Source organism: Algoriphagus alkaliphilus, from assembly GCF_900103735.1.
GTDB lineage: Bacteria > Bacteroidota > Bacteroidia > Cytophagales > Cyclobacteriaceae > Algoriphagus > Algoriphagus alkaliphilus.
Window position 1 is genome coordinate 115,343 of the sequence record NZ_FMXE01000005.1, and the last position, 57,671, is coordinate 173,013.

Here is a 57,671-nt window from a genome sequence, read left to right on the forward strand (position 1 = left end):
TCATAAAATCGAGGCCACTTTCAAAGGACTGGCTAGAGCGATCAAAATGGCGGTCATGCGAGATCCCAGAAATATCAATCAGTTGCCAAGTACCAAAGGAGTTCTATAAATCGTCCACAGACGACAGTCAACTGTCCACAGCTGGGCTAATTTAGTGGAATGTTGGGAGGAGGAAGATTTTATGAAGCATAATAATTCAAAAATGGAAAAGGTAAATCTTGCTGATAAATTCTCCCGTTTCGACGATCATTGATCCCCAAAGATCGTCGGTGAGCTCAACCACCAGCACGTCAAACTGGTCAAGATCCAGGGTGAATTTGTCTGGCACAAGCATGATGCCGAAGACGAACTTTTCTTTGTGACCAAAGGATCACTAAAAATGGAATTTCGGGACAAGACAATTACCATTGAAGAAAATGAATTCCTGATTGTCCCTAGAGGTGTTGAACATCGACCTGTCGCAATCGAAGAAGTTTGGCTAATGCTTTTTGAGCCTGCGTCTACTCTGAATACCGGTGACACAGCGAGCGACTTGACAAAAAAGGAACTCGACTGGATTTAGATTTGAAAAAGCTGTTTAAGGACAGCTTTTTTTGTTTTTGGGAAAATAAAATATCTATCAAATTTTCAGTATAGAACTTTTCCGTTTGTATTTATTTTTGTTTATTTCGTTATGAAACGACCAGCTCATATACTTACGATACTTTCATCTATTTTTTTGCTTTTTTCCTGTTCTGCCAATCCGGCAGAGATAGAAGCGCTCTTCATATCTGAAAAATATGAAGAGACCATATCCGAGATCAGCCGCAGACTTTTTTTCCATGTCACTGATGTCAAATCTTTACACATGCGAGCGCGATCCTATGAAGAATTAAAGCGTTATGATGAGGCGATGAAAGATTACGATCGGATCATTTCCATTGATCCCAATTATGCCCAAGCTCATGCGGGGATCGGAAAAATACTTTTTGATAAAAAACAATACTCACAGGCTGAATTATACATTTTGAGGGCTTCCAGTATTGATCCCGAAAACTTTGAAATACTTTACCTAGCCGGACGCTGCGAGTTAATGTTGGAGAAATGGGATAAAGCAGAGCGTTTTCTAAAGCTGGCTGAAAAAATGAACCCTGATTTTCCACAGACTTATTTCTATACCGGTATGGCAAGAGCAAATAAGGGAGCAGTGGAAGAGGCTGCTGTTTCATTTAATTCATACGTTCAAAAAGAACCCGACAATTTGATCGCAAGATATAATCGAGGGTTTGCCATGATGAAATTAGGCTATATCCCTTATGCACTGGAGGATTTTGATTTTGTCCTCAAACAGAATCCCAAGCATACAGAAGCTCTAGGAAAAAAAGGCATCTGCCTTGCCCTAATGGGAAATCCCGAGGGATGTCAGCTGATCCAGGAAGCCGCCAAAAAAGGAAGCGATTACGCAAGTAGCAAAATGACGGAAATTTGCTCTTAACCTATTTTTTTTGCCACAGTGAGTGTCCGCACTCACTGAAGTTATGTTTCATTGGTATGAGGGATTTTGCCGAGCGATAAGCAAAACGTGAGTGATGACACTCACGTTGGCGAAATGAAAATGTATTACAGATCGTGCCTTCAGCACTCCAATAATTCCCATTTAATGTAAACCCAGAATTGCATACTGGGCTTTCACTGAACATGCCTTTGGCATTACCTTCCGCTTTCAAAACGCCACAGGTTCTCAAAAGAAATCTGCGTTCATCAGCGACTCTTTCAGCGCAAATCTGCGGGACACAAGAATTCTTCGCCACAGTGAGTACCCCCACTCCCTGTATTCCTGTTTCAATGAAGTGAGGTATTATATAAGTTGTTGCTTGGAAAAAAAGTAATGCACCTTTTCCTCTGAGGACTCTGTGGTTAAATTCCAATCGACCTAATCCAAAAGCCGCTCTTTCAAGGCCGCTTTGTAGTTCGGTATCGCCTTTTCTGAAAGTGCCAAAAACAAGTAAGGTTCGATCAGTTCCAGTTCCATCAGATGGAAGACCCCATCAATCTCCACCCCATCTACTCTTCCATACAGGGTATCTGGGGCAAAGGTATCCATCAACTTCTGACAGGAATCCAGCATTTCAGGAGTTGGATCAATGACTTGAATCGTCCCTCCAAAGTAATGCTGCACCCGAAAATCTGATTTTGCCGGAGTCTTAAGTACCGCATGGGAAAATTTTCCATTGAAAAATAGTAAGGAGTACTCTCCCACCTCAGCTACTTCCAGAACAAAAGGCTGAACCAGAAAATCTTCTGCCTGAAGCAGTTCTTCGAGCTTTTGAGTGTAATTATCCCATTCGGAAAGCTGGATTTTGAGCGTATTCTTTGCTCCGCCACTGACTAGTGGTTTGACTACAACGGTTTCGGAATGAATCTTTGCCCGAATCAGGTTCAGATCAGGTTTTGACTCTGCTTCTAAGATCAACCCAGAAATCACCGGAAATCCCCTACTTTCAATTTCAAGTAAATACTCCTTGGAAGAATTCCATAAAATGGTGTCCAGCGAATTCCAAACTGGGATATTCAGCAATTTCATCCGTTCCATCCAGTCCAAAAATTCCGGATAGTAATCAAAGTAATCCCACACCGATTTGATCAGCAGGCAGGAAAAACTTTCCCACTTCACATCGGGATCGGACCAAATGGCAATTTCGTGTGAGATCCCGAGTTCAGTCAAAACCTCAGACAGAATCTTGTCCTCATCGACTGTTGAGACATCATAGGCTCCGATTGAAAAATAACTGACGATTGCTATGTGTCGAGGTTTTATTTGTGTCATTTGGTAAGGAATTGGATAAGGTAATATTGCCTAAAAGGATAGTCGTCAACAAGTCACTATGTTTTGTTTGAATTTAGGCCAATACTCCAAGGTTCCTATCAATTGAAGATCGGCTGTCTTAGTCCAAACTACTTTGCGTTCAGCCATTCAAGATTTCTTTTTTCAATTGCCTCTTGAGAAATAAGTCTACCATTAATAATATCCTCCTCACTCATTTCAAGCATGATTTTTTGCTCTGGAGTTAATGTTTTCTCACTGGATTTTTTTGAGTCATTTGAAATTATCCTGTCCAGAGATTCCAAAAAGTCTTTATTCTGAATCGAAAGAATTTTATCGATCAATCCATTTCTTATGTTTTCAAGTGTCGCCATTTGTTGTTTTTCTAGATATCCCAAAAATCTGAAATGCGTTTGGTTTTTCAAATTGAAACAAAACTACCTTTTAATCAACTTTCACTTTAACCATTCTTCAAAAATCCATTCGAAATCTTACTTTTGAGCATCGATAGCACTATGAACCACCAAAAACTCGTCATCATCCCAACTTTCAACGAACTGGAAAACATTCAGGAAATGGTTCAAACAGTCATGGCTTTGGAGGGAGATTTTTCACTTCTGATAATCGATGACGGTTCTCCGGACGGCACTGCGGCGGTGGTTAAATCCCTCCAATCAACCTATCCCGACCGTCTGCACCTATTGGAACGAAAGGGAAAGCTGGGTTTGGGTACCGCCTACATTACAGGGTTCAAATGGGCATTGGCTCGATCATATGACTTTATCTTTGAGATGGACTGTGATTTTTCACATGATCCAAAAGATCTGATCCGGCTTTACGATACTGTAAAAGACAGAAATTATGATTTGGCGATCGGTTCCCGTTACATTACCGGTGTCAATGTCGTCAACTGGCCGATCGGTCGCGTGTTGATGTCCTACTTCGCCAGCGTCTATGTCAAGTTCATCACAGGATTGCCCATCAAAGATGCCACAGCAGGTTTCAAATGCTATCACCGAAGTGTCTTGGAAGGAATCAAATTGGAAGAGGTGAAATTTATCGGCTATGCCTTCCAGATTGAAATGAAATTCACCTCTTGGAAACTGGGATTCAAGATCATTGAAGTTCCGATCATTTTTACTGACCGAACAAAAGGAACCTCAAAAATGAGCTCTGGAATCTTCAAAGAAGCTGTTTTGGGCGTAATATGGATGAAAATCAAAAGCATTTTCTCTCCTTACGAACTTAATCGAATCGGATTGACTTGATCGGATCAACTTTGGAAATCACCAAAACAGGAATCCAAAGAACAATCGCTGTCAACAAAGTAATCCCGACATTCAGCCAAATGAATACGGGCCAGTTCCACTCGATCGGCACATAACTCATGTAATAACTCGCTGCATCGAGTGGCACCAATCGGAATTGATCCTGCAAAAATCCGATTCCAAGACCGATAATATTTCCAAGAAACAATCCCCGTCCCAGTATTTTCATCCCGTTCCAAAAGAAAATTCGCCTGACCTGCGCGTTCCTTGCTCCCAGAGCCTTGAGTAATCCGATCATCTGAGTGCGCTCCATGATCAGAATAAAGAGAATCGCTCCCATGTTGAAAATTGCAACAAAGCCGATCAGGGAGATGAATACCACCACATTGGTATCCAATAAGCTCAGCCAGTCAAAAATCTCCAGAAATCGCTCCCTACTATCAATGAGTTTTAGGTTGAGATCCATCTCCTTTTCAATCAGCGGAAAATAAGCTGAAGCATTTTTGGGTTTGTCCACAAAAACCTCCAGACCACCTACTTGATCAGCACTCCAACCATTTAGATTTCGGATGGTTTGAAGCTCGCCGATAACGATTTTTTCATCGAAATTTTCGAGGTACGTCTCAAAGATCCCCACTACCGCTACCCTTCTGAATCGGGGCGGGTCCTGCACGAAATACAGTGTCACCTTATCTCCAACATTGAGCAAAAGCTTGTTAGCAATGAATTTACTCAGCAAAACTTCATTGCTCACTCCCGAATCCGGTAAATGAAGCATTCGGCCTTCAATCAGATAGTTGGCAAAAGAAAGTGTGTCAAAGTCTCTTCCCACCCCTTTTACCAAAACCCCTTCGACTTCCTCATCTCCTTTCATCAAGGCGGCTTTGTGGGCAAAAGACTGGATTTTCGTTAGAAAAGGAAGCTTCTTGGAGTTTTGGAGAAATTCAGAATTGAGCGAAAAAGGTGCTTCCTCGAAGGCATTACTCATCTGAAATCGCTGCACCTGAAAGTGTCCGGTAAAGCCAAAAACACGTTGGGATACATTATCCTGAAACCCACCCAACACCATGATCGCCAAAATGGAAACACCAAGGCCCAAGGCCAGACTTCCTACCGCAATCCGGTGAATGGTCCCCGAAAATCCTCCGGCCTGTCTGAAACTGATTCTTTTGGCAATGAAATAGGAAAGGTTCAAAAAGGAGCTTTTTTAGGTTCAAAACTTGTTAAACTATCTCGAATCACCAGCGTGCATTCCGGGATTGGCCGTCCACGGTCGACGGTCAACTGTCGACCGTGGACGATTATCCGCCGAACCTCAATCAATCCTGAATCTGCTAGCATAGGAGCGGATAATCCTTTTAATTTGTTCAGAAATCCCCGCAAAATAGCATGAAGCAAACGAAAAATTCATTCCTTATTTACTTTTTGGCATTTTCTCTCACGTTATGTGCTACTCCGGCCACTTTTTCCCAACAACCCATCTTGACAGGTGCCGAGCGTTCGGAGCTTTATCTCCCACTTTTGGAAGGGAAAAGAGTCGGCTTTGTCGGCAACCAAACCAGCATCATGCCTCAGTCGGCAAACAAGCACGTGGTGGATTTTCTCTTGGAAAAAGGCGTGCAGGTAAAAAAAGTATTCGTGCCCGAGCATGGATTTCGGGGCACCGCGGATGCAGGAGAGAAAGTCGATAACAGCGTCGACCAAAAGACAGGTTTGCCAATTATCTCGCTCTATGGGAATAATAAAAAACCCTCAGCTGCGCAGATCGCAGATTTGGATGTGGTGATTTTTGACTTGCAGGATGTCGGGACCCGCTTTTTCACCTACATCAGCACGATGCATTATGTGATGGAAGCCTGTGCCGAGCAAGGTAAGAAGGTCATCATCTTTGACCGTCCCAACCCGAATGGAAGCTACATCGACGGACCGATGATGAAGCCGGGATTTGAATCCTTTGTAGGAATGCACAATATACCGATTGTCCATGGGTTGACCGTCGGGGAGCTGGCCAAGATGATCAATGGAGAAAAATGGCTGAAAGGCGGTTTGACCGTAGATCTCGAGGTGATTCCCGTCTCCAATTGGACACATGACATGGCTTACAGCCTTCCTGTAAAACCGTCTCCAAACCTCCCGAATGACCTTGCCATCAAGTTGTATCCAAGCATGTGCTTTTTTGAAGGCACGGTAGTTTCGCTGGGTCGCGGAACCCTTTACCCATTTCAGGTGTACGGCTATCCTGATCCGAAATTTGGCGATTTCCAGTTTACCCCTGTCAGCATCGATGGCATGTCGAAGACTCCACCCCTTCAGGACAAACTCTGCTACGGCAGAGACCTCAGGGGAGAGTCAATGGATCACCAATTTACCCTTGAATACTTGCTCGAAGCCTACACTAAATCGGGCATGAGGGAGAAGTTTTTCAATAATTTCTTCAATACGCTTGCAGGCACGGATGAATTGAAAAAACAGATTCTTGCCGGAAAGACAGAGGCTGAAATTCGTGAAAGCTGGAAAGCTGGGTTGGAGGAGTACAAAGGAAAAAGGGAGAAGTATTTGATTTATAAGTGATTTGAAATTTGATGTTCGAGATTTGAGACAACGAATTTCAAATCTCAAATCCGAAATCCCATATCTTTCCCCATGATAGATTCCCGAAAAATATCCATCCGGTTTTTTGATGACAGGGAAGTTCGTGCGCTTTGGGATGAGACAAGTGCCAAATGGTGGTTTTCGGTGTTGGATATCATTGCTGTACTCACCAATCAGGATGACTACAGCAAAACCCGCAACTATTGGAAATACCTCAAAGCCAAACTGAAGAAAGAAGGAAATCAGTTGGTTAGTGCTACTACCCAACTGAAATTATTAGCACTGCTCGAATCTCGAATATCAAATCTCGAATCTCGAATTTTAAATATCGAACACCGAACATCGAATGTCGAATAAAGAAGTAATCGAAAAAAAACTCCGAATCATTTACATGGGCACGCCGGAATTTGCGGTGCCGGCATTGGAAAAATTGGTGGAAGCAGGTTGGAATGTGGTCGGTGTCATTACCGCACCAGACAAACCACAAGGCCGAGGACAAAAACTCGTAGGTTCGCCCGTCAAGCAAGCCGCTGAAAAGCTCGGATTCCATATTCTTCAACCCACAAATCTTAAAAACCCGGAATTTCAGCAGGAATTAAAGGATTTGAGAGCCGACCTTCAGATTGTAGTGGCTTTCCGGATGCTTCCTGAGGCCGTATGGAACATGCCTCCTTTGGGTACGTTCAACCTTCACGCTTCCCTCCTTCCCGACTATCGGGGTGCCGCTCCGATCAATTGGGCCATCATCAATGGGGAAAAAGAAACCGGAGTAACAACCTTTTTTCTCAAGCATGAGATCGATACCGGAAGTATCATTTTCCAGGAAAAAGTCCCAATTCTACCCGAAGACGATCTGGGAACCGTCTATGAAAAACTGATGACTATCGGAGCTGATTTGGTGGTCAAAACTGTAGAAGCTATTTCCAAAGAGGAAGTAAATCCCAGCGTTCAGGACGAATCCAAAGCGCAGCACCATGCCCCGAAAATCTTTAAAGAAACCTGCAAAATAGATTGGACACATGCTGCAGAGTCAATTCATAATTTGGTGCGTGGACTTTCACCCTATCCTGCGGCCTGGACGGAATTCCAGAACAAAACGTGTAAGATTTTTAAAACTGCCTTTTCTGAGAAGAACCTAGAGGGAAAAACCCCCGGCCAATGGGGATCTGACGGAAAAACCTTCCTTAAGTTCCAAACCGGTAAGGGAACTTTGGAAGTTTTGGAACTCCAAATCGAAGGAAAAAAACGAATGAAAACAGAGGAATTACTCAGAGGGCTTAAACTTTAAGCCCCTTTTTAATGAGTTTTTATTTTTCATCTAATTCATTTTTAGGAAATTAGGACACACTTTTAAACTCAACGATCATGAAAAAAGGAATTTTAAGCCTCCTCGTTTTAGCAGGAATTCTGTTGACCATCCCTGTCCAAGCTCAGATACTGAAAAAAATCCAAAACGCAGCAGCCCAAGGCGTGGAGAACGCCGCTACCAAAAGGACCATGGAGGCCTCAGAAAGGAAAACCAATGAGGCCATAGATGGGATGTTTGGTGGGATGATGAAACCTGCGCCTACCGAGTCGGAGTATTTCTTCACCGGATACATGGTCATGGAAGTGACTAGTACAGATAAAAAAGGCAAATCAGAAGAACCAACTCAGATTCAATATTTGCTCTCAGACAATACCGAATTTATGGGAATGTCATTCACCTATCCCAATAAACCTGAAAATTCAACTATTTCTATCATGGATTCCAAGAATCAGGCTATGGTCATGCTGATGGACAATAAGGGTGAAAAATCGAGTTTTGCCATAAAGCTGGATTACGAAAAAATGAAGGGAATGGTGGATAAAGAAGTAGAGTCCCAACCTGAAAACCCGGACTATACAATCACAAAAACCGGAAACAAGAAAACCATATTAGGATACCCATGTGAAGAGTTTTTGGTCACATCTAAAGATGGGAAAGGGGTGTATTGGATTACCGAAAAACCAATTGAGGGGTTATCCATGTTTTCCCCTCAAAGCAATCCTATGGTTTCTAATAAAAGTATGGATCAATATAATTCCATGTTTTCAAATGCTCCCAAGGGAAGTTTTATGGAAATGATCTTTACCGCAACCGACGGATCGATCACGGACATGAAAGTCATAGAAATGGAAACAAAAAGTCCCCGAAAATATACCATGGCTGAATTTCCAAATATGATGGCCGGAGTGGATAGATAATTCCAAAAAAGGGCAGAAAAACTGCCCTTTTTCATTTTTTCCATACCAAACACTGGTATCTTGAAGCTTAATACTAATATCCTGTGCAAATCACCCTTATCGTGGCCAAGGCAAAAAATAATGTCATTGGCAAAGACAACCAACTCATCTGGAAGCTTTCGGCTGACCTCAAACGATTTAAGAGCATAACCTCCGGTCATTTTATTTTGATGGGCAGAAAAACTTACGAATCCTTGGGAAAGCCCCTTCCAAACCGAAAGCATATTATCATCACTCGAAATCCTGATTTTCAAGCACCTGAGGGACATTATGCATTTTCTTCGGTTGAAGAAGCTGTTATTTTTTGCAACAAAATAGGTGTGGAACAACTTTTCATAATTGGAGGAGGGCAGATTTACGAGGAGACAATAAACCGCTGCGATCGGTTAGAAATCACGGAAGTGGAAGCCGAACCTGAGGGTGACACCTTCTTTCCTGAAATAGATCCAAAAATCTGGAAAGAGACCGAGCGTGAGCACTTTCCCGCAGACGAGAAAAATGAGTTTCCATTCGCTTTTGTGACTTACCAAAAAATCAAAAAATAACCATGGCAAAATCGGTCATTTGGATTACTGGGGCCTCCTCAGGAATAGGAGAGGCTACGGCAAAGAAATTTTCTCAGGAAGGCTATCGGGTGATCATTTCTGCAAGGAATGAAGAAGAACTGAACCGTGTGAAATCCGAGTGTTCAAATCCTGCCGATGTACAGGTTTTACCCCTCGATTTAGTAGAGATTGATTCCTTTGATGGAAAGGTAAGCCAGGCAATCGCCTTCTTTGGAAAGGTGGATATAATCCTTCACAATGGCGGAATCAGTCAGCGTTCATTGATCAAGGAAACGGGTTTGGAAGTGGATCGGAAACTGATGGAGGTTAATTTCTTCGGTACGGTCGCTTTGACCAAAGCCATTTTACCTCACTTCGTTGTTCGAAAGACAGGACAATTTGCTGTGGTAAGTTCCTTGGTTGGAAAATTCGGTTCACCCTTTAGGTCTTCCTATGCTGCCTCCAAACATGCTTTGCATGGTTTTTTTGACACCTTGCGTGCAGAGCATTTTCAGGACAATATCACTGTCACGATGATTTGCCCCGGGTTTATCCGCACCAACGTTTCCGTCAATGCACTTACTGCCGATGGTAGTGCTTTGGGAAAGATGGATGAAGCACAGGCAAAAGGAATGAGCCCCGAGGCTTGTGCATCAGAAATTTATGCTGCCATCGCAAGGAAAAAGGAGGAAGTCTACATCGGAGGAAAAGAAACCTTTGCCGTACACCTTAAGCGGTTTTTTCCCGCCATTTTCTCCAAAATCATTAAAAAAGCCAAAGTTCGATAAATTAGCTAGGAGACCGAAGACAGAAGACAGAAGGAGTAAAAAACATACAGATTTTCGCAATTCACAAAACACCATTACTAAAAAACAAATAAACCCATCAAGGGTATGCAAGTCGTAAAAGCAGAAATAATAGCCATTGGAGATGAATTACTCTATGGACAGATTGTAGATACCAATAGTCACTGGATCAGTCAGGAACTGGATCTGATGGGCATGAAAGTGGTTCGGAAAACAACCGTGGGAGATAACAGAAAGGATATACTTACCGCTTTTGCTGAAGCTGAGAAACGTGCTGATCTCGTCCTGATCACAGGAGGCTTGGGGCCCACGCAGGATGACTTGACCAAGCCGCTACTGGCGGAACATTTTGACTGCGAAATCCTGGAAGTACCCGAGGCAGTTGAGGCCATCACAGCATTTTTCAAGCGAAGAGGAAGAGAAATGACACCCTTGAATATTCTCCAAGGACACCTTCCCGCCTGCTGCACTTATGTACCCAATGAAGTCGGTACCGCTCCGGGAATGTGGTTTGAGCGAAACGGGACTTATTGGATGTCCATGCCCGGAGTGCCCCATGAGATGAAAAAGCTCATGAAGGACTTTGTTTTACCGAAGCTTCCGAGTCTTTTTACGCTACCTGTGATTTTCCATAAAGTGATCAAGACCGTCGGAATCGGAGAAAGCTGGCTGGCCGATCTAATAAAAGATTGGGAAAACGCACTTCCCGAACATATCCGTTTGGCATATTTGCCTTCCCTTGGGCATGTCAAACTTCGACTTACCGGATTTGGGGATGATAAGTCGCAATTGGAACAGGAAATAGATCAACATATAAAAGTCATTTTGCCGACAATTGGCAAGTACGTTTATGGCTATAATGAGGAAACACTGGAAACAGCCATAGGAAAGCTTTTGAAGCAAAACGGGAAAACTGTAGCTTTGGCTGAGAGCTGTTCGGGTGGATACATTTCACATTTGGTCAGCAGTGTGGCAGGTTGCTCGGCGTATTATATGGGATCAGTTGTCCCCTATCATAATCAGTTCAAGGAAAAAGTCCTTGGTGTAAAAGCGGAAACCCTGAGAAATCATGGTGCAGTAAGTGAAGAAACTGTGCGGGAAATGGCCGAAGGAGTGCGGCACCTTTACGGGGCTGACTTTGGTCTTTCCAGCAGTGGCATCGCCGGTCCCGATGGTGGTTCCGAGGAAAAACCGGTGGGGACAGTTTGGATTTCATGTGCCGGAAAGGGGTTTACTGAAGCCAAAAAACTACAATTAACCCAAGACCGAATGCTGAATATTCAATTAACAGGCGTTGCTGTTTTGAATTTGTTAAGAATTTGCATCAATCAGAATAACAAATAAAATTTTACTTACAAGGTTTGGGTAGGAGTAAAAGAAAATTTAATTTTAAATCTTGAATTTAAACCCAATTTAATTATATAATTCGCTATGGCAAGTGTAGAAATGCTGATGCCCAAAATGGGTGAAAGTATCATAGAAGGAACCATTCTTACCTGGCTAAAAAAGGAAGGTGATTCCATCGATCAAGACGAATCAGTCCTTGAAGTTGCCACTGACAAGGTGGACACAGAAGTTCCTGCCACACATGCCGGAATTTTGAAAAAAATTCTCGCCAAAGAGGGAGATGTAATTGCTGTCGGGGCCCCAATTGCTGTGATAGAAACTGCCTCTGAAAATGGTGTTGCTCCAAGTTCTGTAAAAAATGAAATAGAACCTGCCAAAGAAGCGCTGGTAGCAGCAGCTCCTGCCAATACAGGGTCAATTATTGCTCAAGCAGAATCCCTGAATGAAACTCCTTCTGCAGACGGGAGATTTTATTCTCCTTTGGTGAAAAGTATTGCCAAAGAAGAAGGGATTTCCTCAGCTGAGCTTTCCAAAATACCGGGTACAGGAAAAGAAGGAAGGGTAACCAAAGAAGATATGCTTGGCTACCTGAAATCACGAAGAGATTTCCCATCGCTTTCACAGGCAGTAAAAGCAGCTCCCTCCATTTCGGAACCCAAAGTACAAATAAGTATCTCTGCTACTGATGAGATCATTGAAATGGATAGAATGCGAAAGATGATTTCCCAGCGGATGATCGAATCCAAGCGGATTTCGGCTCACGTGACATCTTTCGTAGAAGCGGATATGACGAATATTGTCCTTTGGAGAGAGAAGAATAAATTAGCCTATAAAGCTAAATATGGAGAAGGAATCACCTTTACTCCCTTCTTCATTGAGGCGATTGCAAAGGCTATCCGTGACTTCCCGATGATCAATATCTCAGTAGACGGTGAGCGAATCATCAAGAAGAAAGATATCAACATCGGAATGGCTGTGGCACTACCTTCAGGTAATCTGATCGTACCGGTAATCCGAAATGTCGACCAATTGAATTTGGTTGGGATATCCAGCAAAGTAAATGATTTGGCCAACCGGGCCCGCACAAATAAACTAACAGCTGATGATTTGGCAGGCGGCACCTATACGGTTTCCAATGTGGGTTCTTTCGGAAATATCATGGGAACACCGATCATTCCCCAACCGCAGGTAGCGATCATGGCTGTAGGGGCTATTGTAAAGAAGCCTGCCGTGGTGGAAACTCCGACAGGAGATGTGATCGCAATCCGTCACAAAATGTTCCTCTCACACTCCTATGATCATCGGGTAGTAGATGGGGCACTTGGTGGGATGTTTGTCCGAAGAGTGGCAGATTATCTTGAGGAATTTGACCTGAATACCAGTCTTTAAATTCAAAAATGGTCCCGGGAAAATTCGGGACCATTTCTTTTTATTCTGATTTTTCCCTCACTTTTCGATAGTAGTATTCCAACTTATCCGCCAAAGCCGCTAATCGAATCGGTTTGGTCAAGTAATCATTCATGCCTGATTCTATCGCTTTCTTCTGATCTTCTTCAAAAACGTTAGCAGACAATCCGATAATAATAATCTCACTGTTGGCTTCATTTTTTCGAATTTCCCGTGTTGCTTCCAACCCATTCATCACAGGCATTTGGACATCCATGAGTATCACATCAAACTTCTGAACACTTACTTTCTCCAATACTTCAACACCATTTTTTGCCACCTCAAAATGAAAACCAAGCTGCTGAAACATCAAGGTCATCAATTGTAAATTCAAGTCATTATCTTCTGCTAATAAAATTTTCAATGGGAATACTGCTCCCATGTCTTTAATATCTTTCCATGTCAACTGATAGCTTTCAGGTATGATGAAGTCCTTTTCGGAATTTTTCACAATCACAGAAAAACTGAATACAGAACCTTCTCCAAGTTCACTTTCTATAACCAGTTGCCCTCCCAGCAATTCAATGATTTTTTTGGCAATGGCTAATCCCAATCCGGTACCCTGGTAAGCCCGGGTATTAGAACTCTCTACCTGATAAAACGGATCTGTAAGTTGCTCAAGATGCTCTTTTGGGATCCCGATTCCGGTATCGGAAACCCGAAAGGAAAGAAAAGAAAAAACCTCATCTATTGGATTCAATTCCATTTTGATACCCACAGTACCCTCATCGGGTGTAAACTTGATCGCATTTCCGATTAAATTGAGCAAGACCTGATTAATTTTCCCTCTGTCAGCCTCAATAATTAAATTCTCCAGGGTGCTGAAGCTGATCTCCAGTTTGATCTTCTTTTTTCCCGCCAAGCCTGAAAGAATTTTGATTTGGTTCTTTAACTCCTCTACCGGATTAAAAAATGAATTTTGAATTTCAATTTTACCTGACTCAATTTTTGAATAATCCAGAATGTCTCGGATGATATTCAAAAGTGAGTTTCCGGAGTTTTTAATAATCTCAACGTATTGCTTTTGAATCTTATTAAGATTGGTACTTTCCAATAAATCAATAATTCCTAAAAGCCCATTCATCGGGGTACGAATCTCATGACTCATGTTAGCCAAAAAGTCTGACTTGGATCTATTGGCCTGATCGGCGGCATTCATTGCATCGACCAAACCTCTTTCCCATACTTTCTGTCCAGTAATGTCTTTTGAAATAGACATGATTTGATTTTCATCCAAAGGAAAAAATCTCATTTCATAATGTTTATCTCCAATTGGGCTATGCCAAACTACATTTATGGTTTGAATACTGCCTGTATTTTTTGCAAGATTAAAGACCCGAATAACTTCATCGGCTTGACCATGAGGAACAAATTCTCCCAAGGATTTACCTAAAGTGGATTGGGCTGAATTAAGAAGGTTCTTTTTGTCCTGAACATGAAAATCAAGTACAACACCCTCATTATTGTAGATAAAAATGGTGTCTGGAATATTATTGATAAGTGTTCTGAGTCTATTTTCACTTTGAATAGTCTCTTGTCTGATCAGATATTGAGAAGTGATATCTGTACAGATTCCCATACCTCCCGAAAATCTATCCGATTTATCGAAAAGCAACTTTTCAAAAATCCTGATCCTGATTTTGGCCCCATCGGGTTTTATGAAATCAATTTCGAAATCCACAATATCCAATGATGCTTCCAATGCTTTTAAAATTTGCTCCTTAACAGAATTTGCTTGTAGATGGGTGGAATCGGCCTTGAAAGCATTGAAAAAATCAACCTTAGAATGCCCAAGTACTTTCTCTACTTCATCAGAGACTTTGATCATCTCTCCTCTATAGTCATGAAAAAAAACAAAGCCATTTAACTCCTGTAGAAGAAGATTTTGTTGATCAAAAAGCCGGGATATCTCATCAAGACTTTCCTCTTGAAGCTTGATTGAATCCCTATTTCCCTTTAATGAAATAACGAAAAATGAAACTGTCCCTATCAATAAAATTACCACTCCCAAAAAAAGCATCAAGTAGGTACTATAAAAGCCGGAAGTCAAACCCTCCATTGGTACAAAAAACACCAAGGATGCGGGTTTACCGGAATTTGCATAGGAAAATGGATACTGCGCCAAAATCCCGGAAAACTCCTCCTCCCCTTTTTTCCAGTTCACTTCATAGAATCCCTTTAGCCCTAAATTAATGTCTGCCTTGATTTCATTAAAGTCATCTGTATTCAAAAAGACTCCTGCACCTGATTTTAAGGGAGTAATTGAAATCAGGTTATCCTCATAAAAAAGATACTTTTCACCACCCGGATTTAAATAGAAATTGGCGACATAGTCATGACTGTATTTGAGGATATCTATTGAATAAAGAATTCGAAAGCCAAATTTTCCTTCTACTAAAAATTGAGATCTTTTTACCTGCTGGCCAATTGCTTGATTGGAACGCTTTCGCATAAAATCATTTCGCGCTGTCATCGTAAAAATGATGGTAGAATCATTCATCTCTACCCAAATTGAATCTATCATCCCCGGGAAACTGGTGAAAGTTCTCCGTACGGCAACAGTAAATTCATCCCCTAATTCCTCTTCGTCCATTCTTGAATTTTCGAGGTACGAGATCAAAATTTTTGATTCCTCTTTGAATCGGTTCAAATCCACCTCCAAACCCCTGGCAGCCAGCTCAGTCTGTTTTATTAAAAATTCCTTTCTTGATTCTACTTGAGCATTGTAAATCGCGTTAAAAAAACTGAATCCCAAAGCAATCACAAGGATAACCAACAATGTACCGATGGCGGTAATCAGTGAAAATTTCGGAAAGCCTTGGAAGTTTTTTTTCACTGTCGATTTTATCAAGAATTTGGAAAAACCTCAATTAAAAACCAACCCATCGTGGGAAATGGAATACAAATCGCCTGCTTCAAATTTGGTTCGTTCTCAAAAATAAACCGGTCATTTTTTTGAAGAAGAAAATCCTGCGCCATTCTGCGTACCTCTCTACTTTTGCTATTAAAGAGATTAAAATCAGAAATTCTGAAATTATCTGATTGAATGGTTTCTCTGTACACATGATTTTTCAATGGAGGAAGGCTCAAAGCTTTGATACCTAAACTTTTTCCCGCAACGATATCTCCTTTAGCATTTACCAAGACGAACTCCCCCTCTACGGAATTCAAAAACGTTTCAATGATATCACCTACCGTGTAGTCTACTCCCAAAACAGCAAACAGCTCACTTCCATCATAAACAGGATGCAGTACTGAAAGGATCCAACCTTTTCCCGCAGGATCAATGTAGGGATCGGGAATCCAAACCAACCCCTTTTTGGGATTGTGTTCCAAATCTGCCTCATAAAAAAAGTTAAACTTGGTCACGTCAATATCCGGATCAACGATATTTTTAGAATCATAGGCAGGATAAACCCTGCTTACCTGCATGAACGAATTGGAATAAATCTGAACAGCCAGAGGATTGTTTTTTTTGAATTCCATGAAAACACTATCCAGTGCATTTGTCAAAACAACCTCCTTTTCCGCCTTCTGACGGTTAGGTGTCGAATTAAGAATAATAATAGAGCTCAGCTTAGGATCTTCACCGGGAATATTCGTGGAAAATGCCCCTTGATAACTATAGGGATTGGGCAATGGATTTCTTAAAATAGAATCCTTTTTAGTAAGGAGATAACTGTAAAATTGAACCACGGTGTCCAGCTGCCGTGCCATTAATTCACCCTCTGATTCCATTTCCTGGATCAAAGCCTTTAGCTTATCAAAATTTTTACTCTGAAGTTCCTTTTCGGGAGTAGCGCAGCCAAACAGTGAAAGACCCACGGAAAAGAAAAAACAAATCCATTTTAACTGACTCATAATTTGGCCTGATTTCAGGGAAATTAGAGATTTTCCAACTGTGAACGAAAGGTTTTACCCATTTCATCGAAACGATTTTTCACTTTGTTGAAAAATTCACCTGTCAAAAAAATCTCCAAATCCAATTCTTCCAACACCTCAGTTTCACTGAGCTTAAAAGTTTGCTCCATTGGACCCAACTCAAACTTGATTATGTATTTGTTGTTCCAGGAGAAAATGCTGATTCGCACCTCCTCCTGTACCAGTTCTTTGACAACTCTCATTCCGGCCTTCTGACTTCAGATTTGTAAGTGATGGTAGATTTCAAAGATGAAGCTACCGAACAATATTTATCTACCGACAGGGCCACTACTTTTTCAAATTCCTCAGGAGTAGCATCAGGGGACACAAGGACAAATTTTAATTCAATGGCGGTATAGAATGCAGGCACACCTTCATTGCGCGTCCCTTCTGCCTCCACAAAAAAATCGACAATAGATCTTCGCTTTTTCTTCATCATCAAAACCGCATCTACCGATGCACAACCTCCCAATGCTGACAACAGCAAATCCATGGGGGATTGGGCATGCTTATGCTCCGGGTCATACATGTCAATATTCACCACATTCCCCTGAGGATTGCGAGATTCATATTCTAAATCCGCCTTCATTCGGACGGTCACATTGCGTTTATTTGCCATTTTGATTTACGGTTTACGATGCTTCGACTTGGTTCGGTTCCGCACACCAACCGACGCTCAGCACAAGTTTTTTGATTTACGCCCTATTTTAGTTTTTTGAGACTTTTACCTCTTGGTTATGCCGCTTCTTCAGAAGAAACGCTTTAGAATTTTTTAAAATCCAGCTTCTGGAGAAGCAGGATAACATTAAACTGGAACAGCAAACTGAGACTGCTTACTCCTTTCAACTTTCTTACTTTAGCCTTCTGATTTAAGAACACTGCCTGCTGCAACTGCCTGCTTTTTTTCTGACTTCTCACTTTAGCTTTCTGACTTTCTGCCAACTGTGAACTTCCTACTCTTCCGTCTTCTCACTTAATTACATATTCCTTCGATACTGTCCCCCCACTTCGTAGAGCGCATTGGTGATTTGTCCAAGAGAGCAATATTTGGCCGCTTCCATCAGCAAGGCAAAGACGTTTTCATTTTTCACTGCTGCAATTTTAAGTGAATTTAGCTGCTGCTCTTCCAGACCAGCGTAGGTCTTATGTAAGTTTCTCAAGGTCTGAATTTGCGCTTCTTTTTCATCAGGATTGGCCCGGATTACTTCTCCGGGAGTTACCGTCGGCGAACCGTCTGATGAAAGGAAGGTATTCACACCGATAATTGGAAATTCGCCGGTATGCTTCAGCATTTCGTAATGAAGGCTTTCCTCTTGAATTTTCCCCCGCTGATACATGGTTTCCATCGCACCCAGCACGCCTCCTCTTTCAGTAATCCGATCAAATTCGACATACACTGCTTCTTCGACCAAGTCTGTCAGTTCTTCAATTATAAAGGCTCCCTGAATGGGGTTTTCATTTTTGGTAAGCCCAAGTTCTTTGTTGATAATCAGCTGGATGGCCATCGCCCGACGCACTGATGCTTCGGTTGGTGTAGTGATCGCTTCATCATAGGCATTGGTATGCAGGGAATTGCAATTGTCATAAATCGCATACAATGCCTGCAGTGTGGTTCGGATATCGTTGAAGTCAATTTCCTGAGCATGAAGCGAACGGCCGGAAGTCTGAATGTGATATTTCAACATCTGTGAGCGGTCATTTGCTCCATATTTCAATTTCATGGCTTTGGCCCAAATTCTTCTTGCAACACGTCCGATCACCGCATATTCAGGATCAATTCCATTGGAGAAAAAGAAGGAAAGGTTTGGAGCAAATTCATTGATGTTCATTCCCCTTGACACATAATATTCCACGTATGTGAATCCGTTGGATAGTGTGAGGGCAAGTTGGGTAATCGGATTTGCTCCTGCCTCTGCAATATGATAACCTGATATAGAAACCGAGTAGAAATTTCTGACACTTTGATCGATGAAGTACTGCTGTACATCCCCCATCAATCTAAGTGAAAACTCAGTTGAGAAAATGCAGGTATTCTGCGCCTGATCTTCTTTTAAAATATCCGCCTGAACAGTTCCGCGTACTTTAGAAAGGGTATCGGCTTTGATCTTTTCGTAAACCGCCGCAGGTAAAACCTGATCGCCTGTCACACCGAGGAGCATCAGGCCCAAGCCATTGTTTCCCTCAGGAATCACCCCGTTGTATTTCGGCCTTGGCAGTCCTTTTTTCTTGAAAATTGCCTCGATTTTTGAATTTACTTCTTCCTCCTGTCCATTTGCTTTGATATAGACTTCGCATTGCTGATCTATGGCTGCATTCATAAAAAAAGCCGTCATTGTAGCAGCAGGGCCATTGATCGTCATGGAAACTGAGGTCATTGGATCGACCAGGTTGAAGCCGGAATAAAGCTTTTTTGCATCATCGAGACAGCAAATGTTGACTCCGGAGTTACCGATTTTTCCAAAAATATCCGGTCTATAGTCTGGATCTTCCCCATATAAAGTCACCGAGTCAAAGGCCGTCGACAGCCGCTTAGCCGGCATTCCCTGGGAGACATAGTGAAAGCGCTTGTTGGTACGCTCGGGTCCGCCTTCTCCAGCAAACATCCGTGTAGGATCTTCACCTTCACGTTTGAAAGGAAAAACGCCTGCAGTGTAAGGGAACTGACCGGGAACATTTTCTCTCAAGCCCCATTTCAACAATTCTCCCCAAGCTTCATATTTCGGCAAAGCCACTTTTGAAATTCGGGAATTGGAAAGGGACAGCGAATACGTCTGGATCTTAATCTCTTTGTCCCGGACTTTGAAAATATAAAAATCATCCTGATACTTTGCAGCCTCAGCAGGCCATTCTTCCAGCCATTTCTTGTTCTTTGGATCTAGATTTAGCTCCACTTGTGCATAGACTTCCTGCAGTTCTTTGATCAGGCGATCCACATCTGCCACCTGGGTGGACTTGACAGCTTCAATGGATTTTCGGATACTGTATAGCTGCTGCGCAATTTCTTTTTGGGCTTCCACCCATTTGTCGTAGTTGCGATTGGTTTCGGTGATCTCACTCAGGTAGCGTGTACGAGCTGGCGGAATGATATAAATCTTCTCTGAGGAACCGGATACCAATTCCGAAGTACTTTGCCAGCCCTGAAATTTCTCTGAAACCTTACCGATCAAAGCCCGGTAAAGCTGATTCATGCCCGGATCATTAAATTGCGATGCAATAGTCCCAAAAACCGGAATCTGCTCATCGGAAATATCCCAAAGGTTATGATTTCGCTTAAACTGCTTCTTCACATCGCGGATAGCATCCAAAGCGCCTCGCTTGTCAAACTTATTGAGCGCAATCACGTCTGCAAAATCCAGCATATCGATTTTTTCAAGTTGAGAAGCGGCTCCATACTCCGGAGTCATCACATAAAGTGACAAGTCAGAATGCTCAATGATTTCCGTATCCGACTGCCCGATACCGGAAGTTTCCAAAATCACCAGATCAAACCCAGCTGCTTTCACGGTATCCACAGCATCCTGCACATATTTCGAAAGTGCCAAATTAGACTGGCGTGTCGCCAGCGAACGCATGAAAACGCGGGGATGATGGATGGCGTTCATGCGAATCCGATCGCCTAAAAGTGCTCCACCGGTTTTCCGCTTGGAAGGATCAACAGATATGATAGCCAGAGTTTTATCATTAAAATCAATCAGGAATCTTCTGACCAATTCATCCACCAAAGAGGATTTCCCCGAACCTCCTGTTCCTGTGATTCCCAAAACGGGTGCAACAGCAGATTTACTTTGCTTTCTCACCGAATCGAGTAGCACCTTTGATTTTTCAGGGAAATTTTCAAAAGCTGATATTGCTCTGGCGACGTGTTCTTTTTTGTTTTTGGCAAATGAAAATTCTTCAGGCAGTACATCGCCTATCGGAAAATCACAGGTTGAAACCAAATCATTGATCATGCCCTGCAATCCCATAGACCGCCCATCATCAGGAGCATAAATTCGGGTGATGCCGTACCCATGAAGTTCATTTATTTCTTCGGGAAGAATTGTTCCTCCTCCTCCTCCAAATATCTTGACGTGACCTGCACCCCTTTCGCGAAGCAAATCATACATGTATTTAAAAAATTCGACGTGCCCGCCCTGATAAGAGGTAATCGCTATTGCCTGCACATCTTCCTGAATAGCGCAATCGACGATTTCCTGCACGGATCGATTGTGACCTAGGTGAATGACTTCGCAGCCGGTGGATTGGATAATCCTACGCATGATATTGATTGCCGCGTCATGTCCGTCAAAAAGTGAAGCTGCGGTGACAATCCGAATATGATTATTGGGTTTATAAATTTCCACGGGAGTATTCATGACATTGGGTTTATTTGCTGCTAGGTTTCAAATTGAAACGGTTTAGGGCAGAGTTAAGCTAACTTTTTTACGCCTGCGAATATAACAATTTTACAGGAGGAAGGGCTTTGGTGAAAGATTAGAAACAAAATATTCTTTGGTTATTTATGCGGATTTTACTTTTTTAATTCGGTCGTAAATTCTGTATTCCATTCGTTTTGCGAAATTTATGTAAAGCGTTCCAGGTATGGATTTCTAAAAAATATCGAAATGAGGGTTGGCCATTTTGATTTAAAAGGCTTCTGAGTAGTTTAGTGATTCCATCGACCCAAAACCCTTCATGACTTCTAAACAATATGCCTTTTTTGTTTCCATCACAGCCGCTTTGGGCGGCTTTTTGTTTGGATTTGATACAGCAGTGATCTCCGGTGCAGAGCGGGACATTCAAGAAGTATGGAAACTAAGTGATTGGATTCACGGATTAGCCATAGCATCAGCACTTTATGGGACGGTGATTGGGGCATTGTTTGGAGGGATTCCCGCGGATCGAATTGGCAGAAAGAAAAGTTTACTATGGATCGGCCTATTTTACTTCATTTCAGCACTAGGGTCGGGCTTGGCTTGGGATGTTGAATCCTTCACGTTCTTTAGATTTCTGGGAGGCTTGGGAGTCGGTGCTTCCTCGGTTGTAGCCCCGATGTACATTTCGGAGATTGCTCCTGCCAAAAACAGGGGACAATTAGTCGCACTGTATCAGTTCAACATTGTCTTTGGGATCGTGGTGGCTTACATTTCCAACTACCTGATCGGTACAGCCGGACTTCCCGAAGATTGGAGATGGATGCTCGCCGTGGAAGGAATCCCCGCATTACTATATAGTGTGATGATTTTTAGAATTCCTGAAAGTCCGCGTTGGCTGATTGCCAAATTCAATGATCAGGTCAAAGCACGGGAAATCTTGACCCGAACTGATCCGGACGGTGTCGATGAAGCTATCCGACTTGCGATTGAAGAAGAAAAAAGCATGAAGCAGAAGGCAGGATTTGGAGCCCTTTTCAATTCCCGATTCTTTTCAAGTACAATGCTGGCTGTGATGATAGCCTTTTTCAATCAGGTGTCGGGAATTAATGCCATTATATACTTTGCCCCAAGAATCTTTGAAATGGCTGGTATTTCCACTGAAAATGCGCTGATTTCCACCATTGGAATCGGCATTGTCAATCTGGTAGCAACCTTTTTCGGCCTGTATTTGATTGATCGGCTTGGACGAAAAAAGCTGATGTACATCGGGTCATTTGGATACATCCTATTCCTCGGCTTGATGGCCTTCAATTTTCTGGGGCCCGGGATTCCGGCATTTTGGCTTCCGGTTTTTGTTTTCGGTTTTATTGCATCACATGCAGTGGGTCAAGGTGCCGTAATATGGGTCTTCATTTCTGAAATGTTTCCCAATGAACTTAGAGCCTCCGGTCAGTCTTTGGGTTCTTTTACACATTGGATTCTGGCAGCCCTCATTGCGAATGTTTTTCCTTTCTTTGCCAACAGCTACGGCCCGGGCTATATCTTTGCGTTTTTCTGCGGAATGATGGTCCTCCAACTGCTTTGGGTAAAGTTTAAAATGCCGGAGACCAAAGGACGCTCCTTGGAAGAGATTCAAAAAGACTTACATAAAAACCATGCGTGATCAAGTTGTAATTTTCGGAGAAATGCTTTGGGATTGCCTTCCAAGCGGACCTGTAGCTGGGGGTGCGCCCATGAATGTGGCACTCAATCTTCATCAGCTGGGATTAAATTCCCGTTTGATTTCCGCTGTTGGAAAGGATGAAGACGGGGAAAAGCTACTTGGTTTTCTTCGGGAATTTGAACTTCCACTTGACCTCATTCAAATCAAAGCCGATCATGAAACATCCAAGGTCTTGGTCGACACCACTGATCCCGAAAACATCAAGTACAATATAATCTCTCCGGTAGCATGGGATTTTATTGAGTGGACTGTTGCTAATGACCAAGCAGTGGAAGATGCGGATGCATTTGTATTTGGAACACTGGGTGTCCGAAATACAGAAAGTCTAAAAACCCTGATAAAGCTTCTCCAACACCCCACATTACGGATTTTTGACGCAAACTTACGCCCTCCATTCTATGATTTTGAGGTAATAGAAACGCTGCTAGGATTCACTGATGTCCTGAAAATAAACGAAGATGAATTGGAGATTTTCGCCGACTATTTTGGGACTGATCCCGGCATTGAATCACTTTGTAATTATTTAGATCAGCATTTTCCTATGGAGATCATCTGCATCACCCAAGGATCAAAAGGAGCGTTGATTTATCAAAAAGGGGAAATTTATCCACACTCCGGCTACAAAGTACAAGTAGTGGATTCGATAGGCGCCGGGGATGCTTTTTTAAGCGGATTTATAAAAACGTATTTAGAGGAAAAGTCCCCGCAGGAAATTCTGGATTTTGCCTGTAAAATCGGTGGGTTTGTCGCAACTCAAAAAGGAGGAACACCCAGGTATAGCGAAGCGGATATCCACAGGATTGGTGAGTTCTGAGTGATTGAATAAGTGGTAAGTAGTGAATTGTAAACTGTGAGTTGTAAGTTGTATTTCAACTACTGATTACAACTTACCGATTACTGCATACAATTTTTACCTAATCTGACTCATTCCTAAAAACTGCCAACAGTGCTTGGACACTGCTCACTGCATCAGTTCTTTCAATGTCCCCGTGCCCAGACCGATCATATGCCACTCGGTGATTTCCAAATCGATAATAGCCATCATCCCGGGCTGAAGCCCCACGTAATTGGCATGAGTCAAATGAGATATCAGCACGCTGATGGTCGGATTGTGTCCGATAAGCATGCAGGATTGAGCATCATCCGGAGTATTCTCAAGAAGTTTTATCAGTGCTTCCAGTCCCCCTTCATAGATCTGCTGAGCATATACTTCCGTATCTATTTCGATGTGTTTTTTGATTATTTCTGCGGTTTCACGCGTACGGGTAGCAGCAGAACAATATAAATGATCCACTTTCAACCCTGTGGGCTGAAGTGTTTGACCTAAGCGATTGAGGTTTTCTTTTCCTTTTTTAGTCAGTTGTCTTTGGAAGTCCACACCATCTGAAAAGCCTGCTTCACCATGTCTCAACAGAAATAATTGCTTCATTTATTACCCGTTTTACTTAAAAATCTTTAACCAAAACCTCAAAAATCTTTCCAAATCGGATGATCTCATTTTTTTATTATTTGGACAAGAAAACTAGGCCCTCTATTTTTAGCTTTTCGTATTTGGCCTTTCGGTCAGGAAATTTCCCATTTTCTCTATGTTAAAAAATCTAGTCATCGTCGAATCCCCTGCCAAAGCAAAGACCATTGAGGGTTACCTCGGCAAGGACTTCAAGGTAGTCTCCAGCTATGGTCACGTGCGGGATCTTCCTAAAGGCGACAAAGCAATAGATATCAAAAACCGCTTCCAACCTACCTACGAGGTCACTGCCGATAAAAAAGAGGTGATCAAAAATCTGAAAGCACTTTCAAAGGATGCCGTGATGGTTTACTTAGCGAGTGATGATGACCGCGAAGGTGAAGCCATTTCATGGCACCTTAAAGAGGTGCTAAACTTAAAAGAAGAACGCACCAGGAGAATTGTTTTTAGAGAAATCACCAAGAATGCCATCACAAAAGCGATCGAAAACCCTAGGGGAATTGATTACAATCTGGTGAATGCGCAGCAGGCCAGAAGGATTTTGGACAGGTTGGTTGGGTTTGAGCTTTCTCCAATTCTTTGGAAAAAAATAAAAACAGGTCTCTCCGCCGGACGGGTTCAATCTGTGGCAGTTCGCCTAATTGTGGAGCGCGAGCGGGAAATCGAGACGCACAAATCCAAGTCATCGTTTCGGGTCACTGCACTGTTTGAAGTGGAAGGAAAAACCTTTCAGTCCGAACTCCCCAAGAAATTTGACACCAAAGCAGAAGCCGAAGACTTTCTGAAGAAATGCCTGGAGGCATCTTTCTCCGTAGCAAATCTGGAGAAAAAGCCAACGAAAAAGACTCCCGCAGCACCTTTTACCACGTCCACCCTTCAGCAGGAAGCTTCGCGAAAGCTTTATTTTTCCGTTGCACAAACCATGTCTGTAGCTCAGAAGCTATACGAGGCCGGAAAGATCACTTACATGCGTACAGACAGCACCAACCTATCTCAGGATGCTATGTCTGCCGCTAAACAATCAATTGAAGACTCTTTTGGGTCTAGATACCATAAATCAAGACAGTTTACCACCAAGTCCGAAAGTGCACAAGAAGCGCACGAAGCCATTCGCCCTACAGATTTCTCTGCCAGCCAAGTGTCCGGAGAGCGTAATGAACAGCGACTTTACGAACTGATCTGGAAGCGTGCCATCGCTTCTCAAATGGCAGATGCCGAACTGGAAAAAACGGTCATCACCATTGCCATCTCCAATTCTACGCTGAATCTTGTGGCGACCGGTGAGGTGATTAAGTTTGATGGATTTCTCAAGGTGTATTTGGAAGATACTGACGATGAACCTGAAGATGAGGAAGAAGGAAACAAGTCGCTTTTGCCTCCAATCAACATTGGTCAAGGACTGAATCTTCAGGAAATGAAAGGTAGAGAAACCTTCAGCAGACCTGCACCGAGGTATACCGAAGCATCGCTGGTGAAAAAACTAGAAGAACTGGGTATTGGCCGACCTTCCACTTACGCACCAACGATCTCCACGATCCAAAAGCGGGAGTACGTGGTCAAAGAAGCAAGAGATGGTACACCACGAAACTATGTGGAAATGAAGATCGCCAAGGGACAATTCCATGACGCAACCAAAACAGAAAATACCGGCGCAGAGAAAAACAAGCTCTTCCCTACCAATATCGCCATGGTGGTCAATGACTTCCTGGTGGAGCATTTCCCAAATGTCATTGATTTCCATTTCACTGCACGAGTAGAAAAGGAATTTGACGACATCGCCGCAGGAGGACAGGATTGGCAGGATATGATCGACGGATTCTATGGTAAATTCCACAAAAGTGTGGAAGATACCGAGCAGGTTTCCCGTCAGGATGTAAACACCAGCCGAATGATTGGGCAGCACCCAAGCAATGGCAAAAATGTCTATGCAAGACTTGGACGCTTTGGGCCATTGGTTCAAATCGGAGAAACCGAAGATGAAGACAAGCAGTTTGCAAGTTTGAAAAAGGGTCAGTTTATCGAAAATATGACCATGGATGATGCCCTCGAACTGTTTAAGCTGCCGCGGGAAGTGGGATTCTTTGAAGACAAAAAGATGACTGCTGCACTCGGAAGATATGGACCATACATCAAACATGAAAGCGCATTTTACTCCCTGAATAAAGAGCAGGATCCGATGTCCATCACCGAAGCAGAGGCAATAGAGTTAATCGTGAATAAGCGTGATGCAGACTCCAAAAAACATATCAAAACCTTTGATGAAAATCCTGAGATTCAAGTACTGAACGGTCGCTGGGGACCATACATCAAGCTGGGAAAAAACAACTATAAGATCCCAAAAGGAAAGGAAGCAGAGCAACTCACCTACACCGAAACGATCGAAATCATCGAATCACAGCCGGATGCAGGCAAGAAAAAAGGCAAGTTTCCTGCGAAAAAGAAGTAATTCAGAACCGACCTCCCAAGGGTCGGTTTTTTTGGGAAAAACTATTCCTTATGAGCAAAATAGTCTTTGGCAAGGGCGATATACATCACATAATTCGAAAATAGTTCGACCCGCTACGGGGTCGTGGGGATTGGGTCTATATCACGTTTTCCACGGGTTCCACCCGCGGCTATTTAGATGTTTGACCCCTTATAAGGGGTCTGAAATCTTAACAATAGGGAAAAAGAATAATCCAATGACCACGAAGTGGTCAAACCTTTCAATAAACCTAGGGAAATAAAGGTCAACAATGGCGGACAACAACCCCGAAGCGGATTGAACTTTTTGGAAATGGACTTACAAATTCCAAAGACAAAAAAGGTGTTGATGCAATCTAAACCTAAAAACTTCTTTAACTTCAAAATTGAAAGTCCGCCGGGCGTGGGCTTAAGCCGCATACCTAATATCGAAAAGTAAATGCCAGAAAAAGGATCAACTCCATCCGGGTCTGGTACAGCGGTGATATTTTGTTATTTTTCCGGTTCAATTCCTATGAATCAAAAAAGACTTGTCGTACTTACCGGTGCCGGAGTATCTGCAGAAAGCGGAATACGCACCTTCAGAGACAGTAATGGACTTTGGGAAGGTCATGACATAATGGAGGTAGCATCCCCTGGAGGCTGGCGTAAAAATCAAGCCTTGGTTCTGGATTTTTACAATCAGCGAAGAAAACAGGCTCAGGACTGCCAGCCAAACGATGCGCACTATGCCTTGGCTAGGCTGGAAAGGCACTTTGAGGTTCAGATCATTACCCAAAATGTAGACGACCTCCATGAACGAGCAGGCTCCTCCAATGTGCTTCACTTGCATGGGGAACTCAGTAAAGCTCAAAGTTCACTCGACCCAAGTTTAGTTTATACCTTGGATCATTGGGAGATCAAAGAAGGCACTAAATGCGAAAAAGGAAGTCAACTCCGCCCTTTCATTGTATGGTTTGGGGAGGCTGTACCCATGATGGAACCCGCCATTTCCCTGACATCCAAGGCAGATGTATTTTTGGTATTGGGCACTTCCATGCAAGTTTATCCAGCAGCCAGTCTGATCGATTTTGTGCCAAAGGCAGCGCGAAAATTCTTGATTGACCCACAGGTTCCCGACTTTCAGTTACCTAGAGAAGTGAAAGTGATTCAGGAAAAAGCCACAGTAGGAATGCGGATTTTGGAGGATTTGCTGGTTTCAAGTTAAACTAGCCTCGAAAAATTAATTGATTTAGAGTTAGCGGCAGAACTCATCCCATTCTGTTTTGATTTTTTTCCATTACTTTAAGGCTGATAGACAAATCTGACTCGCTGAACTTTAGACCCAAGCCATTATTTATGAAGTTAAAAGTTGCCGTCATTGGATGTGGGCCTTCCGGAATCACTGCCTTGAAAAACCTTCTCGATCAAGGTTTGGATGCCGTGGCTTTTGACCGAAACGAGGATGTAGGTGGTAATTGGATCTACTCCGAAAACGAGAGTCATTCCAGCGTTTTTGAAACTACCCATATTATATCTTCCAAAACACTCTCCCAATACGAAGACTTTACCTTTGACGATTTCGACCCCGAAACAGCAGATTATCCAGATCATGATACCTTAAGGCGATATTTCCAGGCTTATGCCCATCGCTTCAATCTTTATCCCTTCATCCAATTTGGCACTTTAGTAAAGCACTGTGAGCGGATAGATGACAAAACATGGCACCTAACAACAGAAAAAAACGGAATCGAAACGACCGGGAAATTCACGCATTTGGTCGTATCCAATGGCCATCACTGGAAACCAAGATATCCTGAGTATCCGGGGAGGTTTGAAGGAGAGTTTCTTCATTCGCATAATTTCAAAAAGGCTACTCCATTTGCCGGAAAGCGCGTTTTGGTAATCGGAGGAGGTAATTCAGCCTGTGATGTTGCCGTTGAAACGAGCCGGGTTTCAAAAATGACCGCAATCAGCTGGAGACGGGGCTACCAGATTGTCCCTAAGTTCTTTTTTGGAATACCTTCAGACAAAATAGCCGAACAAAGCAAATGGCTTCCGATTAAAATTCGAGGATTTTTTAATAAAATATTACTTAAGGTCATGCTTGGGGAGAATAGCCAATATGGCCTAAGACCGGTAACGGGACCTTTTGGAGCCACCCATCCCACGATTAATGACGAACTTTTGCACAAAATCCGTCATGGAAAAGTTAAGCCCAGATTAGATATCAAGCGTTTTGATGGAAAGCAGGTGCTATTTGAGGATGGGAAAACGGAAGAGTATGATACCGTGATTGCCTGCACGGGATACTGGTTGAGTCATCCGTTTTTTGACAAAAACTTTATTGACTACTCAGAGGGATCGGTTCCGCTTTATCTGAAAATGTTCCACCCAAAGTACGAGAACCTCTATTTCATTGGTATGTTTCAGCCTCTGGGATGTATTTGGCCTGGAGCAGAACTACAAAGTAAACTTATGGCACAGGAACTGATCGGGAACTGGAAACGTCCGAGTTCAATTCAGGAGCTTTGCCAAAAGGAAGTGACAAATCCGCATTACCAACAAGTAAATTCCCCAAGGCATACCATCACGGTAGATTATCATCTTTTTGTGAAAGCAATAAAAAAGGAATTGCCCAAAGGATATGTTTCCAAAAGCCCAATGCCACATCCAATGAACAGCACAGTTCCAACCTGATCCGGATGAAACGGATCACAAAATATATCTTGCTAGGGCTGGCCTTTTGGTTCCTTCTTTTTTTGGGCTGGGAATGGTGGCGAAGCTATCCAAAAGTGCGAGTAACGCCTGTCTCATATCCTGAATCCAGAGATGCAAGAATTGATTCGCTTCTTTCACAAAGTCTCATTCAATACCTGATCCCAGGAATAGCAGTTGGTATCATAAAGAACGAAAAACTGACATATCTCAGGGCTTTTGGATTTGAAAATCTTAAGACTAAAGACTCTCTGACGCTACAAAGCCAAATCCCGGTAGCATCAGTTTCCAAGATTTTTACCGCCCTTACATTGGCGAATTTCGCCTTGGAAAAAGGCTACTCCCTCGACTCCCCTGTGAATTCAATTTTACCTAAAGCGAAAAAACTGAGTTCGGATTTTTCCCAACTATCACTTCGGGATTTGCTTAGGCATACTTCCGGAATTACGGATAAACGGGGATTGGGAAGCGTCCTGCTAAATCAGGAAAAAAGACAATTGGGAAATCTCCCGAATCTCCTCAACTCCCCAAAACTTGGAAACAGGCAATATCACTATGCTGATGCCAATTTTGACTTGATAGGATATTTACTCGAAGTCAGTGAAGCAATCCCTTTTGAACTGATTGCCAAAGAACGTATCCTTATTCCCGGAGGGATGAATTCTAGTGAATTCGTAGTCAAATGGCCTCTGGACACGGGATCAATCCAAGGGCATCAACGGACATTTCTCTGGAAAAGAATCGAACCCAAAGCTTTAAAATTAGAACGTTTTCCATCACCTTCTTCGGGCCTTGTCCTCAGCGCTGCTGAACTTTCCAAAGCCCTCATCCACTTAAGTCGCGGAAATATGGGAACTTTTGGAGATGAACTTGCCTGGTTAAAATCCGGTGAAGAAATCCCGGCAGGATTCCAATCCATACAAATCAACAATTCCGGTTTTATAGGGCATTTTGGAGAGCAGGGCGGGTATAGCTCACTTGTCATTTACTCCCCTGACTTGGAAGTCGCTTTCTTTCTTGTATCCAATGCCGCTGACAAGGCTGACTTTCGAAGAGAAATTGCAGCAGCTATTTTGAAAATAATCACGCCATAACCCTTCCCAAATGAAGCTCTCCTTTCCCCATCCCCTGATCATTTTATTAGGATTTATTGTGATGGCGGCTTTAGCCACTTTAATTATTCCTTCGGGAAGTTTTGATCGAGTGCTGGATGAGCTGTCGGGCAGAGAAATCGTGGTTCCTGGAAGTTTTAAACTTGTGGAAGATGTAAATCCGAGCTTATGGGAGATTTTAAAAGCAATTCCAGAGGGCATTATTGCAGGAGCGGACATTATCGTTCTAATTTTGATTTTAGGGGGTGCTTTTTATATTGTGGAAAAAACCGGGGCCCTTCAGGCAGGTATTGAAGCATTAATTTACCGATTTAGGAATTCGAGATTTTTACTTTTTTATATACTGGGTTTTGTGTTTGCAGTGGGCGGAGCCTCCATCTCGATGCAGGAGGAGCTGATTCCGATGGTGCCGATTTTTGTCATTTTGGCGGCCAAATTGAATTACGACCTTCGGGCGATCCTTGCAATCACCCTAGGCTCGTCCCTTATCGGAGCGGCATTTTCTCCAATCAATCCATTTGTAGGGCTTTTAGCTCAGAATATTGCCGAAGTCCCGCTCTTTTCCAATGCCTTGTTTCGAAGCGTTTTTTTGGTTGTGGCACTTTTTGCCTGGATTACCATTCACATGAAAATAGGGAAAATAAAAACAGCCGTTCAACTTACGTCTGAGTTTAAACCCAGTCCGCTTTCTCTTCAATATGGAATAATTTTAGTGTTATCCTTTGGTGGTATTGGCGTTATGGTTTATGGTATCACGGCATTAGATTGGGGGTATACCGAAATGTCAGCCCTGTTTTTTGTGGTGGGGATTCTTTGTGGATTAATTGGAGGAATGGGGCTGAACGGAACTGCGAGAACCTATGTCAGTGGGTTTGGGGAAATGATTTTTGCCGGAATCATTGTCGGTTTAGCCAGAAGCGTCTACTTAGTTTTAGAGAAAGGGTTAATCATCGATCCGCTGATTCAGGGTCTTTTTTCACCTTTGGAATCTCTTCCTGAGGCTTTGGCAGTTGCAGGTATGTTTCTCAGTCAAGCATTGATTCATATTCCTGTTCCCAGCACGTCTGGTCAAGCCGTTTTGACCATTCCTTTGACTGCCCCTCTGGCAGATTTGATTGGATTAAGCCGTGAGGTTGCAGTACTGGCATTTCAATACCCCGCTGCGCTAATGGATATGCTCGCACCGACCAATGGTGGAATGATGGCAATCATTGCCGGAGCGGGAATTAGCTATAAAGACTGGATTGCTTACATTTGGAAAAGCTGGCTGTATATCGCCGCATTAGCACTTGGAGCATGTTTCCTGGGAATAGTATTCTTCAATTAATCATAAACCTATTTAACCAATGCAAATCAACGATCACAACCCACTTCTTCCCTATCAGCCTGCATCCGATCGGTACGATCAGATGAAATACCGGTATTGTGGTAAAAGTGGGTTAATGCTTCCTGAGATCAGTTTGGGGCTGTGGCATAATTTCGGCCACAACGCGGACCTGACTTTGGGGAGAAAAATCCTGAGAAGGGCCTTTGACCTGGGTATTTGTCACTTCGACTTGGCAAACAATTACGGCCCCCCATTTGGATCGGCTGAAGAAAATTTCGGAAGGATTTTGAAAAAAGATTTCCTCCCCTACCGTGATGAGTTACTGATTTCAAGCAAGGCAGGCTGGGATATGTGGCCTGGACCTTACGGAAATTTTGGTTCCAGAAAATACCTAATTGCCAGCTGCGATCAGAGTCTTAAGCGCATGGGTCTAGAATATGTGGATATTTTCTACCATCACAGGCCTGATCCAAATACCCCATTGGAAGAGACCATGGGAGCTTTGGATCAATTGGTGAGACAGGGCAAAGCGCTCTATGTGGGAATCTCCCAATACAGCGCTGAAGACACCGCCAAAGCTTATGAAATTCTGAAATCTCTGGGAACTCCACTATTGATTCATCAGCCAAGATACAGCATGATTGACCGATGGGTAGAAAATGGACTGATGGATGTCTTGGGGCAGAAAGGAGTTGGGGGTATTGCTTTTTCTCCCCTGGAACAAGGAATGCTCACCGATAAATATTTAAAAGGAATTCCCGCAGACTCCCGTGCGGCAAAAGACGGACGATACCTGAAACCTGAGCAAGTCGCTCCCGAAAAGTTGGAGATGATCAGTAAACTGAATGATATCGCACTCAAAAGAGGCCAATCCCTCGCACAAATGGCTATCGCCTGGCTGCTGAAAGATTCAAGAATCACCTCTGTCCTGATAGGTGTCTCCAAACCGGAACAGCTGGATGACAATGTGGCTGCGGTGAAAAACTCCACGTTCAGTTCTGAGGAAATCACCCAAATAAAAACAATTTTGAGGGTCTGATGCCAATACAAATATCATCCCGGAGTGCCCTGATTTTGATTGTAATCGCTCAATTTTTGGGCACTTCTCTTTGGTTTGCTGGCAATGTGGCTGCGCAGGATTTTGAAGCCCTGCTGGGTACTTCAGGGATGATATCCTGGATTACCTCTGCCGTTCAGCTGGGATTTATAACAGGAACTTTTTTATATGCTTTTGGGTCGATCGCAGATCGCTATTCCCCTTCAGCTGTTTTTTTCTACAGCGCAGTTTTGGCTGCTACGTTTAACATTTTGCTGATCATTCTGCCAGTTGGTTTTGTTTCCGTATTAGGCTTCCGGTTTTTAGTTGGATTCTTTCTGGCAGGAATCTACCCTGTCGGGATGAAAATAGCTTCGGATTATTACGAAAAAGGATTGGGATCCGCCTTGGGATTTTTGGTTGGAGCATTGGTGTTTGGCACTTCATTTCCATTTCTAATCAAAGCCTTGGGAGCGGAATATTCTTGGAAAATCATCCTTTTGGTAACCTCAGGACTTGCAATTATTGGAGGGTCTCTGGTAGGTTTTTTTGTGCCAAATGGTCCATTTCGGAAGGCGAATTCAGTTTTTGATCTTGGCCTGCTCCCCAAGCTTGCCAAAATCAAATCACTTCAAGGGGCGGCATTGGGCTATTTTGGACATATGTGGGAATTGTACACTTTTTGGGCATTACTGCCTTTTTTACTGATGGATTTGAGAAATGAGACTTCAATTGGAGCTGAAAATTCGTTTTGGACTTTTGCAATCATTGCCATTGGAGGGGTTTCCTGTGTTGTGGGTGGATTAATTTCAGGTAAACTAGGAAGTGAAAAAGTGGCCCTTTATAGTTTGGCCGGATCGGGAATCTGTGGGGTATTATTGATTATATTCCCAGAGATACCTAACAGTATGATACTCCCCTTTCTTCTGATTTGGGGTGTTTTGGTCACTGCAGACTCGCCTCAGTTTTCCACTTTAGTCGCTCAGAGTGTTAAGGCGGAGTATCGGGGAACCGCCCTCACCATGGTTAATTCAATAGGATTTGGGCTGACAATAATCAGTATTCAGTTTAATCAATTTATGAGTAATCACTTTTTACCCCGGGAGTTTTTGGGCTGGCTGGCGATTGGGCCTATTTTAGGATTGCTGGGATATCGCTATTTCAGGGGATTTTCACCTTCCAAGTAATAAAAAAAGAGGATCCTTTTGGAGATCCTCTTGAATAAATAGTCTACCGGACTACTATCTAACTACATTTTCGAGATTTGCCAGATAAATCCACTTTTGGTCTCTGGACTTCAAGCCCTCATTTACTGCATTTCTTTGTGCAGCAGTCTGGTTCATATCTTCATAGGCTTGTGCATTGAAAAACTGCACGTAATCCTTATAGAGATTTACAGTAAGGTGTGTGGATGAGGCTTCCGAACCCTGAGGCAGTGCTGCTCTGAGAAAGCTCCAATGCCCCATCATTCCCTGATTAATGCGACTTTGATGGATAGGCTTGAAAACTTCGATTTCGGCTTTTTCATAATCACTAAATTTGCCTTCTACAGCCTTCATCAAATCAAATGAGGCCAAAACCCCGGGTTTATACTGAAAGTTATCATTGGTAGAAGCCAATTCTCTCATATATAATCGCACAGGTAAATCTCTAATGGCAATAGATTGTTTGAATAATGTCCTTATTTGAGCATCGGAGAGATGAGGATAGGCTATTCTGGTGTATTCAATCATCGCTTCATCGTCCAATCCATTCATCATTTTAACGGGATCATCATAGTGGGTTACCATGATGTATTGATATTCTCCCTGTTCTGAGCCTGTTTGAACTTTCCAAAAGTCCCAACCTTTAATCCGTTTGTCGTTGAGAGCCTGCCGATATACCTTTTCTGTTAAATCTTTGAACTCGATGTAGTCAAAAAGCTGGTCTTTCTCCACCTTGATGAATTCGAATACCGAATACTGAGTTTGCTGGGCATGAAGTACGTTTGTCCAAAGCAACCCACAAACCAAGATTAATAAAAACTTTTTCATAATATTTTGGGGTTTAGGGTTTATTGTGCCAGGAATAATTTAAAAATTAATTCTGTAAAAAATCAATTTTCAGAATAAAAACTTTTTATTCAGGTTATTACGGCTTGAAACCTACTTTAAATAAAGTATAGCCTAAAATGTAATTTTTCTAACACTATTGGGGAAAGCTTAGTATTTTAACAATCAAAACAGAAATTCAATGAAGGGACTATCAAGAAGAGATTGGCTAAAAACTTCTACACTGGGAGGAGGTTTGGCGCTATTCGGAGGTACTGGAATCGTATCTTCCCTCAGTGCAGAAGAGATAAAAAAGTATAATCCACGTCCGATAGCCGGTCCAATCCGACTGGGATCCAATGAAAACCCCTACGGCCCATCCGAATCGATGCGGAAAGCTATGGTCGCTGCTTTCGACAATGGGTGCCGCTATCCTTGGGCTTACAATGCTTCTCTGGTTAAAATGATCGCTGAGAAAGAAGGAGTACCCGAAGATTACATTGTCCTGACCGCAGGATCAACGGAAGGTCTGAAAGTAGCCGGAATAACTTTTGGAAGAGGCAGAGAAATCATCAGTTGTACGCCCACATTCCTTTCGATGATGGAATATGCCGAACTTTGGGGCACTGAGATCAACTGGGTACCATTGAACAAAGATCTTGATTTTGATCTGGATGAAATCGAAAAGCGGGTAAGCTATGAAACTGGATTGGTTTTTCTTTGCAACCCAAACAATCCTACCGGGAAGCTTCTGCCTGCTGACAGGGTAATGGATTTCTGTGAAAAAGTAAGTCAACGAACCGTGGTTTTCAGCGATGAAGCCTACTATGATTACATCACCGAGCCCAACTATCCATCTATGGTGGAGTTGGTGAAAAAAGGTCATGATGTAGTGGTTTCCCGTACTCTTTCCAAAGTCTATGGATTGGCGGGAATCCGAATGGGGTATTTGATTGCCAAGCCGGATCTGGCAAAAAAGCTGAAAGACAGAGTTGTCGCCAATACCAATATCATGGCAATTGAGGCAGGAAAAGCGGCCTTGGCTGATGCTGATTTTTACAAGTTTTCGTTGCAAAAAAACGAAGAAGCAAAAGCGATGATCATCCAAACTCTAAATGAGTTAAAGTTGCCTTACCTCCCTTCTCATGCAAATTTTGTTTTTTTTCAATCCGGAAAAGACATCAAAGAACTCGGTGAGATCATGGAGAAAAAGGGATTTATTATCGGTCGTGCATTCCCTCCATTGAATGATTGGTGTAGAATATCAACCGGAACGATCGAGGAAATCACACTTTATAATCGAGCCATCAAGGAAGTACTCGGCTAATGATTGATCGGAATCTTATTTTAGAAAATGAAAAAGTCCTGCTGAGACCAATGGTACTGCAGGACTTTACTTTGCTCCAGGCTTTAAGTGCAGATCCAAAGATGTGGATCTATTTTACACATGATCTGAGTATCCCAGAGGAATTTGAAAAATGGGCCACTCCACATTTCACTGAGGAAAGGCTTCAATTTACCGTCATTGAAAAATCCACGGGAAATCTGGCAGGTGCCACAGCATTCGGGAATTATTCTGTCCGTGATAAGCGAGTTGAGATTGGATGGACTTGGTTGGGAGAAGCATATCAAGGTTTGGGAATAAACCAATCCATGAAGAAACTGATGCTTGACTATTGCTTTGGTGTGTTGAAATTGAAACGGGTCGAAATCAAAACTGATGTCTTGAATATGCCTGCGCGGCATGCTCTATTGAAATTTGGAGCTGTCGAAGAAGGCGTGCTGCGAAGTCATACATTGATGACAAATGGTAGAAGAAGAGACACAATTTATTACAGCCTGATTGAGGGAGAATGGAAGGTTTAGAGTGGGCAGTTGGCAGTGGGCAGTGGCAGTAGGCAGTGGACAGTAGGCAGTGGACAGTAGGCAGTGGCAGTAGGCAGTGGCAGTAGGCAGTAGGCAGTGGGCAGTAGGCAGTTTTTTTGAAGCAAGAGGCTATATTTTTAATTAGTAAGTGAAAAAACGCGAATCTTAGCAGCATCAATCTGATGAATATACTGCCTTAGAATGTAGAACGTCTCCGGAACTTTTGGAACGGTTTCCAGATCGTTTGGATCGGGAAAATCAGGACTTTTCAAGTAGGAATATCGGCTGAGCATGCCCCCCTCAAAATAGCAGTAGGCATTTTCACCTTCTTCTCTACCCGGAAGGTTCAACATTAAGTCTTTTTTCGATTTTTTAATCCCCTGAATAAAATCTTCCACCCGTTCATTGTAAGTCAGTGGATTTTCGGAAGAATTGCAGGCTCCAAGGCAAGTTTCATCCTGGAGGACTTGGCAGGTCACTTTCCTTAAGCCACTCAATTTTTGACAAAGTTGGTAGGTCTCAATTCCGGATTTCAGAAATTGATTTGCTTCCTCTGAGGAGAAAAAAGTTTCCAAAGGCCTTAAGTTTTTACTCACTTTGGCAACCTGAAAACGATAATACCCGGAACCATCCTGATAATGGAACAAACCCCACAAGGTTTTTGGCATTTTCAAGGCTGAATTGTAGGTAGGCCAAAGCCGCTTGATTTCTAGCGTTTCAAAAAGCAAAGCCATGAATTCCGTTCCTGTAAGTTGCCACTGAAGATCCACCACCTCGGTTTTCAATTGCTGCTTCAGTTGAGGCAAAACCTGTCCGGAGAAGTGTCCTTTGAATCGCTCCCTGATATTCAATGCTTTTCCCACATAGATGACTTTCCCTTTAGTATTGAGCATGTAGTACACGCCGCAAGCTTCAGGGATTTGTTTGAATTTGGTTAAGGGGAAATGAGGAGGAAGAAAAGTTTCTCCAGCGTTTCTTTTCAGAGATGAAAATATAATATTCTGCCTATCTCTGATCATTTGATCAAATAGTAAAGCGGTAGCCTTGGCATCACCCATAGCCCGGTGACGGGCCAAAATGGGAATTTTTTGGCTCTCGCAAATCCTACCCAAACTGTAGGAACCCAGTCCGGGAAAAACCTTTCTGGAAAGCCGGACGGTACATAATTTTTGGGAATTGAGCACTTTTCCCATTTTTAGAAAGGCCTCACGAATAAACCCAAAATCAAAATTTACCGAATGGGCGACAAAGACCCGATCGTCCAATAGCTCCCAAAGTTCCTCAGCGATTTCAGAGAAGGTTGGTGCGGATCGTACCATGTTGTTGTCAATTCCTGTCAGTCCGGTGATGTATCCCGGTATCTGCTGCTCCGGATTAATTAAGGTTTGCCATTCGGTCACAATTTGAACTCCGTCATGGATCAAAACTGCAATTTCTGTAATCCCCGCACCTCTCGGTGATCCTCCTGTGGTTTCAATATCTACAATGGCAAATTCCATAGGTTAAAGTTAATGCATAGAGGCAAGAGAACAGCAGGGAAGACAAGGGTTGTCGGGGATTGCCTTTGAGTAGCGGGAAGACGGAAGAAGGGTGCTGGATGTCCGGTGTCGGATGACCGGTGTCGGATGACCGGTGCTGGATGTCCGATATCTTATACTGGATGACCGATGTCTGTACTTTGTACATCTTTGTCTCCAGCTTGTGGCATCTTGCCGCTTGGTTCTGTGCTTTTGTTTTCTCCTGCTTCGGTCTTTCTGCTTCCTGACTCTTAAATCACTAATTCACATATGCAGCGATCAGTTTTTCTGCACAGCGTTCCCCATCCATGGCCGCAGAGACGATGCCACCGGCATACCCAGCACCTTCAGCACAGGGATATAATCTTTTAATATGAGGATGCTCGAAGGTTTCTTTATCCCGAGGAATACGGACGGGTGAGGAGGTTCGGCTTTCCACCCCGATGATCTGGGCCTCATTGGTAAAGTACCCCTTCATCTTCTGTCCAAAGGCTTTAAATGCAATTGCCATTCGTTCCGAAATAAAATCTGGAAGAACCGCCCGCATTTCCACAGACTCCAAACCAGGCTGGTAGGACGTATCCAATAGCGAATTGCTTACTTTCCTGTTAACAAAATCAACCATACGCTGGGCAGGAGCCACCTGATTTTTCCCTCCCAATTCCCATGCGCTTTTTTCGATATCCGCCTGAAAATGCATCGCGGCGAGCGCGCCAAATTTTTGATAGTGAGGCAAATCTTCCAGCTCCACTGAAACCACCATCCCTGAATTGGCAAACTTACTGTCCCTTCTGCTTGGGCTCATTCCATTGACGACTAACTCACCCGGAGCCGTTGCAGCGGGAACAATAAAACCTCCAGGGCACATACAAAAGCTGAACACACCACGCTGTTTTCCTTTAAACTCAGTTTGCTGCACCAAAGAATAAGCTGAAGCAGGTAAATAAGGCCCGCGATCCAACTCACAATGATATTGGATACGGTCGATCAAATTTTGACTGTGCTCTATCCGGACTCCCAAGGCGAAAGGTTTGGCCTCTATCAGTACTTTTCTCTGAGCAAGAAGTTGAAAAATATCTCTGGCTGAATGTCCCGTCGCGAGAATCACTCCCATTCCCCTGATGGCATCGCCATGATTTGTCAACACCCCTTTGATTTCATCTCGTTCCAGGATCAAATCTTCTACCCGGGTTTCGAAATGGATTTCACCTCCGGATTCCAGGATACTTTCTCTAAGTTTGGCAACCAGAACGGGTAATTTGTTTGTGCCAATATGGGGATGTGCATCGACGAGGATTTCCTCAGTAGCACCGTGCGCTACCAAGATTTCCATGATTCTCCGAATATCTCCTCTTTTCTTGGATCGGGTATAAAGTTTCCCGTCAGAATAAGTACCTGCTCCTCCTTCGCCAAAACAATAATTAGAGTCTGGATTTACAATTCCTTCCTTGTTAATTGCCGCTAGGTCACGGCGCCTGGCACGGACATCTTTACCTCTTTCGATCACAATTGGCTTAACTCCCAATTCGATTGCGCGTAAGGCCGCAAAAAGACCTGCAGGGCCTGCTCCTACTATGACGATGCGATCTGCATTTCGAACGTCTTGATACTTCGGTAAATGATCTAATAGGGAGCCGGGGCTTTCATTTATAAAAAGCTCCGCTTCAACATTCACAATTACTTTTCTGCCTCGTGCATCGATCGATCTACGGGTTTGGCGGGCAAAGGATTCTTCGATATCAGCGGGAAGTCCTGCTTTACGAAGGACAGTTTGTTTAAAAACAGCTTCATCGTAAGCCTCCTCAGGGCTTAGCTGCAGTGTGAATGTCTTTTTCATGGTAAGGTATTTATCCTTAAATCAATGCAAAGGTAAGTATCAAGATTTTAGTATCAAGAAAAGTAGAAATAATGTGGAAATACAATAGAACTAGGCTCCCTTCGGTCGCGAGATAGGCTTCTGAAAAAAAACAAAGCGGCCTTGCTCACAAATCCCAAATCCAACAAAGCATTAAGATTCAGAAACAAAAAAAGCCGCTCTTATTACAAAGCGGCTATTCTTGATATCATACTTGGTACTTAATACTTGATACTATCAATTCATTCGGTCCAAGACTTCAAATCTTGAGGAATTGGAGATATACTCCGGTACTAAAGACTTCAAATGTCTAACGAGATCTGTTTCGTTATTTTTTCCGATCAACTCATGGAAAAACTCAATCTGTCCATCAATTCTATGATAAGATGAAGTTTGAACTTGAGCAATTTTTATTTTTGGATGGTGGGTGATTTTTACTGTTTCGAAATCGTTCAGCAATTCCTCATACAGCTTCTCCCCTTCTCTCAGGCCGGTAAATTGGATTTTGATATCCACATCAACCTTCTTACCGGAGAGTTGAATCATCTTTTTAGCCAGATCCAGAATCTTAAGCGGCTCCCCCATGTCAAAGACGAAAATTTCGCCTCCTTCTCCCATTACTCCAGCTTCCAGAACAAGCTGACAGGCCTCAGGAATGGTCATGAAATACCTAGTGATGTCGGGGTGAGTAACTGATATCGGCCCGCCATTCAAAATTTGCTTTTTGAAGAGTGGAATTACAGAACCATTTGAGCCTAAGACATTTCCAAATCTGGTAGTTATAAAACGAGTATGGTACTTTTTGTGGTTGGCTTCCAAGTATTCATTCAAAGCCTGAACATACATTTCTGCTGCCCGCTTGCTAGCCCCCATCACATTAGTAGGGTTAACAGCTTTATCCGTGGAGACGAAAACAAATTTTTCGACTTGGGACAAAACGGAAAGATCTGCAAGAATTTTAGTACCTATTACATTGGCATGAACTGCTTCTTCCGGATAATTTTCCATCATCGGAACATGCTTGTAGGCAGCTGCGTGGAATACTACTTGGGGTTTGAATTCTTTGAAGATTTCCTTCATCTTCTTTTTATTCTTCACATCCCCCAAGACAATCTTGATAGCACAGTTTGGGTGTTGCTCTCTAAATTCTTGCTCAATATCATACAAAGGTGACTCCGCAATATCCAGCATCACAATTAACTTGGGATGATAATAAGATATTTGTCTACATAGCTCAGAGCCAATAGAGCCCGCAGCTCCGGAAACCATGACAACCTTATCTTTTAGGTCCTGTTCGATCCTTGGATTGTCCAAAATAATCTGTTCCCTACTCAGTAAGTCTTCAATTTTAATTTCCCGAATAGCCCCGGCAGTTAGACCACCATTAATCCATTGATCCACCGGAGGAACCATAGAGACCGAGACGTTCAATCTAAGGCATTCATCGATGATTTCATTTTTTCGGTGAACAGATAGATCCCTGACAGCAATAATCAATTCAGTGATATTAAATTGCTTTACAAGTTTTTCGAGGTCATCCAGTCCTTTATAAATTCGTTTGCCATCAATATTTTTACCGTCTTTTTTAGTGTCATCATCCAAGAATGCGACAATATTCATTTGACTTTTACTGTCGTTTTTGATTGCTTCCTGAGCGATTATCCCAGCTTCACCTGCACCAAAAATAACACCGTGCCGTAGATCTTTCTGAGCAAATCCATTTTTCAGATAAACGAAGAGTTCTTTTACCAGTAATCGATAAAAAATCAGCATAAACATGGCTGACAAACTTGCAACTATTAAAACCGAGGTAGGAAGGAGGAATTTATCATTAAGAAAGCTTCCATGGAAAAAATTAAGAAATAGGAAAAGAATAAAATTGATCAGGACGGTCTTAAAAATATTTGAGCCATCACGAAATCCGGTATGCCTTACTATACCCTCGTAACTTCGAGTATTTTGCATAACCAGCAGGCCTCCAATCATAAAAGTGAAGCTTCCTGCAAAGGCATCATACTGCTCAATGAGTTCAAGTTCAAAGTTAAATCGAACCAAGTAACCAAAAAGAGCACAATGAAAAAGAATAAGAGAATCAAGAGAAGCAATAATCCATCTTGGGAGAATCTTCAGCCTGGATAAAAAATTCATAGTAGATTTATTTTCAAATAGTTATAAGACAGATTTTCAAACTATTTATTCAAAATATTATTGCAAAGTAAGCAGATTTTTTTTATTTATTCATTTTCATTTTTTTTTTAGGTTATTCTGTAATTTTCAGCCAATTGTTTTTAAGATTTATCTAAAGCCAACACCTAAAGGAAGTACAACTACGAAGCAAAAGAGGTTATTGGATTTTTTTGTATGAAATAAATTGGGAAAAGGACTATTTACTACCAGTGAATTTTCCAATTGTGACATGTCCATGCTGGCTCACACCCTTTCCCCTCAATACATTCCATAGAGTTTGAAAAAGTATTTTTAAATCCAGACCAAGGGAAACATGTTGTACATACCAAATATCGTATTCGAATTTTTTTTCCCAAGTAATCGCATTTCTTCCATTGATTTGCGCCCAACCTGTCACACCGGGTCTCACCTGATGTCTTTTTGCCTGTGTAGAATTATATAATGACAAGTACTCTTTCAGTAATGGTCGAGGCCCAACCAGGCTCATTTCTCCTTTCAAGACATTGATTAATTGAGGGATTTCATCCAAGGAAGTTCTACGAACCATTTTGCCGAAATTGGTAATTCTAAGTTCGTCTGAAAGTAAATCTCCAAATTGATTTTTGGAATCTGCCATAGTTTTAAACTTCATTATTTTAAAAAGTGTAGCATTTCTTCCGGGTCGATCCTGAAAGAAGAAAGGATTCCCTTTAAAATGTAGTGCGAGAAGAACTAGCAGTGTCAAAAAGAGTGGAAAAAGTATAAGAAACATTAAAGAGGCAATAATTACATCTAGGATTCTCTTCCAAAAACGCGGGTAATTCACACTAGGAAATTTTGGTCAATTCATTTTCTATAACTCCCACAATTTTCTTTTGATCTTCATAGGTCAGCGTAATAGAACTTGGGAGGCATAAACCACGCAGAAATAACTTTTCAGCAACATGCCCCCCATAAAACGGTACCCCGCGGTAGGCAGGCTGAAGATGAAGGGGTTTCCATAAAAACCTAGTCTCAATTCCATTTTTAAACAACAAAATCCGAAGTCGGTCATTTGAAAATCCGGTTAGTTTTTCGTCAATCAAAATTGTGGTCAACCAAAAATTAGACTTAGATTCCTCCGACTCTTTTTGAAAACTTATTCCTGGAAGGTCTTCAAAGAAAATCCTATACCTTTCGTTAATTAACCGTCGCTTTGCCACACAAGCATCGAGTTTTTCGAGTTGGGCAAGGCCTACTGCTGCGGCCATATTATTCATTCTATAATTGTATCCAATCTCCAGATGCTGATAATAGGGCAAGTCTTCTCTGGCTTGGGTGGATAGATATTTCGCTCTTTCAATAATGGTGACTTCATCAGAAATCAAAGCCCCGCCACCGCCTGAGGTGATGATTTTATTTCCATTGAAGGAAAATACTCCGATTTTACCAAACGAACCACAACTTAATTCTCTGTAAGTGCTGCCTACAGCTTCAGCAGCATCTTCCAAGACTGGGATTTTATATTTTTCAGAGATCTCCATTATTTCTTTCATTTTGGCCGGCATGCCAAATAGATGAACGACAATAATAGCTTTTGGCTTTCTCCCCAAGGATATTCTACTCAGAATTGCATCTTCAAGAAGTTCTGGCGACATGTTCCAGGTATCTTCCTCACTATCAACAAAAATTGGAGAGGCACCAAGGTATACGATCGGATTGGCTGAAGCACAAAAAGTAAAGGATTGGCAAATTACCTCATCTCCAGGACCGACTCCCAAAATCACCAGTCCGAGATGTAAAGCTGAAGTACCTGAGTTGAGTGCAACTGCCTGATGGGTTTTAATTTTTTTTGAAAATTTATTTTCAAACTTATTTATAAAGGACCCACTTGTAGCCAATTGTCCTGAGCTCATAGCCTTTTCAATATATACCCTTTCATTTCCATCAAATACAGGAGCGGAAAGTGGAATCAAATAGGGCATAAATCAGAAAATAAGAATTGATGCTGTTAAACTTACAACTTAAAGGACAAAAACCAAACCAGAAAATTCATTTTTAAAACTAAAAAGGCTCCAATGGAGCCTCTCTTACTATTTTACTGTCTTTAATTACTAATTCAAATTCATCTCTTCAGGATTCAACATTTCTTTGTCTAATTTAACTTTACTTCTTTGGGTAGAAGTCAAAGGCTTGATTTCTAATATCCTTGGAGTGGTAAGTGAATGTCTTTTCACATATTTCACAGTCACTCTATCAAGTCTAAAACCAAGGGCAAGGACAATAGCTGCCAACACAGGTAGGATAACATTATCCGAAAAATCCCCCAAAATAAATACCAATAAAACCAGACTTAATTGCAATAAACCCAGGGTTAAAGCAACTTCATTATGCTTCATCCCCATTCTTATCATAAAATGGTGAATATGGCTTTTATCTGCTGTCATCGGATGCTTTCCCTGGGAAACCCTTTTTGCAAAAACTCTTGCCATGTCATAAAGCGGATAGATCATCAGTACAATTCCCGCGGTGAATGAAGGCTGAATTTTAAGGAATGCGTCTGCGGGTAATGCTGCATTGTTTTCCATGAAGGCGACGATCAAACTCCCCAATCCAAAGCCAAGGGTAAGAGAACCTGTATCACCCATAAAAATTTTTGCAGGGTGCCAATTGAAGATCATAAATGCAAGTACTCCACCGAGCAATGAAAAGCTAAGGACGGCATAACTTTCAAGACCTTGGATATAAAACCATCCTCCCAAGATGCTCAAGGAAATGGCTGCCACAGTACCTGCAAGTCCATCTAATCCATCAATTAAATTAAAGGCATTAGTAAGGGCTAAAAGTACAAAAGAAGTAAACCCATAGCTGATCAGTAGCGGGAGCTCATGTACTCCTATGAAGCCGTGAAAATCTTTGATCCGAATATCTCCGGCCACAACCACAATTAAGACGGCAACAAACTGACCCGCCAATTTATGTTTGGCTTTCAGTTCAACCATGTCATCCCGAAGGCCCACAATAAACATCAAGGCAATAGCTCCAAGAAGAAATCGGATATCAGGAAGTGGAAACTGCCATCCCCAAATCGCAAGGGTGACGAAGGTGGCGACCACAAAACTAATTCCTCCCATCGAAGGCGTAAATTTCTTATGGATTTTACGCCCACCCGGAGCGTCTCCTATGTTTGCTCTCCGGAGTACCGAGATGACAATCGGAGTAATCAGAAAACCTACAGAAAAAGCAGTGATTGTAGCTAAAAGAAAGTACATAATAGGTTGGTTTTTAAAAAAAGAAATCGATATAATTTAAGATTTAGCAATTATTATACCTCCATTTACTGAAAAGTAATTTGAAGCAATTCTTTTTGGAATATTTAATTACGAACCGCTTTAGATCACAAAAGTACCTTTAGTCTTTCAACGAATGGAAATCCCAATTTGCTACATGGAATTGGTAAAAATTTTTAAAATTGGTTTAAACCCGATTTAATATCGCCTACAGTTGGCTAATCGAAATTATCTCTGGAAATTTTAATAAATCTTTTTAGAACACAAATTAGATTTTTTGAAATTATGATTTTGGTTTTCATCAAAATTAATTCTCTGAAAGAATGATGATAAAAAGATGGCTTTTTTAACGGCAATCATTAAACACCTAATTAATCTAAGGTTTACTCTTAGTCATACTTTGAAATTTTCTTTCAAATTGATTCAATAGTTAGATTTCTGATTTTGGAAAAGACTCCAAACAATTCAAAAAAAATTAGTTGGATCAAATTTCAAAAATTTTATCTAAACTATAAAAATCAATTGCTTTTTTATTCAATCTAAGATTTAAGTAAATGATCAAAATATTCAATCGTCTTCACCAATCCGGTACGTAAATCCACAATGGGTTCCCAGTCCAATTCTTTTTTGGCCAGGTCGATTACCGGTTGGCGCTGCATGGGATCATCCTGAGGCAATGGCAAAAACTTCAATTGGCTTTTGCTTCCTGTCATTTCGATGACTAATTGGGCGAGTTCCAGCATGGTGAATTCACCGGGATTGCCAATGTTCACCGGTCCGGTAAATCCATCGCGGGAATTCATCAAGCGATACATCCCTTCAATATTGTCATCCACATAGCAAAAGCTTCGGGTTTGTTTGCCATCTCCAAAGATGGTAATGTCTTGCCCTTTCAAGGCCTGCACGATAAAATTACTGACTACTCTCCCGTCGTTTGGATGCATTCTTGGGCCGTAGGTATTGAAGATCCGCATCACCTTGATCGCAACCTTATGCTGTCGGTGGTAATCAAAAAAGAGTGTCTCGGCACATCGCTTTCCTTCGTCGTAACAGGCGCGGATGCCGGTGGTACTTACACTGCCTTTGTAGGATTCAGGTTGAGGATGTATTTCAGGATCTCCATAGACTTCGGAGGTACTGGCCTGAAGGATTTTTATTCTTAGCCTTTTGGCTAGGCCGAGCATATTGATGGCACCAATTACAGATGTCTTGGTGGTCTGAACTGGGTCAAACTGATAATGAACAGGGCTGGCAGGACAGGCAAGGTTATACACTTCGTCCACCTCAGCATAAAGTGGAAAAGTCACATCGTGCCTCAGAAATTCGAAATTCTTATCATCCAAGAGATGGTGAATGTTAAATTTTCTTCCTGTGAAAAGGTTATCCACACAAAGCACTTCGTTGCCTTCATTAAGTAATCGCTCACAAAGGTGAGATCCCAAAAATCCGGCGCCGCCAGTGACTAATATTCGTTTCATGGTTGGGGGTTAAAGGATTCAGTTTTAGAGGTTAGGCTCAAATTTTATCTTTAGTTTAAAACCTTTGGAGTCACTTGACAACAAGGTTAGAATAAGATTATTTATTTTTATTTTAAATGACACGGTTATAAAAAAAAATATACTCAAAAGGATGTCTTGTTAATAAATCCGGAACGAAAGCCCCTTATGATTGGAATCTGACCTTACTGATTTATGCCTTGGCAATGTATAGAAAATTGATAAAATCTTTAGTTTCGTCGCTTTCAAATCCTTCTTTTGTTAAATGCTAACAATCAGTTAAAACACCCTGAAAAGCTGCCAAATTTCAAAATCTTCATATTTTTCGATTCGGATCCATTACTCACTTTCAATAATTAACTATTCATTTAAACTAATTACATCATCTCCTTCTGCTGTCGTTTATAGATCTTTAAACGATTTGATTTTTTCTTTTATGAGAACAAATATAGCATCAGAAGTTTGAATCTAGACAGTTTTTGTTAATCACTACCCAGACCCTTTTTTGGAAGTTAAATCGCCTAATCAGGCGGAATTCCGTACTTTGAGTCAAAATTAATTAAACTTTCAGAGTTAACAACTAAGAATACATCTCGGATTTGACCAAAAATGCAATACCCTATGGTTGTAACTATTTAGAAATACATTTTTTATATCTCCTTCCCCTTAACAATCAAAAACCAATCTCCTTCGAGTTCGAGATACCCGAAGTCATAGCAATAATGGTAAAGGTTACCTTTTTTGTTTTGGTAGCTATGGGTGAAAAATTTAAAATTAAACCCTGCTCGCATCAGTCGCTCCCGGGTTGTCTTGGATAGATCCTCCCCTAGTGGGATCAATTTCTGAAGGATGTTCCTATTTTTCTTGAGGGTATGATTGATATTTCGGATCAGGTTGGTGCTATCCGAATTTTGTTGATTGTTGTAGGTGTTTCTGCAGCTGTCATCACAGAATTTTTTATCTACCCTACCCTGAATCGGTTTTCCGCAATGTAGGCAGTTTCTTTTTTCCTGGCTCATATCTAAAAAGTTTGGGGTAATTTACAGGATTAGTTTGAATTTATCGGTAGGTGGAGGTTGAATTTGGCCTTAGGGGTTAGTAAGTTAAGGATTAAGGGTTTCGGATGTCGGATGTTAAATTGACTAATTGACTAATTGTTGAATCGATTTCCAAAGTCCGGTGTCCTGCAATTAATTGACATACTATTCACGTTTTACAGATTTTTATTTTTCACTACTTGCTTCCTGTGTCTACTGACTCCCTTAAGAGGGGAAATAGGCTTTGTGTGGAAACTCGATTTAGATTTCAAAGAATCCTTGCCGGTCATCCAACATCGGCCACCTGACATCCTGCATCCGTCATACTATTTTACTATTTTTCCCACATGAAGAAAGTTTTGATCCTTCTAGTATTTGTAATGATTTCCATTCCTGCTTTTTCCCAAGAGGAAGGCGAGTTGGGAGCTTGGTAAAATCGGCCTTACGCACCGCTATCGATACGAGCAGCGATGGATTGATAAATCAGACTTTCGAACCCGCTATCGCTATGCGGTTTTCATATACCAAAGAGCTGAGTGATAAAGGACCCATTTACCTGCCGGTATATGATGAGATTTTCATCAATGGAGAAAAGCCAACAGAAAATTCTCAGTTTTTTCACCCTAACAGAATCTATTTGGGTTTGGGATATCGTACATCATCGAAATTGGCATTGCAAATTGGGCTGATGGAGCAGACAAGTACCTTCCGTTCGAAGACCCAACTCCAATTCAGTGCCTTTCACCAGCTATTTTCCAAAAAATGAATTCTTGGTGATTTTCTGATATGATTCTGGAAAAAAACACATTTTATGAACAGATTGTGATAAATTAGACTTGCTAGAACGCTGAAAAATAAACACTTGACAAAACAAAATTTCAGATCCTAGGGTTAAACTCCCACCATAGGTATGTAGAAATCCCGAACAACCAAATCTAAGTAACCCATGAAAATTTCATCTACCCTCCTTCTAATCCTAGTTGTGATTTCATCCTCCTGTTTTTCCTCAAAAGATTACGTGACCGATTACGACTACAATTATACCGGGTCATTTAAAAAATATAAGACTTTTGCGTTTGTGGAGTCGGGTGAAAATGAGTCCTCGCCCTTGTCGAGTGTTCTCAATGCAACCATAGGTGCAAGATTGGGTTCACAGGGATATCGGGAGCAAATTAACAAACCGGACATGCTGGTGAGTTACAAAATTTTTTCTGACTCGATTCGCTATCGGGGGTATGTGCAACCTGAATTTGATTATTGGCTCAATAGGACAGGGTTGACCTATCGCAATGATGAAGGTGAAATCGAGCGGGAGCAGGAAAAAGATGAAACGTATAATCAAGTCAAATACGCCCAAAACAGTGGCATGTTGGTTATTTATGTCATTGACTCTAAAAAAGGCAGCACCATATGGCAAGGATATACCGCCGCTATATTTGATCAGGAATCACCTAATTTTCAATCCGACATTACAAGGGCTGCCTATCGGGTGATGAATGAATTCAAAATCATCAATAGATTGAGCGAATAGGCTAATTCAACTCCTCATACTGGGGAGTTTATCAGCACTTATGCCAAAAGTGTCCTGATTTCTCTGGACACTTTTTTTTTGACCAATTCCTATTTGAAAAATTCAAATTAGGTGATTTGAAGCTTTGAAGGACTTTTCTTCTCCTATTATGTTAATCACAAGTAAGTTTTACTAATGTGGCGGCTTTTTTGGATTAAAAGAGAAAATCAAAAACTAAATGCCATGAAATCGAGCAGAACAAAAACGCCAAACACTAAGACGATTCCTAGCCAAGCGAGATTCCATCTAGCCTTAAAAAAAAACTATAATCAGATGAAAACATCGTTAATTCTTGCAGGCATCATTGGCCTAAGCCTGACAGTCTCTTGTGTGTCAAAAAAGAAATACACAGAACTTGAAAGCAACCTTTTTAGAACTCAAACAGAACTAGCCGTCTCCAATCAAGAGAAAACTGAATTGGAAGAAAAAATGTCAGCCATCGAGGCTCGTGTAGCAGAATACAATTCCAGAATCAACTCGCTTCGGGAGACCAATGATCAGTTGTCCGAGAAAAACAGCGGGATGCTGAGCATTGAAGGTGCTGCTGTAATGTCAAAAAATTCCAAAACTAAAATGAAAGAGACCCTGACCAAAATAGATCCAAGCCTGCTTGCAGGAGCCAAAACATTGGAGGACTCGGTCAACCTTGCCATCGGACATAATATCAGACAAAATTTCACCGATCAGGGTGGGGATGCTGATGATATTCAAATTGATATTGACAAAACAGTAGTGATGATCTCGATTTCGGATAAATTACTTTTTACCACAGGCAGCTATCGAATCAATTCAAAGGCAGAACCTTTGCTTAAAAAACTTGCTGAAGTAATCAACGCTGAACCAAGTTTACAAGTAATGATAGAGGGACATACTGACTCAAGAACAATCTCTACCCCGGCTTTGGAGGATAACTGGGACCTGTCAGTTAAAAGAGCTACCTCAATCGTCAGAATGCTTCAACTGAAATATCAAGTTGCGCCGGAAAAAATGATTGCTGCCGGTAGATCTTCATACATGCCTTTGGTTGAAAATGACAGCAAAGACAATATGGCCTTGAACAGAAGAACCCGTATCGTCCTGATCCCGGATTTGGACATGTTCTTCTCAATGCTATAATACACCAACTACCACAATTCAACCAACTGAAAGACAGGCCTTAAAGGCTTGTCTTTCTTTGCCTTTGAAACCAAGTCGTTCAAGACTTCAGTCCTGCATGATGCAGGTGGGCTTAAACCTAGGAATATGCAATCTTCGAACAGCTTTTTGAAATATATTGAATCAACAATCTGCCCTAGGCAGGAACCCCCGTCGGTGAAGAAATGCCCATGAGAAAGGCTTCTCACACAGGGGAATGATTATAAAGGGCATTCCATGTGACAGCTAAAAAACAAATTATAAACACATGAAATTAAACGTCTTTTTTTCCGCAAAGAAAAAAAGAGTGCCAATTCAATCGTCGTTGGATTCATTTTCAGTCGCTATCGCTCTAACAGCGTGCGCAAAGACTCCACAGTCAATCCTCAATTTCTCTAAAAGAAGGCCCGCTGTGAACTCAAAGTAGAGATCCATTGCCAGAAATGTATGCTGCAATTTCCATCCTTTGATCGTGCGGAAACTAATTCTCTGTGGTGATTTTTTTTCAGTGTCAATCAGTACTCCAAGGTACCCAACGCAAATTTCATTAAAACCTCCTGGAAATAAAGGGTGTAAACCGCCTGCGCAAGATCTGCTTGCGCTCTCACCATGGTTTGATTGGCTGTTGAAATATCTACAAAGCTGGAAAGTCCAAGCCGGAAACGCTCGCTCACGGCCTTAAATGCCTCTTCGGCAGCCAAAACTTGGACTTGGGAATTTTTTTCCTTCCGAAGGGCCGCCGAGTAATTCTGATGGGCCAATTTCACATCTTGGTAAACTTTCCGCTCGATCGATTCCTTGCGAAGGAGTTGATTTTCATATGCCGCACGACTGCGGGTGACGTCAAGCCTAGCTTGGAAGTTTGTGAAAATAGGAATCACTATTCCAATACCCCGCGTATTCTGAGGGTAAATCCTTAAAAACTGCTCCTGAAGGGAACGACTGTCGAGTGAGGTAAAGAACGTGTTATAATTGTAAAAAGCATTCAATCTCGGAAAATACATCGCTTTCAAGGCTTGCATGTCCTTTTTAAAAGATGTAGCGAGCAAGGATTGTTGACTTAAATCCTGACGGTTGGATGTTGCAAGCTCATAGAGTTGAACAATGTCCAAGCCATCGAAAGAACCTGTCTCGCGGATAGGTTCCACTGATTCTATTGACGGCACCACACCGGGGGCCAATTGGAGGTATTCGCTCAACAACCAAAGGTTATTTTGAAGTTGAACCGCTGCATCGACTTTTACAGATTCAAGTCTTGCCACCTCGGATTGCTGATTGTATAGATCAGAAATGGTTCTTAAGCCCGCGTCGACAAAACCTTCGATTTGAGTAAGCTGTTGTTTTTGATTGTCTAAGTTTTCGCCTGCAATTCGCAATAATTCCTGATCCAACAATACCTGAAGATATCTTTGAGACACATCAAAGATCACTTGTTGTTTGGCCCGGTTTAGTCCTTTTTCTCCCGCTTGTAAAGCGAGATTGGCGGATTGGGTATCCAGAATTCTTCGACCGGAATTGAATAAAGGCATGTTCATGCTTAGGTTACCGCCGACGATATCATTGGTCACATTGGTCACCACAATTTCACCTTCGATTTGCTGGAACTGCTGACCACTTTGTCGGGCAATATTGGTGGAGACACCCACATTGGGCAGATGGGAAAGAAAAGCTACTTGCTTCTCCCGCTGAAGAATGGACATATTGTTTTCCTGAATTTTATAGTCCAGATTTTTACTCAGCGCAAGATCCACCGCCATTTCAAAATTCAAAGGTATGGTATCTTGAGCTTTGACATTTCCGACTAACAGGAAGACACCTAAAAGCGTGGTAATGGAGAGTTTATTTTGCAATCGCTTCATCAGTTTCTATTCTACCGTCTACTAAATTGATTAATCGGGTGCCGAAATCGGCGTTTTCACGGGCATGGGTTGCCTGAATGATGGTTGTTCCCTCGGCGTGTAGTTCCTGGAATATCTCCATAATCTCCCTGGCCTGCCCTGAGTGCAAATTCCCTGTTGGCTCATCGGCCAAAAGCACTCTGGGACGTCCGGCAATTGCCCTGGCTATGCCTACCAATTGCTGTTGACCTCCTGAAAGTTGCGCAGGAAAAAGATCCTTTTTGGCCACCATATTGAATCTGTCCAAGAGATCGGCAATGATGCTTTTTCGCTCAGAGGAGGAGACACTTCGGTAGAGCAAAGGCGTTTCAATATTTTCATAAACTGTGAGTTCATCGATCAGATGATAGGCCTGAAAGATGTATCCAAACTCACTTTTATGAAGGCTGGACCGTTCTTTATCCTTCATTTTGCGGATACTTTTATCCCCGAAATAGTATTCACCTGCATAGTCCTCATCCAGCAAGCCGAGGATATTCAGCAGGGTGGATTTACCTGCTCCCGAAGGACCCATTAGTGTAATAAATTCACCCTCTCCGATAGTCAGGTTAATTCCTTTGAGTATAAATACCCGCTGGAATCGCGACTCGATGTACTTATCAATTTCTTTAAGTTGAATCATTTAGGATTGAAAGATTTTAAAATTGAAAGATTGGAAGATTTCATAGGTTCAAGGTTCAATGTTGTAAAGTGGGAAGGCAGAAGTGTTGGATATATCGGATTTGTCTGCCGCGGCGGATCGGACATCAGGCAATTACTCACTTTTTAAAGTTTTGGAAGGATTCATGGTGTAAACTTTCCAGCTACGGTACCCGATTGTGATCAATGCCAAAAGCAGGACGATCAAAACAGCATACAGATACGGCCAGATTCCGATGGAGGCTTTATTGGCAAAGGCTGCAAGCCAAGCGTCGGTAAACCACAATCCAAAGCCTATAGCCAAACCGGCAGCTAATCCCAACAGCCTGAAAAAGTCTGCGGAAAGGACGGAGAGGACGTCATGTTGCGTTGCTCCAAGTACTTTCCGAATACTTATTTCACGAGTTCTCCGTAAGGCGACATAAGACACTAAACCGAATAATCCCATGCAGGCGATGAAAATCGCAATTCCGGAGAACAGTCCAAACACTGCCCCAACGCGCTCTTCAGAGCGATACAATTGGGCGTATTCCTGATCGACAAACTTGTAATTAAAAGGTCGGTCAGGAGCCATTTCTTTCCAGGTTTGCTCAAGCCTTGCAAGATGTACAGCAGGATTCCCTGCAGGAAGTCTTAGCAGTAAAACATTGGCTTGCTCAGGATCAATAAATATCGCAAGGGGACCAACTCCATGGTGCAATGAATTAAAGTAAAAATTCTTAACAACACCCTTGACATGGGCCATCCCTCCTCCAAAATTCACTTTTCTTCCGATAGCTTCCCCGGCATTCCAACCCAGCTGCTGAAGTGCAGATTCATTTAAAATGACGGGGTATTCCATTGAGGAATCATAGGCCATTGTTCTGGAAAGATCCGTGTCCAGAAAGTTTTCTCCTTCCAAAATTTCCAAGCCTATGGTTTTGACTAAGTCTTTGTCTACGGAATAACCCGTGATCATAAATTCATTTTGATTGTCTCCTCCACGAAAAATGCTATACCCAGCTTTGATATATATCGGCATATCTGAAGCCAAGGAAATGGATTCAGCAGCTCCGGTCCTAAGCATTTCCTGCTTGACTGCATCAATAGATTTACGCATGTTGTAATGATATGGCAAAGCAATTACCTGTTCCCGTTGGTATCCAAGATTGACTTCCCGCATGTAGTCAAGCTGTGATTTGACTACGAAAGTGGAAATCAACAATCCCATAGAAACAAAAAATTGAAAAACAACCAAGGACTTCCTGACCCATGCTCCTCCTCCAATTTTCACTTTGTTGCCCAAAGCTTTGATAGGTTCCAAACCTGAAAGAATCACTGATGGATACATCCCTGATAAAAGTCCGATGATAAGAACCAATCCGGCCAAAAGAAGCATTCCAGGTATTGAAAAAAGTAAGTTTAGGTCCAAGGGGGCCCCGCTCAACTTGGCAAATTGAGGTGAAACAAGGTAGATAACAAATAAACTTAAAGCTGCAGCCCCAAAGGACAAGATCATCGATTCGGAAACAAATTGACCGAAAAGTTGAACTCTGTCAGCTCCCATCACTTTTCTAAGCCCCACCTCCTTGTTTCGCTCAGTGGCTTCAGCCGTCGCCAAATTCACATAATTGATAATTCCGATTGCAATCAACAGAATGGCGACAAGTCCAAAAATGTAAAGATACTTAATATCTGTGCCTGGCTTCACAGTTCTGATCGTTTGATCACCCAGGTGAATGGAGGTAACAACTTGAGGAAAAAAAGAGGTTTGAAAACCATATTCCTTTTGAGCTTCTCCCAAATATTTCTCCACCATCATTGGAAGTTTTGCTTCAAATTCCTTGGGGTTTGACTCAGGCCGAAGTTTTGCATAGCTGTAATAATTGCTTGGAGACCACTCGGGATTTCTGCCATGCCGGTGGGTTTTGAACGAAGCCAAAAAATCAAAATCCAAATGGCTGTTGCTGGGAAAATCTTCCATCACACCTGTGATGAAGTATTCTTGTCCATCGATTTTCAAAGACTTTCCTTCTGCATTTTGGGCTGAACCAAAATATCGCTTTGCAGTGCTTTCAGTAAGGACCAATTGATTGGGTTCATTGAGTAACTTTCCTTTTTGACCTGCCAGGATTTCAAAATCAAAAACTTGGTAGAAATTATCGTCCACAAACGCAAACCGAGACTCCTCCTGATTTCCTTCACCTGCGTCGACCATGACTGAAGAAAAAATACTCAGGTCAAAAACCAGTGTACCAGTTTCCACTTCAGGAAACTCCTCAATCAAGGTTGGCACCAAGCTCGAAGGAGTGGTTCCCACCAATTGTTTTTCCCCTCCTGAAATAAACTCCTGATTGAACTTATAAATCCGATCTGCACCGGTGTATATTCGGTCATAGCTCCATTCATGATAAATGTAGAGCGATATCACAAAAAAACTCACCAAGGCAATGGTCAAACCCAACAAATTAATTCCTGTATAGAGCTTCCGCTTCTTCAGGTTTCTAAAAGAGACAATCAGATAATTTTTCCACATGGCTTTTGTATTGGAAAATTTTAAAGACTTGTCCGCCGTGGCGGATTGAAATATTAGAAGATTCATCTAATCCAATTATTCACTCTAAGCTTATTTGTATTCTCAAGAATGAGTGTGGCCTGATTTCCTGAATACTGTAAACTGCGACTGAATACTTCTTCTACCCTTTTCCACTATTATGCCATAAAAAAAGCCCCTGAATTGGCTTCAGAGGCATTTTTTTGGATTTAAGCCTAGTAAATACTCGAACATTTTTGTTCGCCAGCGAACAATGATCAATTCTCAATGGTCAATTTCCAATACTCAATTTTTCCATAGCCAAAGAATGTTCTCTTGTGTTTTGCTTCTTGTGTCTTGATTCTTTCTTCTTGTTTCTTGTTTTTTTGTCTTCCTCAAAACTTCCTATACTTCCCATCCAGGAACTTATTAGCTGCTTTTTCCGAGAATTTAGCTTTTCTGCTGTCCCAGTGGAGCATTTGATTGGGGAATCTTCCTGCAATCACTCCCAGCAATATGGTCTCAGTTAATCGGGCTGAATACTCAAACGGTGCAGTACATTCTCCATTTCCTAAGCAAGCATCCACAAACTGGTGGTAATGCTTCTTGCTTTCTCCATCATAGTCCTTCACCGGTGCTCCGAGATTAAATGGTGCTACCTCAAATTCCTGATATTTCCCGTCCACAATGAGCCGAGGCAATTGCTGGAAGTGAGGCAAAAGCAAGCGGCCTTTTTCCCCCATAAACATGGCACCCTGTTCCGGAAGTTTTTCTCCATTTGGCAATTTCAAATCTTCATGATCAGCAGGAGCTCCTGGTCCATCATACCATACCCACTTGAGCGTCTCGGCGGTATATGGAGTGGCTGGAAATTCATACGTCACGATATTATGCTCCGGAAAACCGAATCCAGTGGGTTGACGGCATTCATTGATAATTGTCCTCGGGACATCCAATTGAAGTGCATTGTATGGGGTATCAAAAATGTGTACTCCCATATCGCCGAGCGTTCCACAACCAAAATCCATAATTTTTCTCCAGTTGCCCGGATGGTAAACTCCTTCCTTATACGGTCGTTCGGGAGCAGTACCCAACCAAAGATTCCAATCCAAATTAGCCGGCACAGGATCACTTCCGGTAGGTTCAGGTCCATCGTAACCCCAGTTTTTCGGTGACCAAGCACGAACTGTATTTACTTTACCTATGATACCTGATTGGATGAGTAAGGTAGCTAGTTTGTAATCGTAAAATGAGTGCACCTGTATTCCCATCTGAGTCACCAAGTTTTTCTTCTTTGCCAAAGCCTTCATCTTTCGAGCCTCTGTCACATGGTGGGTCAGGGGTTTTTGGCAATAAACAGGCTTATTTATATTCATTGCCATCATAGAAGCTGGGGCATGGGTGTGGTCGGGAGTTGATACAATCACCGCATCGACGTTATTGGCCATTTCCTTAAGCATAATTCGGTAATCGGAATAGGTTTTTGCATTAGGAAAAAGCTTGGCTGC

At 42.1% G+C, this 57,671-nt stretch carries 49 protein-coding genes (2 of these 49 running past the window's edge); 27 read left to right on the plus strand and 22 right to left on the minus strand.

All coding sequences use genetic code 11. The features are described 5' to 3' along the window. From hisB to BLQ81_RS04265, 3 genes are all read left to right on the plus strand, one after another. A protein-coding gene (gene hisB / locus BLQ81_RS04255) for a bifunctional histidinol-phosphatase/imidazoleglycerol-phosphate dehydratase HisB (RefSeq protein ID WP_092728711.1) crosses the window boundary here: on the plus strand, nucleotides 1–109 show its 3' end. It extends 986 nt beyond the left edge of the window; the window shows 109 of its 1,095 coding nt (coding positions 987–1,095); its start codon lies off the left edge, out of view; it ends in the stop codon at nucleotides 107–109. Between the two features lie 195 nt (nucleotides 110–304). After that, nucleotides 305–562, plus strand: coding sequence for a cupin domain-containing protein (locus tag BLQ81_RS04260; RefSeq protein ID WP_317042018.1), 258 nt, complete (start codon nucleotides 305–307; stop codon nucleotides 560–562). A gap of 111 nt (nucleotides 563–673) precedes the next feature. Further along, nucleotides 674–1,474: a tetratricopeptide repeat protein gene (locus BLQ81_RS04265; RefSeq protein ID WP_092728712.1), complete on the plus strand. Its 801-nt coding sequence runs from the start codon at nucleotides 674–676 to the stop codon at nucleotides 1,472–1,474. Between the two features lie 438 nt (nucleotides 1,475–1,912). Here the strand turns inward: BLQ81_RS04265 and BLQ81_RS04275 are convergent, their stop codons facing one another. Then, a complete protein-coding gene (locus tag BLQ81_RS04275; RefSeq protein ID WP_092728714.1) occupies nucleotides 1,913–2,806 on the minus strand; it encodes an ATP-grasp domain-containing protein in 894 nt (297 codons plus the stop codon). A 128-nt stretch (nucleotides 2,807–2,934) separates the two neighbouring features. After that, complete coding sequence (locus tag BLQ81_RS04280; RefSeq protein ID WP_092728715.1) at nucleotides 2,935–3,177, minus strand: hypothetical protein; 243 nt, start codon at nucleotides 3,175–3,177, stop codon at nucleotides 2,935–2,937. A 141-nt stretch (nucleotides 3,178–3,318) separates the two neighbouring features. Between BLQ81_RS04280 and BLQ81_RS04285 the strand changes: the two genes are divergently transcribed. Continuing rightward, nucleotides 3,319–4,071 carry a polyprenol monophosphomannose synthase gene (locus BLQ81_RS04285; protein ID WP_092728716.1) on the plus strand — a complete coding sequence of 251 codons (753 nt, stop codon included), beginning with the start codon at nucleotides 3,319–3,321 and terminating at the stop codon, nucleotides 4,069–4,071. Here BLQ81_RS04285 and BLQ81_RS04290 read toward each other — a convergent pair. Next, entirely contained in the window at nucleotides 4,049–5,266 is a 1,218-nt protein-coding gene (locus BLQ81_RS04290) for an ABC transporter permease (protein ID WP_092728717.1), read from the minus strand. The genes BLQ81_RS04285 and BLQ81_RS04290 overlap by 23 nt on opposite strands. Before the next feature lie 194 nt (nucleotides 5,267–5,460). Between BLQ81_RS04290 and BLQ81_RS04300 the strand changes: the two genes are divergently transcribed. From BLQ81_RS04300 to BLQ81_RS04335, 8 genes are all read left to right on the plus strand, one after another. Then, complete coding sequence (locus tag BLQ81_RS04300; protein ID WP_092728719.1) at nucleotides 5,461–6,642, plus strand: exo-beta-N-acetylmuramidase NamZ family protein; 1,182 nt, start codon at nucleotides 5,461–5,463, stop codon at nucleotides 6,640–6,642. A gap of 72 nt (nucleotides 6,643–6,714) precedes the next feature. Further along, on the plus strand, nucleotides 6,715–7,020 hold the full coding sequence (locus BLQ81_RS04305; RefSeq protein WP_217636644.1) for a hypothetical protein: 306 nt from the start codon (nucleotides 6,715–6,717) through the stop codon (nucleotides 7,018–7,020). A 7-nt stretch (nucleotides 7,021–7,027) separates the two neighbouring features. After that, on the plus strand, nucleotides 7,028–7,951 hold the full coding sequence (gene fmt / locus BLQ81_RS04310; protein WP_092728797.1) for a methionyl-tRNA formyltransferase: 924 nt from the start codon (nucleotides 7,028–7,030) through the stop codon (nucleotides 7,949–7,951). 77 nt (nucleotides 7,952–8,028) lie between these two features. Next, nucleotides 8,029–8,889 (plus strand): DUF4412 domain-containing protein, encoded by an 861-nt coding sequence (locus tag BLQ81_RS04315; protein ID WP_092728720.1) that lies wholly within the window; start codon nucleotides 8,029–8,031, stop codon nucleotides 8,887–8,889. Nucleotides 8,890–8,972: 83 nt separating this feature from the next. Further along, nucleotides 8,973–9,473, plus strand: a complete 501-nt coding sequence (locus tag BLQ81_RS04320) for a dihydrofolate reductase (protein ID WP_092728721.1) — start codon at nucleotides 8,973–8,975, stop codon at nucleotides 9,471–9,473. Between the two features lie 2 nt (nucleotides 9,474–9,475). After that, nucleotides 9,476–10,261, plus strand: a complete 786-nt coding sequence (locus BLQ81_RS04325; RefSeq protein ID WP_092728722.1) for an SDR family oxidoreductase — start codon at nucleotides 9,476–9,478, stop codon at nucleotides 10,259–10,261. A 105-nt stretch (nucleotides 10,262–10,366) separates the two neighbouring features. Continuing rightward, nucleotides 10,367–11,623, plus strand: a complete 1,257-nt coding sequence (locus tag BLQ81_RS04330) for a competence/damage-inducible protein A (RefSeq protein ID WP_092728723.1) — start codon at nucleotides 10,367–10,369, stop codon at nucleotides 11,621–11,623. Nucleotides 11,624–11,710: 87 nt separating this feature from the next. Next, nucleotides 11,711–13,015 carry a dihydrolipoamide acetyltransferase family protein gene (locus BLQ81_RS04335; RefSeq protein ID WP_092728724.1) on the plus strand — a complete coding sequence of 435 codons (1,305 nt, stop codon included), beginning with the start codon at nucleotides 11,711–11,713 and terminating at the stop codon, nucleotides 13,013–13,015. A gap of 40 nt (nucleotides 13,016–13,055) precedes the next feature. On the opposite strand, the gene BLQ81_RS04340 is transcribed toward BLQ81_RS04335, so the two are convergent. The 5 genes from BLQ81_RS04340 to BLQ81_RS04365 all read right to left on the minus strand — a co-directional run bounded on the left by BLQ81_RS04340 (nucleotide 13,056) and on the right by BLQ81_RS04365 (nucleotide 21,348). Continuing rightward, on the minus strand, nucleotides 13,056–15,908 hold the full coding sequence (locus BLQ81_RS04340; RefSeq protein ID WP_175454170.1) for a PAS domain-containing hybrid sensor histidine kinase/response regulator: 2,853 nt from the start codon (nucleotides 15,906–15,908) through the stop codon (nucleotides 13,056–13,058). 11 nt (nucleotides 15,909–15,919) lie between these two features. Then, the gene (locus tag BLQ81_RS04345) at nucleotides 15,920–16,933 is read right to left on the minus strand and encodes a PDC sensor domain-containing protein (RefSeq protein ID WP_092728726.1); all 1,014 of its coding nucleotides are present in this window, start codon (nucleotides 16,931–16,933) and stop codon (nucleotides 15,920–15,922) included. Nucleotides 16,934–16,956: 23 nt separating this feature from the next. Beyond that, nucleotides 16,957–17,196 (minus strand): hypothetical protein, encoded by a 240-nt coding sequence (locus tag BLQ81_RS04350; RefSeq protein ID WP_092728727.1) that lies wholly within the window; start codon nucleotides 17,194–17,196, stop codon nucleotides 16,957–16,959. Further along, nucleotides 17,193–17,612: an OsmC family protein gene (locus tag BLQ81_RS04355; RefSeq protein WP_245693168.1), complete on the minus strand. Its 420-nt coding sequence runs from the start codon at nucleotides 17,610–17,612 to the stop codon at nucleotides 17,193–17,195. The genes BLQ81_RS04350 and BLQ81_RS04355 overlap by 4 nt, the downstream gene beginning before the upstream one ends. 358 nt (nucleotides 17,613–17,970) lie before the next feature. Continuing rightward, nucleotides 17,971–21,348 (minus strand): methylmalonyl-CoA mutase family protein, encoded by a 3,378-nt coding sequence (locus BLQ81_RS04365; RefSeq protein WP_092728729.1) that lies wholly within the window; start codon nucleotides 21,346–21,348, stop codon nucleotides 17,971–17,973. A gap of 319 nt (nucleotides 21,349–21,667) precedes the next feature. Between BLQ81_RS04365 and BLQ81_RS04370 the strand changes: the two genes are divergently transcribed. Further along, a complete protein-coding gene (locus tag BLQ81_RS04370) occupies nucleotides 21,668–23,011 on the plus strand; it encodes a sugar porter family MFS transporter (RefSeq protein ID WP_092728730.1) in 1,344 nt (447 codons plus the stop codon). Next, nucleotides 23,004–23,885, plus strand: coding sequence for a carbohydrate kinase family protein (locus BLQ81_RS04375; protein WP_092728731.1), 882 nt, complete (start codon nucleotides 23,004–23,006; stop codon nucleotides 23,883–23,885). Before BLQ81_RS04370 ends, BLQ81_RS04375 begins: the two co-directional genes overlap by 8 nt. 147 nt (nucleotides 23,886–24,032) lie before the next feature. Here the strand turns inward: BLQ81_RS04375 and sixA are convergent, their stop codons facing one another. Continuing rightward, complete coding sequence (sixA, locus tag BLQ81_RS04380; protein ID WP_092728732.1) at nucleotides 24,033–24,500, minus strand: phosphohistidine phosphatase SixA; 468 nt, start codon at nucleotides 24,498–24,500, stop codon at nucleotides 24,033–24,035. Between the two features lie 157 nt (nucleotides 24,501–24,657). On the opposite strand from sixA, the gene topA reads away from it, so the two are divergent. The 7 genes from topA (at nucleotide 24,658) to BLQ81_RS04420 (ending at nucleotide 34,361) form a co-directional block, all read left to right on the plus strand. Further along, on the plus strand, nucleotides 24,658–26,985 hold the full coding sequence (gene topA / locus BLQ81_RS04385; protein ID WP_092728733.1) for a type I DNA topoisomerase: 2,328 nt from the start codon (nucleotides 24,658–24,660) through the stop codon (nucleotides 26,983–26,985). Between the two features lie 531 nt (nucleotides 26,986–27,516). Next, nucleotides 27,517–28,209: an SIR2 family NAD-dependent protein deacylase gene (locus BLQ81_RS04395; RefSeq protein ID WP_092728735.1), complete on the plus strand. Its 693-nt coding sequence runs from the start codon at nucleotides 27,517–27,519 to the stop codon at nucleotides 28,207–28,209. Between the two features lie 131 nt (nucleotides 28,210–28,340). Beyond that, nucleotides 28,341–29,681, plus strand: a complete 1,341-nt coding sequence (locus BLQ81_RS04400) for a flavin-containing monooxygenase (RefSeq protein ID WP_092728736.1) — start codon at nucleotides 28,341–28,343, stop codon at nucleotides 29,679–29,681. Between the two features lie 5 nt (nucleotides 29,682–29,686). Further along, complete coding sequence (locus tag BLQ81_RS04405) at nucleotides 29,687–30,793, plus strand: serine hydrolase domain-containing protein (protein WP_092728737.1); 1,107 nt, start codon at nucleotides 29,687–29,689, stop codon at nucleotides 30,791–30,793. Nucleotides 30,794–30,803: 10 nt separating this feature from the next. Continuing rightward, complete coding sequence (locus tag BLQ81_RS04410) at nucleotides 30,804–32,138, plus strand: YfcC family protein (protein ID WP_092728738.1); 1,335 nt, start codon at nucleotides 30,804–30,806, stop codon at nucleotides 32,136–32,138. Between the two features lie 19 nt (nucleotides 32,139–32,157). Then, complete coding sequence (gene mgrA, locus BLQ81_RS04415) at nucleotides 32,158–33,177, plus strand: L-glyceraldehyde 3-phosphate reductase (protein WP_092728739.1); 1,020 nt, start codon at nucleotides 32,158–32,160, stop codon at nucleotides 33,175–33,177. Beyond that, nucleotides 33,177–34,361, plus strand: a complete 1,185-nt coding sequence (locus BLQ81_RS04420; protein ID WP_092728740.1) for an MFS transporter — start codon at nucleotides 33,177–33,179, stop codon at nucleotides 34,359–34,361. The genes mgrA and BLQ81_RS04420 overlap by 1 nt, the downstream gene beginning before the upstream one ends. Before the next feature lie 54 nt (nucleotides 34,362–34,415). Here the strand turns inward: BLQ81_RS04420 and BLQ81_RS04425 are convergent, their stop codons facing one another. Next, complete coding sequence (locus tag BLQ81_RS04425) at nucleotides 34,416–35,207, minus strand: hypothetical protein (RefSeq protein ID WP_092728741.1); 792 nt, start codon at nucleotides 35,205–35,207, stop codon at nucleotides 34,416–34,418. A 199-nt stretch (nucleotides 35,208–35,406) separates the two neighbouring features. Here BLQ81_RS04425 and BLQ81_RS04430 point away from each other — a divergent pair, with 199 nt between their 5' ends. Beyond that, complete coding sequence (locus BLQ81_RS04430) at nucleotides 35,407–36,531, plus strand: pyridoxal phosphate-dependent aminotransferase (RefSeq protein WP_092728742.1); 1,125 nt, start codon at nucleotides 35,407–35,409, stop codon at nucleotides 36,529–36,531. After that, on the plus strand, nucleotides 36,531–37,070 hold the full coding sequence (locus tag BLQ81_RS04435) for a GNAT family N-acetyltransferase (RefSeq protein WP_092728743.1): 540 nt from the start codon (nucleotides 36,531–36,533) through the stop codon (nucleotides 37,068–37,070). Before BLQ81_RS04430 ends, BLQ81_RS04435 begins: the two co-directional genes overlap by 1 nt. Nucleotides 37,071–37,207: 137 nt before the next feature. Here the strand turns inward: BLQ81_RS04435 and BLQ81_RS04440 are convergent, their stop codons facing one another. From BLQ81_RS04440 to BLQ81_RS04475, 8 genes are all read right to left on the minus strand, one after another. Beyond that, nucleotides 37,208–38,569 carry an exonuclease domain-containing protein gene (locus BLQ81_RS04440; protein WP_092728744.1) on the minus strand — a complete coding sequence of 454 codons (1,362 nt, stop codon included), beginning with the start codon at nucleotides 38,567–38,569 and terminating at the stop codon, nucleotides 37,208–37,210. A gap of 277 nt (nucleotides 38,570–38,846) precedes the next feature. Next, entirely contained in the window at nucleotides 38,847–40,424 is a 1,578-nt protein-coding gene (locus BLQ81_RS04445) for an NAD(P)/FAD-dependent oxidoreductase (RefSeq protein ID WP_092728745.1), read from the minus strand. Between the two features lie 255 nt (nucleotides 40,425–40,679). Continuing rightward, nucleotides 40,680–42,590 (minus strand): polysaccharide biosynthesis protein, encoded by a 1,911-nt coding sequence (locus BLQ81_RS04450; RefSeq protein ID WP_092728746.1) that lies wholly within the window; start codon nucleotides 42,588–42,590, stop codon nucleotides 40,680–40,682. A 235-nt stretch (nucleotides 42,591–42,825) separates the two neighbouring features. Continuing rightward, nucleotides 42,826–43,434 carry a sugar transferase gene (locus tag BLQ81_RS04455; RefSeq protein WP_092728747.1) on the minus strand — a complete coding sequence of 203 codons (609 nt, stop codon included), beginning with the start codon at nucleotides 43,432–43,434 and terminating at the stop codon, nucleotides 42,826–42,828. A 1-nt stretch (nucleotide 43,435) separates the two neighbouring features. Continuing rightward, nucleotides 43,436–44,572: an aminotransferase class I/II-fold pyridoxal phosphate-dependent enzyme gene (locus BLQ81_RS04460; RefSeq protein WP_092728748.1), complete on the minus strand. Its 1,137-nt coding sequence runs from the start codon at nucleotides 44,570–44,572 to the stop codon at nucleotides 43,436–43,438. A 129-nt stretch (nucleotides 44,573–44,701) separates the two neighbouring features. Further along, the gene (locus BLQ81_RS04465; protein ID WP_092728749.1) at nucleotides 44,702–45,859 is read right to left on the minus strand and encodes a glycosyltransferase family 4 protein; all 1,158 of its coding nucleotides are present in this window, start codon (nucleotides 45,857–45,859) and stop codon (nucleotides 44,702–44,704) included. A 557-nt stretch (nucleotides 45,860–46,416) separates the two neighbouring features. After that, nucleotides 46,417–47,355: a UDP-glucuronic acid decarboxylase family protein gene (locus BLQ81_RS04470; RefSeq protein ID WP_092728750.1), complete on the minus strand. Its 939-nt coding sequence runs from the start codon at nucleotides 47,353–47,355 to the stop codon at nucleotides 46,417–46,419. A 668-nt stretch (nucleotides 47,356–48,023) separates the two neighbouring features. Then, entirely contained in the window at nucleotides 48,024–48,392 is a 369-nt protein-coding gene (locus BLQ81_RS04475; protein WP_092728751.1) for a DUF2116 family Zn-ribbon domain-containing protein, read from the minus strand. Between the two features lie 453 nt (nucleotides 48,393–48,845). Between BLQ81_RS04475 and BLQ81_RS23075 the strand changes: the two genes are divergently transcribed. From BLQ81_RS23075 to BLQ81_RS04490, 4 genes are all read left to right on the plus strand, one after another. Then, on the plus strand, nucleotides 48,846–48,950 hold the full coding sequence (locus tag BLQ81_RS23075; protein WP_407640237.1) for a hypothetical protein: 105 nt from the start codon (nucleotides 48,846–48,848) through the stop codon (nucleotides 48,948–48,950). Continuing rightward, nucleotides 48,919–49,176: a DUF2490 domain-containing protein gene (locus tag BLQ81_RS04480; protein WP_407640238.1), complete on the plus strand. Its 258-nt coding sequence runs from the start codon at nucleotides 48,919–48,921 to the stop codon at nucleotides 49,174–49,176. The genes BLQ81_RS23075 and BLQ81_RS04480 overlap by 32 nt, the downstream gene beginning before the upstream one ends. A 180-nt stretch (nucleotides 49,177–49,356) precedes the next feature. Beyond that, on the plus strand, nucleotides 49,357–49,941 hold the full coding sequence (locus tag BLQ81_RS04485; RefSeq protein ID WP_092728753.1) for a DUF4136 domain-containing protein: 585 nt from the start codon (nucleotides 49,357–49,359) through the stop codon (nucleotides 49,939–49,941). Nucleotides 49,942–50,253: 312 nt separating this feature from the next. Further along, entirely contained in the window at nucleotides 50,254–51,096 is an 843-nt protein-coding gene (locus tag BLQ81_RS04490; RefSeq protein WP_092728799.1) for an OmpA/MotB family protein, read from the plus strand. A 533-nt stretch (nucleotides 51,097–51,629) separates the two neighbouring features. On the opposite strand, the gene BLQ81_RS04495 is transcribed toward BLQ81_RS04490, so the two are convergent. From BLQ81_RS04495 to BLQ81_RS04510, 4 genes are all read right to left on the minus strand, one after another. After that, on the minus strand, nucleotides 51,630–52,973 hold the full coding sequence (locus BLQ81_RS04495) for a TolC family protein (RefSeq protein ID WP_092728754.1): 1,344 nt from the start codon (nucleotides 52,971–52,973) through the stop codon (nucleotides 51,630–51,632). Then, nucleotides 52,954–53,634, minus strand: a complete 681-nt coding sequence (locus tag BLQ81_RS04500) for an ABC transporter ATP-binding protein (protein ID WP_092728755.1) — start codon at nucleotides 53,632–53,634, stop codon at nucleotides 52,954–52,956. Before BLQ81_RS04500 ends, BLQ81_RS04495 begins: the two co-directional genes overlap by 20 nt. A 132-nt stretch (nucleotides 53,635–53,766) precedes the next feature. Next, entirely contained in the window at nucleotides 53,767–56,232 is a 2,466-nt protein-coding gene (locus tag BLQ81_RS04505; RefSeq protein ID WP_245693170.1) for an FtsX-like permease family protein, read from the minus strand. Between the two features lie 326 nt (nucleotides 56,233–56,558). After that, on the minus strand, nucleotides 56,559–57,671 hold the 3' portion of the coding sequence (locus tag BLQ81_RS04510) for a Gfo/Idh/MocA family protein (protein ID WP_092728756.1). It continues 237 nt past the right edge of the window; the window shows 1,113 of its 1,350 coding nt (coding positions 238–1,350); its start codon lies beyond the right edge, outside the window — the gene reads right to left on this strand; it ends in the stop codon at nucleotides 56,559–56,561.

What these genes read in the sequence shown, in the direction of transcription:
- BLQ81_RS04265 (WP_092728712.1), top strand. Translation starts at nt 674, where the DNA reads ATGAAACGACCAGCTCATATACTTACGATACTTTCATCTATTTTTTTG.
- BLQ81_RS04275 (WP_092728714.1), bottom strand. Translation starts at nt 2,806, where the DNA reads ATGACACAAATAAAACCTCGACACATAGCAATCGTCAGTTATTTTTCA.
- BLQ81_RS04280 (WP_092728715.1), bottom strand. Translation starts at nt 3,177, where the DNA reads ATGGCGACACTTGAAAACATAAGAAATGGATTGATCGATAAAATTCTT.
- BLQ81_RS04285 (WP_092728716.1), top strand. Translation starts at nt 3,319, where the DNA reads ATGAACCACCAAAAACTCGTCATCATCCCAACTTTCAACGAACTGGAA.
- BLQ81_RS04300 (WP_092728719.1), top strand. Translation starts at nt 5,461, where the DNA reads ATGAAGCAAACGAAAAATTCATTCCTTATTTACTTTTTGGCATTTTCT.
- BLQ81_RS04305 (WP_217636644.1), top strand. Translation starts at nt 6,715, where the DNA reads ATGATAGATTCCCGAAAAATATCCATCCGGTTTTTTGATGACAGGGAA.
- BLQ81_RS04315 (WP_092728720.1), top strand. Translation starts at nt 8,029, where the DNA reads ATGAAAAAAGGAATTTTAAGCCTCCTCGTTTTAGCAGGAATTCTGTTG.
- BLQ81_RS04325 (WP_092728722.1), top strand. Translation starts at nt 9,476, where the DNA reads ATGGCAAAATCGGTCATTTGGATTACTGGGGCCTCCTCAGGAATAGGA.
- BLQ81_RS04330 (WP_092728723.1), top strand. Translation starts at nt 10,367, where the DNA reads ATGCAAGTCGTAAAAGCAGAAATAATAGCCATTGGAGATGAATTACTC.
- BLQ81_RS04335 (WP_092728724.1), top strand. Translation starts at nt 11,711, where the DNA reads ATGGCAAGTGTAGAAATGCTGATGCCCAAAATGGGTGAAAGTATCATA.
- BLQ81_RS04345 (WP_092728726.1), bottom strand. Translation starts at nt 16,933, where the DNA reads ATGAGTCAGTTAAAATGGATTTGTTTTTTCTTTTCCGTGGGTCTTTCA.
- BLQ81_RS04350 (WP_092728727.1), bottom strand. Translation starts at nt 17,196, where the DNA reads ATGAGAGTTGTCAAAGAACTGGTACAGGAGGAGGTGCGAATCAGCATT.
- BLQ81_RS04355 (WP_245693168.1), bottom strand. Translation starts at nt 17,612, where the DNA reads ATGGCAAATAAACGCAATGTGACCGTCCGAATGAAGGCGGATTTAGAA.
- BLQ81_RS04365 (WP_092728729.1), bottom strand. Translation starts at nt 21,348, where the DNA reads ATGAATACTCCCGTGGAAATTTATAAACCCAATAATCATATTCGGATT.
- BLQ81_RS04370 (WP_092728730.1), top strand. Translation starts at nt 21,668, where the DNA reads ATGACTTCTAAACAATATGCCTTTTTTGTTTCCATCACAGCCGCTTTG.
- BLQ81_RS04375 (WP_092728731.1), top strand. Translation starts at nt 23,004, where the DNA reads ATGCGTGATCAAGTTGTAATTTTCGGAGAAATGCTTTGGGATTGCCTT.
- sixA (WP_092728732.1), bottom strand. Translation starts at nt 24,500, where the DNA reads ATGAAGCAATTATTTCTGTTGAGACATGGTGAAGCAGGCTTTTCAGAT.
- topA (WP_092728733.1), top strand. Translation starts at nt 24,658, where the DNA reads ATGTTAAAAAATCTAGTCATCGTCGAATCCCCTGCCAAAGCAAAGACC.
- BLQ81_RS04395 (WP_092728735.1), top strand. Translation starts at nt 27,517, where the DNA reads ATGAATCAAAAAAGACTTGTCGTACTTACCGGTGCCGGAGTATCTGCA.
- BLQ81_RS04400 (WP_092728736.1), top strand. Translation starts at nt 28,341, where the DNA reads ATGAAGTTAAAAGTTGCCGTCATTGGATGTGGGCCTTCCGGAATCACT.
- BLQ81_RS04405 (WP_092728737.1), top strand. Translation starts at nt 29,687, where the DNA reads ATGAAACGGATCACAAAATATATCTTGCTAGGGCTGGCCTTTTGGTTC.
- BLQ81_RS04410 (WP_092728738.1), top strand. Translation starts at nt 30,804, where the DNA reads ATGAAGCTCTCCTTTCCCCATCCCCTGATCATTTTATTAGGATTTATT.
- mgrA (WP_092728739.1), top strand. Translation starts at nt 32,158, where the DNA reads ATGCAAATCAACGATCACAACCCACTTCTTCCCTATCAGCCTGCATCC.
- BLQ81_RS04420 (WP_092728740.1), top strand. Translation starts at nt 33,177, where the DNA reads ATGCCAATACAAATATCATCCCGGAGTGCCCTGATTTTGATTGTAATC.
- BLQ81_RS04425 (WP_092728741.1), bottom strand. Translation starts at nt 35,207, where the DNA reads ATGAAAAAGTTTTTATTAATCTTGGTTTGTGGGTTGCTTTGGACAAAC.
- BLQ81_RS04430 (WP_092728742.1), top strand. Translation starts at nt 35,407, where the DNA reads ATGAAGGGACTATCAAGAAGAGATTGGCTAAAAACTTCTACACTGGGA.
- BLQ81_RS04435 (WP_092728743.1), top strand. Translation starts at nt 36,531, where the DNA reads ATGATTGATCGGAATCTTATTTTAGAAAATGAAAAAGTCCTGCTGAGA.
- BLQ81_RS04440 (WP_092728744.1), bottom strand. Translation starts at nt 38,569, where the DNA reads ATGGAATTTGCCATTGTAGATATTGAAACCACAGGAGGATCACCGAGA.
- BLQ81_RS04445 (WP_092728745.1), bottom strand. Translation starts at nt 40,424, where the DNA reads ATGAAAAAGACATTCACACTGCAGCTAAGCCCTGAGGAGGCTTACGAT.
- BLQ81_RS04450 (WP_092728746.1), bottom strand. Translation starts at nt 42,590, where the DNA reads ATGAATTTTTTATCCAGGCTGAAGATTCTCCCAAGATGGATTATTGCT.
- BLQ81_RS04460 (WP_092728748.1), bottom strand. Translation starts at nt 44,572, where the DNA reads ATGCCCTATTTGATTCCACTTTCCGCTCCTGTATTTGATGGAAATGAA.
- BLQ81_RS04465 (WP_092728749.1), bottom strand. Translation starts at nt 45,859, where the DNA reads ATGTACTTTCTTTTAGCTACAATCACTGCTTTTTCTGTAGGTTTTCTG.
- BLQ81_RS04470 (WP_092728750.1), bottom strand. Translation starts at nt 47,355, where the DNA reads ATGAAACGAATATTAGTCACTGGCGGCGCCGGATTTTTGGGATCTCAC.
- BLQ81_RS04475 (WP_092728751.1), bottom strand. Translation starts at nt 48,392, where the DNA reads ATGAGCCAGGAAAAAAGAAACTGCCTACATTGCGGAAAACCGATTCAG.
- BLQ81_RS04480 (WP_407640238.1), top strand. Translation starts at nt 48,919, where the DNA reads ATGCGGTTTTCATATACCAAAGAGCTGAGTGATAAAGGACCCATTTAC.
- BLQ81_RS04485 (WP_092728753.1), top strand. Translation starts at nt 49,357, where the DNA reads ATGAAAATTTCATCTACCCTCCTTCTAATCCTAGTTGTGATTTCATCC.
- BLQ81_RS04490 (WP_092728799.1), top strand. Translation starts at nt 50,254, where the DNA reads ATGAAAACATCGTTAATTCTTGCAGGCATCATTGGCCTAAGCCTGACA.
- BLQ81_RS04495 (WP_092728754.1), bottom strand. Translation starts at nt 52,973, where the DNA reads ATGAAGCGATTGCAAAATAAACTCTCCATTACCACGCTTTTAGGTGTC.
- BLQ81_RS04500 (WP_092728755.1), bottom strand. Translation starts at nt 53,634, where the DNA reads ATGATTCAACTTAAAGAAATTGATAAGTACATCGAGTCGCGATTCCAG.
- BLQ81_RS04505 (WP_245693170.1), bottom strand. Translation starts at nt 56,232, where the DNA reads ATGAATCTTCTAATATTTCAATCCGCCACGGCGGACAAGTCTTTAAAA.